This is a genomic window from Variovorax sp. DAIF25, from assembly GCF_050711835.1.
In the GTDB taxonomy this organism is placed as follows: domain Bacteria; phylum Pseudomonadota; class Gammaproteobacteria; order Burkholderiales; family Burkholderiaceae_C; genus Variovorax.
Map to the genome: position 1 here is coordinate 5,284,142 of NZ_CP136636.1, position 54,880 is coordinate 5,339,021.

Annotated in this window: 55 protein-coding genes and 1 pseudogene (2 of these 56 cut by a window edge); 40 read left to right on the forward strand and 16 right to left on the reverse strand. The window is 70.1% G+C overall.

Features of this window, described 5'->3' with window-relative positions; translation table 11 throughout:
- Window positions 1-1,245, forward strand: the 3' portion of a protein-coding gene (locus tag R0232_RS24350) for an NAD(P)/FAD-dependent oxidoreductase (protein WP_431509691.1). Its footprint begins 102 nt before the window's first position; only the last 1,245 of its 1,347 coding nucleotides appear in the window; the start codon falls outside the window, past its left edge; it ends in the stop codon at window positions 1,243-1,245.
- Window positions 1,246-1,270: 25 nt separating this feature from the next.
- Entirely contained in the window at window positions 1,271-1,522 is a 252-nt protein-coding gene (locus R0232_RS24355) for a hypothetical protein (protein ID WP_431509692.1), read from the forward strand.
- A gap of 30 nt (window positions 1,523-1,552) precedes the next feature.
- Here the strand turns inward: R0232_RS24355 and R0232_RS24360 are convergent, their stop codons facing one another.
- Together R0232_RS24360 and R0232_RS24365 are read right to left on the reverse strand one after the other, a co-directional pair.
- Window positions 1,553-3,490, reverse strand: a complete 1,938-nt coding sequence (locus R0232_RS24360) for a PhoX family protein (protein WP_296776338.1) — start codon at window positions 3,488-3,490, stop codon at window positions 1,553-1,555.
- 98 nt (window positions 3,491-3,588) lie between these two features.
- Window positions 3,589-4,116 (reverse strand): thermonuclease family protein, encoded by a 528-nt coding sequence (locus R0232_RS24365; RefSeq protein WP_431509693.1) that lies wholly within the window; start codon window positions 4,114-4,116, stop codon window positions 3,589-3,591.
- Window positions 4,117-4,316: 200 nt separating this feature from the next.
- On the opposite strand from R0232_RS24365, the gene R0232_RS24370 reads away from it, so the two are divergent.
- Together R0232_RS24370 and R0232_RS24375 are read left to right on the forward strand one after the other, a co-directional pair.
- Window positions 4,317-5,039 (forward strand): SDR family oxidoreductase, encoded by a 723-nt coding sequence (locus R0232_RS24370; protein WP_431509694.1) that lies wholly within the window; start codon window positions 4,317-4,319, stop codon window positions 5,037-5,039.
- 11 nt (window positions 5,040-5,050) lie between these two features.
- Complete coding sequence (locus R0232_RS24375; RefSeq protein ID WP_208509677.1) at window positions 5,051-5,752, forward strand: aspartate/glutamate racemase family protein; 702 nt, start codon at window positions 5,051-5,053, stop codon at window positions 5,750-5,752.
- 9 nt (window positions 5,753-5,761) lie between these two features.
- Here R0232_RS24375 and R0232_RS24380 read toward each other — a convergent pair whose 3' ends face one another.
- A complete protein-coding gene (locus R0232_RS24380; protein ID WP_431509695.1) occupies window positions 5,762-7,459 on the reverse strand; it encodes a long-chain fatty acid--CoA ligase in 1,698 nt (565 codons plus the stop codon).
- 287 nt (window positions 7,460-7,746) lie between these two features.
- On the opposite strand from R0232_RS24380, the gene R0232_RS24385 reads away from it, so the two are divergent.
- The 12 genes from R0232_RS24385 (at window position 7,747) to R0232_RS24440 (ending at window position 18,632) form a co-directional block, all read left to right on the forward strand.
- Window positions 7,747-8,187 (forward strand): OsmC family protein, encoded by a 441-nt coding sequence (locus R0232_RS24385; RefSeq protein WP_431509696.1) that lies wholly within the window; start codon window positions 7,747-7,749, stop codon window positions 8,185-8,187.
- Window positions 8,188-8,234: 47 nt separating this feature from the next.
- Window positions 8,235-9,200 carry a Bug family tripartite tricarboxylate transporter substrate binding protein gene (locus tag R0232_RS24390; protein ID WP_431509697.1) on the forward strand — a complete coding sequence of 322 codons (966 nt, stop codon included), beginning with the start codon at window positions 8,235-8,237 and terminating at the stop codon, window positions 9,198-9,200.
- A gap of 391 nt (window positions 9,201-9,591) precedes the next feature.
- Complete coding sequence (locus R0232_RS24395) at window positions 9,592-10,365, forward strand: GntR family transcriptional regulator (protein ID WP_093339997.1); 774 nt, start codon at window positions 9,592-9,594, stop codon at window positions 10,363-10,365.
- Window positions 10,362-11,162, forward strand: coding sequence for a transporter substrate-binding domain-containing protein (locus tag R0232_RS24400; RefSeq protein WP_431509698.1), 801 nt, complete (start codon window positions 10,362-10,364; stop codon window positions 11,160-11,162). The genes R0232_RS24395 and R0232_RS24400 overlap by 4 nt, the downstream gene beginning before the upstream one ends.
- 15 nt (window positions 11,163-11,177) lie before the next feature.
- Window positions 11,178-11,840: an amino acid ABC transporter permease gene (locus tag R0232_RS24405; protein ID WP_208509673.1), complete on the forward strand. Its 663-nt coding sequence runs from the start codon at window positions 11,178-11,180 to the stop codon at window positions 11,838-11,840.
- 7 nt (window positions 11,841-11,847) lie between these two features.
- Window positions 11,848-12,501, forward strand: a complete 654-nt coding sequence (locus tag R0232_RS24410; RefSeq protein ID WP_431509699.1) for an amino acid ABC transporter permease — start codon at window positions 11,848-11,850, stop codon at window positions 12,499-12,501.
- Window positions 12,485-13,267 carry an amino acid ABC transporter ATP-binding protein gene (locus R0232_RS24415; RefSeq protein ID WP_431509700.1) on the forward strand — a complete coding sequence of 261 codons (783 nt, stop codon included), beginning with the start codon at window positions 12,485-12,487 and terminating at the stop codon, window positions 13,265-13,267. Before R0232_RS24410 ends, R0232_RS24415 begins: the two co-directional genes overlap by 17 nt.
- Window positions 13,268-13,459: 192 nt before the next feature.
- Window positions 13,460-13,954 carry an AAA family ATPase gene (locus tag R0232_RS24420; protein ID WP_431509701.1) on the forward strand — a complete coding sequence of 165 codons (495 nt, stop codon included), beginning with the start codon at window positions 13,460-13,462 and terminating at the stop codon, window positions 13,952-13,954.
- Window positions 13,955-14,053: 99 nt separating this feature from the next.
- Complete coding sequence (locus R0232_RS24425) at window positions 14,054-14,563, forward strand: sigma-70 family RNA polymerase sigma factor (protein ID WP_093340011.1); 510 nt, start codon at window positions 14,054-14,056, stop codon at window positions 14,561-14,563.
- 1 nt (window position 14,564) lies between these two features.
- The gene (locus R0232_RS24430) at window positions 14,565-15,551 is read left to right on the forward strand and encodes a FecR domain-containing protein (RefSeq protein WP_431509702.1); all 987 of its coding nucleotides are present in this window, start codon (window positions 14,565-14,567) and stop codon (window positions 15,549-15,551) included.
- Window positions 15,552-15,654: 103 nt separating this feature from the next.
- Entirely contained in the window at window positions 15,655-18,111 is a 2,457-nt protein-coding gene (locus R0232_RS24435; RefSeq protein ID WP_431509703.1) for a TonB-dependent siderophore receptor, read from the forward strand.
- 35 nt (window positions 18,112-18,146) lie between these two features.
- On the forward strand, window positions 18,147-18,632 hold the full coding sequence (locus tag R0232_RS24440) for a GNAT family N-acetyltransferase (RefSeq protein ID WP_208507490.1): 486 nt from the start codon (window positions 18,147-18,149) through the stop codon (window positions 18,630-18,632).
- Window positions 18,633-18,635: 3 nt separating this feature from the next.
- On the opposite strand, the gene R0232_RS24445 is transcribed toward R0232_RS24440, so the two are convergent.
- The 3 genes from R0232_RS24445 to R0232_RS24455 are packed head-to-tail and all read right to left on the reverse strand — an operon-like array spanning window position 18,636 to window position 21,695.
- Window positions 18,636-19,859: a CaiB/BaiF CoA transferase family protein gene (locus tag R0232_RS24445; protein ID WP_431509704.1), complete on the reverse strand. Its 1,224-nt coding sequence runs from the start codon at window positions 19,857-19,859 to the stop codon at window positions 18,636-18,638.
- Window positions 19,860-19,873: 14 nt separating this feature from the next.
- On the reverse strand, window positions 19,874-20,665 hold the full coding sequence (locus tag R0232_RS24450; RefSeq protein WP_431509705.1) for an enoyl-CoA hydratase/isomerase family protein: 792 nt from the start codon (window positions 20,663-20,665) through the stop codon (window positions 19,874-19,876).
- 46 nt (window positions 20,666-20,711) lie between these two features.
- The gene (locus R0232_RS24455; protein ID WP_431509706.1) at window positions 20,712-21,695 is read right to left on the reverse strand and encodes a tripartite tricarboxylate transporter substrate-binding protein; all 984 of its coding nucleotides are present in this window, start codon (window positions 21,693-21,695) and stop codon (window positions 20,712-20,714) included.
- Between the two features lie 59 nt (window positions 21,696-21,754).
- On the opposite strand from R0232_RS24455, the gene R0232_RS24460 reads away from it, so the two are divergent.
- The 10 genes from R0232_RS24460 (at window position 21,755) to R0232_RS24505 (ending at window position 29,175) form a co-directional block, all read left to right on the forward strand.
- Window positions 21,755-22,441, forward strand: coding sequence for a GntR family transcriptional regulator (locus R0232_RS24460; RefSeq protein WP_431509707.1), 687 nt, complete (start codon window positions 21,755-21,757; stop codon window positions 22,439-22,441).
- A gap of 104 nt (window positions 22,442-22,545) precedes the next feature.
- Window positions 22,546-23,124: a DUF1439 domain-containing protein gene (locus tag R0232_RS24465; RefSeq protein WP_431509708.1), complete on the forward strand. Its 579-nt coding sequence runs from the start codon at window positions 22,546-22,548 to the stop codon at window positions 23,122-23,124.
- A complete protein-coding gene (locus R0232_RS24470) occupies window positions 23,121-24,143 on the forward strand; it encodes a glycerophosphodiester phosphodiesterase (protein ID WP_431509709.1) in 1,023 nt (340 codons plus the stop codon). Before R0232_RS24465 ends, R0232_RS24470 begins: the two co-directional genes overlap by 4 nt.
- Window positions 24,144-24,169: 26 nt before the next feature.
- Window positions 24,170-24,421, forward strand: a complete 252-nt coding sequence (locus R0232_RS24475) for a hypothetical protein (protein WP_371268778.1) — start codon at window positions 24,170-24,172, stop codon at window positions 24,419-24,421.
- A gap of 26 nt (window positions 24,422-24,447) precedes the next feature.
- Window positions 24,448-24,873 carry a hypothetical protein gene (locus R0232_RS24480; protein ID WP_431509710.1) on the forward strand — a complete coding sequence of 142 codons (426 nt, stop codon included), beginning with the start codon at window positions 24,448-24,450 and terminating at the stop codon, window positions 24,871-24,873.
- A gap of 77 nt (window positions 24,874-24,950) precedes the next feature.
- Window positions 24,951-26,432: a TolC family protein gene (locus R0232_RS24485; RefSeq protein ID WP_431509711.1), complete on the forward strand. Its 1,482-nt coding sequence runs from the start codon at window positions 24,951-24,953 to the stop codon at window positions 26,430-26,432.
- 1 nt (window position 26,433) lies between these two features.
- A complete protein-coding gene (locus R0232_RS24490; protein WP_431509712.1) occupies window positions 26,434-27,819 on the forward strand; it encodes a multicopper oxidase family protein in 1,386 nt (461 codons plus the stop codon).
- A 39-nt stretch (window positions 27,820-27,858) separates the two neighbouring features.
- Window positions 27,859-28,371 carry a cupredoxin domain-containing protein gene (locus tag R0232_RS24495; RefSeq protein ID WP_431509713.1) on the forward strand — a complete coding sequence of 171 codons (513 nt, stop codon included), beginning with the start codon at window positions 27,859-27,861 and terminating at the stop codon, window positions 28,369-28,371.
- Between the two features lie 19 nt (window positions 28,372-28,390).
- Window positions 28,391-28,849 carry a DUF411 domain-containing protein gene (locus tag R0232_RS24500; protein WP_431509714.1) on the forward strand — a complete coding sequence of 153 codons (459 nt, stop codon included), beginning with the start codon at window positions 28,391-28,393 and terminating at the stop codon, window positions 28,847-28,849.
- A 35-nt stretch (window positions 28,850-28,884) separates the two neighbouring features.
- Window positions 28,885-29,175, forward strand: coding sequence for a copper-binding protein (locus R0232_RS24505; protein ID WP_093340032.1), 291 nt, complete (start codon window positions 28,885-28,887; stop codon window positions 29,173-29,175).
- Window positions 29,176-29,332: 157 nt separating this feature from the next.
- Here the strand turns inward: R0232_RS24505 and R0232_RS24510 are convergent, their stop codons facing one another.
- The gene (locus R0232_RS24510) at window positions 29,333-30,442 is read right to left on the reverse strand and encodes an IS5 family transposase (RefSeq protein ID WP_431512875.1); all 1,110 of its coding nucleotides are present in this window, start codon (window positions 30,440-30,442) and stop codon (window positions 29,333-29,335) included.
- A 126-nt stretch (window positions 30,443-30,568) separates the two neighbouring features.
- Here R0232_RS24510 and R0232_RS24515 point away from each other — a divergent pair, with 126 nt between their 5' ends.
- Together R0232_RS24515 and R0232_RS24520 are read left to right on the forward strand one after the other, a co-directional pair.
- Window positions 30,569-30,811 (forward strand): addiction module protein, encoded by a 243-nt coding sequence (locus R0232_RS24515; protein ID WP_177239217.1) that lies wholly within the window; start codon window positions 30,569-30,571, stop codon window positions 30,809-30,811.
- A 2-nt stretch (window positions 30,812-30,813) separates the two neighbouring features.
- Complete coding sequence (locus R0232_RS24520; RefSeq protein WP_431509715.1) at window positions 30,814-31,110, forward strand: type II toxin-antitoxin system RelE/ParE family toxin; 297 nt, start codon at window positions 30,814-30,816, stop codon at window positions 31,108-31,110.
- 12 nt (window positions 31,111-31,122) lie between these two features.
- Here R0232_RS24520 and R0232_RS24525 read toward each other — a convergent pair whose 3' ends face one another.
- Window positions 31,123-32,424 (reverse strand): NAD(P)/FAD-dependent oxidoreductase, encoded by a 1,302-nt coding sequence (locus tag R0232_RS24525; RefSeq protein ID WP_431509716.1) that lies wholly within the window; start codon window positions 32,422-32,424, stop codon window positions 31,123-31,125.
- 47 nt (window positions 32,425-32,471) lie between these two features.
- Here R0232_RS24525 and R0232_RS24530 point away from each other — a divergent pair, with 47 nt between their 5' ends.
- The 5 genes from R0232_RS24530 to R0232_RS24550 all read left to right on the forward strand — a co-directional run bounded on the left by R0232_RS24530 (window position 32,472) and on the right by R0232_RS24550 (window position 37,816).
- Window positions 32,472-33,506 carry a P1 family peptidase gene (locus R0232_RS24530; RefSeq protein WP_431509717.1) on the forward strand — a complete coding sequence of 345 codons (1,035 nt, stop codon included), beginning with the start codon at window positions 32,472-32,474 and terminating at the stop codon, window positions 33,504-33,506.
- Between the two features lie 18 nt (window positions 33,507-33,524).
- Entirely contained in the window at window positions 33,525-35,051 is a 1,527-nt protein-coding gene (locus R0232_RS24535) for a TAXI family TRAP transporter solute-binding subunit (RefSeq protein ID WP_431509718.1), read from the forward strand.
- A 48-nt stretch (window positions 35,052-35,099) separates the two neighbouring features.
- Complete coding sequence (gene pabB, locus R0232_RS24540; RefSeq protein ID WP_431509719.1) at window positions 35,100-36,854, forward strand: aminodeoxychorismate synthase component I; 1,755 nt, start codon at window positions 35,100-35,102, stop codon at window positions 36,852-36,854.
- A gap of 70 nt (window positions 36,855-36,924) precedes the next feature.
- Window positions 36,925-37,446 (forward strand): MerR family transcriptional regulator, encoded by a 522-nt coding sequence (locus tag R0232_RS24545; protein WP_431509720.1) that lies wholly within the window; start codon window positions 36,925-36,927, stop codon window positions 37,444-37,446.
- On the forward strand, window positions 37,340-37,816 hold the full coding sequence (locus R0232_RS24550) for a carboxymuconolactone decarboxylase family protein (RefSeq protein WP_431509721.1): 477 nt from the start codon (window positions 37,340-37,342) through the stop codon (window positions 37,814-37,816). Before R0232_RS24545 ends, R0232_RS24550 begins: the two co-directional genes overlap by 107 nt.
- Before the next feature lie 15 nt (window positions 37,817-37,831).
- Here the strand turns inward: R0232_RS24550 and ettA are convergent, their stop codons facing one another.
- Window positions 37,832-39,493: an energy-dependent translational throttle protein EttA gene (gene ettA / locus R0232_RS24555; RefSeq protein ID WP_093340042.1), complete on the reverse strand. Its 1,662-nt coding sequence runs from the start codon at window positions 39,491-39,493 to the stop codon at window positions 37,832-37,834.
- A 343-nt stretch (window positions 39,494-39,836) separates the two neighbouring features.
- Between ettA and R0232_RS24560 the strand changes: the two genes are divergently transcribed.
- Both R0232_RS24560 and R0232_RS24565 read left to right on the forward strand, forming a co-directional pair.
- Entirely contained in the window at window positions 39,837-41,630 is a 1,794-nt protein-coding gene (locus R0232_RS24560; RefSeq protein WP_431509722.1) for a DEAD/DEAH box helicase, read from the forward strand.
- 88 nt (window positions 41,631-41,718) lie between these two features.
- Window positions 41,719-42,750, forward strand: a complete 1,032-nt coding sequence (locus R0232_RS24565) for an endonuclease/exonuclease/phosphatase family protein (protein WP_431509723.1) — start codon at window positions 41,719-41,721, stop codon at window positions 42,748-42,750.
- 18 nt (window positions 42,751-42,768) lie between these two features.
- On the opposite strand, the pseudogene R0232_RS24570 reads toward R0232_RS24565, so the two are convergent.
- From R0232_RS24570 to R0232_RS24590, 5 genes and pseudogenes are all read right to left on the reverse strand, one after another.
- Window positions 42,769-43,964 (reverse strand): annotated as a pseudogene (locus R0232_RS24570) (mandelate racemase/muconate lactonizing enzyme family protein).
- 191 nt (window positions 43,965-44,155) lie between these two features.
- Window positions 44,156-45,163 carry a TRAP transporter substrate-binding protein gene (locus R0232_RS24575; RefSeq protein WP_431509724.1) on the reverse strand — a complete coding sequence of 336 codons (1,008 nt, stop codon included), beginning with the start codon at window positions 45,161-45,163 and terminating at the stop codon, window positions 44,156-44,158.
- A gap of 61 nt (window positions 45,164-45,224) precedes the next feature.
- Window positions 45,225-46,526 carry a TRAP transporter large permease gene (locus R0232_RS24580; RefSeq protein WP_208513005.1) on the reverse strand — a complete coding sequence of 434 codons (1,302 nt, stop codon included), beginning with the start codon at window positions 46,524-46,526 and terminating at the stop codon, window positions 45,225-45,227.
- Entirely contained in the window at window positions 46,523-47,083 is a 561-nt protein-coding gene (locus tag R0232_RS24585; protein ID WP_431509725.1) for a TRAP transporter small permease, read from the reverse strand. The genes R0232_RS24580 and R0232_RS24585 overlap by 4 nt, the downstream gene beginning before the upstream one ends.
- Window positions 47,084-47,177: 94 nt before the next feature.
- Complete coding sequence (locus tag R0232_RS24590) at window positions 47,178-47,927, reverse strand: FadR/GntR family transcriptional regulator (protein ID WP_203202117.1); 750 nt, start codon at window positions 47,925-47,927, stop codon at window positions 47,178-47,180.
- A gap of 171 nt (window positions 47,928-48,098) precedes the next feature.
- Between R0232_RS24590 and R0232_RS24595 the strand changes: the two genes are divergently transcribed.
- The 5 genes from R0232_RS24595 (at window position 48,099) to R0232_RS24615 (ending at window position 52,765) form a co-directional block, all read left to right on the forward strand.
- Window positions 48,099-49,838 carry an IlvD/Edd family dehydratase gene (locus tag R0232_RS24595; RefSeq protein WP_093340055.1) on the forward strand — a complete coding sequence of 580 codons (1,740 nt, stop codon included), beginning with the start codon at window positions 48,099-48,101 and terminating at the stop codon, window positions 49,836-49,838.
- 8 nt (window positions 49,839-49,846) lie between these two features.
- Complete coding sequence (locus R0232_RS24600; RefSeq protein ID WP_431509726.1) at window positions 49,847-50,758, forward strand: 2-dehydro-3-deoxygalactonokinase; 912 nt, start codon at window positions 49,847-49,849, stop codon at window positions 50,756-50,758.
- On the forward strand, window positions 50,755-51,396 hold the full coding sequence (locus R0232_RS24605; protein ID WP_431509727.1) for a 2-dehydro-3-deoxy-6-phosphogalactonate aldolase: 642 nt from the start codon (window positions 50,755-50,757) through the stop codon (window positions 51,394-51,396). The genes R0232_RS24600 and R0232_RS24605 overlap by 4 nt, the downstream gene beginning before the upstream one ends.
- Before the next feature lie 35 nt (window positions 51,397-51,431).
- Window positions 51,432-52,169, forward strand: a complete 738-nt coding sequence (locus R0232_RS24610; protein ID WP_296797521.1) for an aldolase — start codon at window positions 51,432-51,434, stop codon at window positions 52,167-52,169.
- A 281-nt stretch (window positions 52,170-52,450) separates the two neighbouring features.
- Window positions 52,451-52,765 carry a hypothetical protein gene (locus R0232_RS24615; RefSeq protein WP_203202122.1) on the forward strand — a complete coding sequence of 105 codons (315 nt, stop codon included), beginning with the start codon at window positions 52,451-52,453 and terminating at the stop codon, window positions 52,763-52,765.
- Between the two features lie 63 nt (window positions 52,766-52,828).
- Here the strand turns inward: R0232_RS24615 and R0232_RS24620 are convergent, their stop codons facing one another.
- Window positions 52,829-53,536 carry an SDR family oxidoreductase gene (locus tag R0232_RS24620; RefSeq protein WP_431509728.1) on the reverse strand — a complete coding sequence of 236 codons (708 nt, stop codon included), beginning with the start codon at window positions 53,534-53,536 and terminating at the stop codon, window positions 52,829-52,831.
- Window positions 53,537-53,570: 34 nt separating this feature from the next.
- Window positions 53,571-54,880, reverse strand: partial view of an MATE family efflux transporter gene (locus R0232_RS24625; protein ID WP_208513011.1) — the 3' portion only. It continues 106 nt past the right edge of the window; only the last 1,310 of its 1,416 coding nucleotides appear in the window; its start codon lies beyond the right edge, outside the window; it ends in the stop codon at window positions 53,571-53,573.

The window sequence follows — 54,880 nt, forward strand, 5'->3', positions numbered from 1 at the left end:
GTGACGGTGATCGACCGCACCAACCACCACCTGTTCCAGCCGCTGCTCTACCAGGTGGCGACCGCCGGGCTGGCGGCGCCGTCGATCGCGGCACCGGTGCGCGGGCTGTTCCGCGGCCAGGCCAACATCACGACCCTGCTCGGCGAGGTCTCGGCCATCGATCCGGCCGCGCGCACGGTGCGCATGGCCGACGGCAACCCGGTGCCCTACGACCACCTGATCGTCGCGGCCGGCGCCACCCACAGCTATTTCGGGCGCGACGAATGGTCGGCCAATGCGCCGGGCCTCAAGACCCTGGCCGATGCCTTCGAGATCCGGCGCCGCGTGCTGCTGTCCTTCGAGACCGCCGAGCTCACGACCGACGCGCAGCGCCGCCGCGCGCTGCTGACCTTCGTGGTGATCGGCGCCGGCCCCACGGGCGTGGAGATGGCGGGCACGCTGGCCGAGATCGCCAAGCACACGCTCGCGGGCGAGTTCCGCCACATCGACCCGGCGAGCGCGCAGGTGCTGCTGGTCGAGGGCGGGCCGCGCGTGCTGCAGGCGATGCCCGAGGGCCTGAGCCAGAGGGCGCTCGAGCAGCTCGAGAAGCTCGGCGTCGAGGTGCGGCTCAATGCGCGCGTGACCGCGATCGACGCCACCGGCCTCGAGGTGCAGACCGGCGGCGGAGCCGACGGCGCGCCCGCGCAGAGCTACCGCATCGACAGCAGCTGCGTGGTGTGGGCCGCGGGCGTCGCGGCCTCGCCGCTCGGGCGCATGCTCGGCAGCGCCACGGGCGTCGAATGCGACCGCGCGGGCCGCATCAAGGTCGAGCCCGACCTGAGCCTCGCGGGCCATCCCGAGATCAGCGTGGTCGGCGACCTCGCGGCCGCGATGAGCCATGCGCCCGGCAAGGAGCCGCGGCCGGTGCCCGGCGTGTCGCCCGGCGCCAAGCAGGCCGGGCGCGCCGCGGCCGCCAACGTCCTGCGCCGCATCGCGGGCCAGCCCACGCAGGCCTTCCGCTACCGCGACTACGGCAACCTCGCGACCATCGGCCGCAACTCGGCCGTGGTCGACCTCGGCACGCCCTTCGGCCCGCTGCGCTTCAGCGGCCGGCTCGCGTGGCTGTTCTGGCTGTTCGCGCACGCGTACTTCCTGATCGGCTTCCGCAACCGCATCGTGGTGATGATGGACTGGGCCGGCGCCTACTGGAGCTTCCAGCGCAATGCGCGCGTGGTGGCCGACGTGAACGGCCGCAGCGAGTCCTGAGCCGCGCCGCCGCAGGAGGTCCGCGATGTCGCTGCTGCACTGGATCGCGCTGCACGCCCTCACCGCGCTGTTCTGGCTCTGGATCCTGCGCTGGGGCGGCGCGCACTGGCTCGAAGGCACCTTCGCCTCGGGCTTCCTCGTGAGCATCTTCGCGCCGCGCTGGAGCGAGGAGGGCCTGCGCATGTGCGCGCTGCTGATGCTGATCGTCTGCGGCATCAGTTTCGTGCTCGGGCTGTTCATGCCCGAGCTGCGCTGCTGGTACGGCGGCGCCTGCTGAGCGCCGCCGCCTGCTCCCGGGGACCAGCGCTCAGGTCCCGACCACGCCGCCGTCGTTCTTCGTGATCGCGACCGTCGCCGAGCGCGGGCGGCCCGCGCCGTCGGGCCACTTCGACACCGCGAGCGGACGATCGGGATCGCTGCGCTCGTTGGCCGGCTCGCCCGGATGCTGGATGTTGATGAACAGCGTGCGCAGGTCGGGCGTGGCCGTGAGGCCGGTGATCTCGCAGCCGGCCGGGCCGAGCAGGAAGCGGCGGATCTCGCCTTGCGTCGGATCGCAGGCCAGCATCTGGTTGTTCGGCAGGTTGGTGTAGTCGCCCTTGCCGAGCGTGGAGGTCGAGACGTCGGTCTGGATCCACAGCACGCCGCGCGCATCGACCATCAGGCCATCGGGGCTGCCGAAGGCATCGCCCTTGACGTTGCCCTGCGCTTCCCAGCGCGACTGTTTCGGGTCGCCCGCGAGCACCAGGTGGTTCCACGCGAACTTGGTGCCGTCGAGGTCGCCCTGCTCCTTCCAGCGGATGATCTGGCCCATGGTGTTGTTGGAACGCGGATTGGCCGCGTCCATGAACGGCTGGCCGGCACCGCCGCGGTTGCTGTTGTTGGTCAGCGTGCAGTAGACCTCCTTGGTCAGCGGATCGACGGTGGTCCACTCCGGGCGGTCCATCTTGGTCGCGCCCAGCAGGTCGCTGGCCTGGCGCGACTTGATCAGCACGTCGCCCTGGCTCGCGAAACCCTTGTCGGCCACGAGCCCGTTCTGGCCCTGCACGAGCGGCAGCCATTCGCCGCTGCCGTCGACGTCGAAGCGCGCCACGTAGAGCGTGCCGTGGTCGAGCAGCTCGCGGTTGGCGGCCGCGCCACCGGGCTTCACCGCGTCGCGGCTCACGAACTTGTAGATGTATTCGAAGCGCGAGTCCTCGCCCATGTAGACCACGGCCCGGCCGTCGGCGGTCAGCGCGGTGGCCGCGCCCTCGTGCGCGGCGCGGCCCATCGCGGTGCGCTTGCGCGGCGTGGAGGCCGGGTCCTGCGGATCGATCTCCACCACCCAGCCGTAGCGGTTGGGTTCGTTCGGGTTCTTCGTCACGTCGAAGCGCGGCTCGTGCTCGTGCCAGCGGTACTTGGCGCCGTTGCCCTTGCGGATGCCCCAGCGCTTCTGGTGCGCGTCGGGCGACTCGGGGCCCTCGAAGTAATCGGCGAAGTTCTCCTCGCAGGTCAGGTAGGTGCCCCAGGGCGTCTGGCCGTTCGAGCAGTTGTTGTAGGTGCCCAGCACCTGCGTGCCGCTCGGATCGGCGGCCGTGCGCAGCATCGGATGGCCGGCGGCCGGGCCGCTCAGCGTCATCGGCGTGAGCGCGGTGACGCGGCGCGCGAAGCGCGAGGGCAGCACCTGCGACCACTTGGCGCCGTCGCGCTGCAGCTCGATCACCGACACGCCATGGGCGTTCATCGACTTGCGCACCTTCTCGGGCGTCCAGGTTTTCATGCCGTCGACGTGCAGCAGGCCGTCGTCCACGTACTCGTGGTTGAGCACCAGCAGGCCGCGGTTCGAGCCCTCGATCGGGAAGAAGGCCATGCCGTCGTGGTGCATGCCGGCCTGCAGCGCCTGGTCGTCGGCCGAGTTGGAGCCGTCGGTCCTGAAGGCGGGCATGCTGCCGGCCACGCCGGTCGGATCGCCCCAGCGGTAGAGCACCTGCGCGCTGTAGCCCTCGGGCACCACCACCTGGTCGACCGCGGCCATCGCGATGCCCTTGAAGCCGATCGCGCGGCCCAGGCCGGCGACCGCGCCACCGCCGCTGCCGGCGGTCGATGCGCAACCCGCGAGCGAGCCGGCCGCGAGCGGGCCGAACAGCCCCGCCACCGCGGCCGCGAGACCGCCGCGCACGAGCACGCGGCGCGCCGGATCGGACACCTCGTGGATCGTGGGGTTGGCGGAAAGGTTGGAGTCCTCCATCCGGTCGAAATTCTTGGCCATGTCGTTGTTCTCTTCGGTGCGTGGGTTGCAAGAACCCCGAATGCTGTTCGCGCCGCATGAATCTCGCGTGACATGGGCCGTGCCCAGCCCAAAGGCACTCAGAACGACGAGAAGAAGTTGTCACTCCAGTGAGATTCGCGCCGCTGCCGGCGCCATTCCCAAGGGGGCGTGGGCTTGGTATCCGCCCACAGCCCGGCGCGCTGCGCGCGGGCGCCGTCCTGCAGCCGGAACAGGTCGCCGCCGCGCTTGGTCGCGATGCCGTGGTAGTCGTAGACCCAGGCCCAGCCCTCCGACACCATGCGCCGACCCGCGTCCTCGCCGTTGCACGACACGTCGGCCACGGTGCGGCCGTAGCGGTCGGTGTCGCGCGCGGTGATCAGCGCCTTCTCGGCATAGCAGAGCCGGCTCAGCGCCTGGCGGCTGCGCTGGCCATAGGGCTGCGCCTTCTCGGGCGCGTCGATGGCGGCGATGCGCACCTTGACCTGTTCGTAGGCACCGCTGCGGCCGCAGCGCGCGGTCAGCGTGTCGCCGTCGCTGACGCCGACGACGAGGCAGCTGCGGGAAGCGGCCGCATGGGCCAGCAGGGGGAAGGCAAGAAGGATGGAAAGGAACGCGCGCAGGTGCATGAAGAAGACGGACGGATCGACAACGGATGAGGACGCATCGAGGCTAAGGGATTCGCGTGCCGGGCGCGGTGGGGACACACATTTTTTCCAGCGGCGCGCGGCACCGTGCCGCCCGCTTGACAGGGCGGCGCGGCCTTCTATGATCGAGTTCAATTATCTTGATGCAAGTTCCGAAATATGGAACTTTGAAGAATCCGATCATGAGCAACACCTTCTCGCAGCAACGCGTCGCCATCGTCGGCGGCACCTCCGGCATCGGTCTCGCGGTGGCGCAACGCGTCGTCAAGCAAGGCGGCCAGGTCCACGTGGGCGGTCGCTCGCCGCAGCGGCTGGCGGCCGCGCTCGAGCAGCTCGGCCCCGCGGCCACCGGCGCGACGGTCGACTCGTCCGACGCCGATTCGCTCGCGCGCTTCTTCGCGCCGCTGCCCGCCATCGACCACCTGTTCACGCCCGGCGCGAGCTACAGCGTCGCGCCCTTCGGCAGCGAGGATGTGGCCCAGGTCGAAAGCCCGTTCCGCCAGAAGTTCTGGCCCCAGTATTGGGCCGTGCACCATGCGCTCGCCAAGCTGTCGCCCAGCGGCTCGGTGGTGCTGATGTCGGGCGGCGCGGGCGCACGGCCGCTGCCGGGCGTCGCCAGCTACGCGGCCTGCAACAGCGCGATCGAGGGCCTGGGGCGCGCGCTCGCGATCGACCTGGCGCCGCGGCGCGTCAACACCGTGTCGCCCGGCACCATCGACAGCCCGCTGTGGCGCGGGCGCCCGGCCGCCGCGCGAGAAGCCGCCTATGCGGGCTTCGCCGCGATCAGCACGCTGGGCCGGGTCGGCACCGTCGAGGAAGTGGCCGACGCGGTGGTGTTCCTCATGGGCAACGGCTTCATGAGCGGCACCACGCTGTTCGCCGACGGCGGCTACACGCTGCGCTGAGGAGCCATGCCATGCCGATCCGCATCCGCGTCGTCACGCCCCATGTCGCCCCGGTGCCCGCGAAGCTGCGCGAGATCGAGGATCTCGCCGAGGGCGGCGCGCTGCAGCTGTCGCAGGTCAACATCGCCGACGGCCCGCGCGCGATCGAGAGCCCGGCCGACGAGCATCGCTGCCTGCCCGGCGTGCTCGCGCGCATCGAGGAGGCCGAGGCGCAGGGCCTCGATGCGGTGGTGATCGACTGTTTCGCCGATCCCGGCGTGGAAGCCGCGCGCGAGCGCGTGGCGATGCCCGTCATCGGCCCGGGCGAGGCCAGCCTGCACCTGGCGGCGACGCTCGGCCGGCGGCTCGCGATCGTCACGGTGCTCGAGAGCGTGCGCCCGATGATCGATGCGCTCGCCGAGCGCACCGCGCTGGGCCCGCGGCTGGCGCCGCTGCGCGTGGTCGACACTGCGGTGCGCGAACTCGACGCCGATCCCGAACGGCTGCTCGCACGCCTGACCGAGGCGGCGGCGCGGGCGGTGCGCGACGATGGCGCCGACGCGATCGTGCTGGGCTGCACCGGCTTCCTGGGCGTGAGCGATGCGCTCGCGCGGGCCCTGGCGGCCCAGGGCCTCGCGGTGCCCGTGATTCATCCGCTGCGCAGCGCGGTGCTGCTGGCCGCGACGCAGGTCCGGCTGGGGTTGCGGCACCGGGCGGCGCGCCCGGCGCGCTGACTCGGCGCCTCAGGCGTTCTCGGCTTCCTGCAACAGGCGCCACATGACCTTGCCGCTGCCGCTCTTGGGCAGCGCGTCGACGAACTGCACCTGGCGCGGGATCTTGTAGACCGCCATGTTCTCGCGGCACCAGTCGATGATCTGCTGTGCGGTCGTGTCCTTGTGGGTGGGCCGCAGCACCACCACGGCCTTGACCGATTCGCCGCGGTAGGCGTCCTTGGTCGAGATCACGCAGGCTTCCTGGATCGCCGGGTGGCGGAACATCAGCAGCTCGACCTCGGCCGGCCAGACCTTGAAGCCGCTGGCGTTGATCATGCGCTTCAGGCGGTCGGTGATGAAGAAGTAGCCCTCCTCGTCCATGCGGCCCATGTCGCCCGAGCGGAAGAAGCGCTTGCCCTCGAACTCGACGAAGGCCGCGGCCGTGGCCTCGGGCCGCTTCCAGTAGCCCTGGAACACCTCGGGGCCATGGATGATGATCTCGCCCGATTCGCCCGGCGGCAGTTCCTTCAGCGTGTCGGGGTCGACCACGCGCGCGTCGGTGCTCATGAACGGGATGCCCAGGCACTGCTGCTTGGGATGCTCGGCCGGGTTCGAGTGCGAGGGCGCGGCCGTCTCGGTGAGGCCGTAGCCTTCCTGGTACTTGAGGCCGAACTGGTCCTGCAGCCGCTGCGCCACCGCCTGCGGCATGGCCGCGCCGCCGCCGCCGATGTAGCTGAGGCTCGAAAGGTCGTAGCTCGCGAAGTGCGGGCTCGCCATCAGGTCGATCACCATGGTCGGGATGTTGGTCCAGCTCGAGACCTTCCAGCGCGAGATCAGGCGCCCGGCCACGTCGCGGTCCCAGCGCGGCATGATGACCAGCGTGGCGGCCGCGAGGATCGCGGTGTGCATCATGCTGACCACGCCGGTGATGTGGAACATCGGCACCACGGCCAGCACCACCACCTCGGAATGCGCGCAGCCCCACAGCATGCCCGACATGGCGTTGTGCATCAGGCTCGAATGGTGGTGGATGCAGCCCTTGGGCAGGCCGGTGGTGCCGCTGGTGTAGGGCAGCAGCGCCATGTCGTTGGCGCCCACCACGTGCTCGGGCACCGGGTGGCTGGTCTCGAGCGCCTCGGTCCAGGCCATGACCTCGCCGCCGGCCAGCGCGGGCAGCGCATGGCGGGTGCCGAGCCAGTCGACCCAGGCGGGCGCGGGCGCGTCGTCGCCGGTCACGCCGGGATCGAAGGCGTCGGTGAACTGGGTCACGATCATCCTCGACAGGCGTTCGCCCTCGGGCAGCGCGTCGCTGGCCTTGGCCAGTTCGCCGGCCAGGTCGCCGGTGGTGATCGCCACCTTGGCATCGGCGTCGGTGATGTAGTGCTTGAGCTCCTCGGCCCGGTTCATCGGGTTGACCGGCACCACCACGGCATTGGCGCGCAGGATCGCGAAATGCGCGATCACCAGTTGCGGGCAGTTCTGCATGTCGAGCAGCACGCGGTCGCCGCGCTTCACGCCCAGCGCATGCAAGGTGCCGGCCAGGCGCTCGACCTGGCTCGCCAGCTCGCGGTAGCTGGTGACGCGGCCGAAGAACACCAGGGCGTTGTTGTCGGGGTAGCGCTCGGCGGCGGTCTTGAGGTTGTGCCAGAGCGACACCGCGGGCACGGTGATCGAATGCGGCAGGCGTTTGGGCCAGAACTTGTGATGCGGGCGTTGTTCCAGGGTCATGGCAGGGGGCGGAAGGAAGGGGGAATTCGGGGGCGGGGCGCGTCCGGCCGGAATGCCGGGCGCGCGAACCGCACGCCAGCCTAAGCCGAGCGCGGCGCGGCTCCCATCGGGGAAGCCCCCGGAGCGTCACCTTGGCGACGCCCTTTTTTCTACGTCGCCCGATCGCGGCCCCGTCGAAACGGCCGGGGCGACAGGGCCGGCGACTACAGACGCGGCGTGCCATTTCGGCGATACCTGGGGCTTCGCATCCCGTTCACCCATCCACCGACCACCGAAGGAGCATCTCCATGGCAGCAGAAAAGCACGCGAGCGTTCACTGGGAAGGCGCCGGCAAGACCGGCAAGGGCCAGGTCAGCACCGAGACCGGCGCGCTCAAGGACTACCCCTATGGCTTCGCCAGCCGTTTCGAGGACGACCGGCGCGGCACCAACCCCGAGGAGATCGTCGGCGCCGCGCACGCGGCCTGCTTCACGATGGCCTTCGCCTTCGCGCTCGAGAAGGAAGGCCTGGCCGCCACGAAGATCGACACCCGCGCGGCCGTGCGCCTGGCCAAGGACGGCGAGGGTTTCAAGATCGACCGCATCGCGCTCGAGCTCGACGCCGCCGTGCCCAACCTCGACGAGGCGAAGTTCCAGCAGATCGCCGCGGCCGCCAAGACCGGCTGCCCGCTGTCGAAGGCGCTCGCGAGCGTGCCCGAGATCACGCTGAAGGCGACGCTGGCCGGCTGAGGGCCTTGCCTATGATCGTCTCCTCACCAAGAAGAAGGAGACGGATCATGAACAACACCCTGCGGACCGCGCTCGCGGTCCTGTCGCTGGCCGTGGGCACGGCCGCCACGGCCGCCTTTCCCGACAAGCCGATCAAGGTCGTGATCGGCTTCCCGGCCGGCGGGCCGCTCGACCAGCATGCGCGCCTGCTGACCGACAAGCTGCAGGCGGCGCTGGGCCAGCCGCTGATCGTGGACTACAAGCCCGGCGCGGGCGGCTCGGTGGGCGCCGACGCGGTCGCCAAGAGCCCGGCCGACGGCTACACGCTGATGCTCGCGAACACCGGTGTGGCCGTGATCAACGGCGCGCTCTACAGCAAGCTGCCCTACGACACGCAGCGCGACTTCGTGCCGATCGCGCGCACCGCGATGCAGCCGCTGGCGCTGCTGGTCACGCCCAAGCTGCCGGTGCAGAACCTCAGGCAGTTCATCGACTACGCGAAGGCGCGGCCGGGCCAGATCAACTACGGCTCGGCCGGCAACGGCGGCATCAGCCACCTGGTGCCCGAGATGTTCAAGACCGCGACCGGCATCTTCATGGTCCATATCCCCTACCGCGGCAGCGCGCCGGCCTTCACCGACCTGATGGGCGGCCAGGTGCAGTTCATGGCCGAATCGATCCCGCAGGCCGCCAACTACCACAAGCAGGGCAAGGTGCGCGCGCTGGCCGTGACCAGCCGCGAGCGCAATCCCGCGCTGCCCGACATCCCGACCGTGGCCGAATCGGGCGTGAAGGGTTTCGAGGTGGTGGGCTTCTACGGCTTCTTCGCGCCCAAGGACACGCCCAAGGAGGTGGTCGCCAAGCTCAGCGAGGCCTTCCGGCAGGTGCTGACCAGCGCCGAGGTGCGCGAGCGCATGGTGAGCCAGGGCGCCGACCCGGCCTTCCTGGGCAGCGAGGAGTTCGCGCGCTTCCTGGCGACCGAGACGCCGCGCTGGCGCGAGGCGGTGAAGGCTTCGGGCGCGCGGATGGATTGAGCCGGGAGGACTGAGATACGCCGGGGGCGCGTGCACAGGACAGCGGGTACTTCCCTCCGCGAATGTCCCCCGGCCTTCGGCCTCCTCCTTGATTTCGCTGCGGGAAGCACCCGCTGCCCTGTGCACGTGGGCGCTGCGGTGGTGCCGGCCGCACAACGACCGTCGTGTCCCGGCTCACGTCGACGGGGTACTCCCCGCAGCGAAATAAAGGAGGAGCCGAAGGCGGGGGACATTCGCGGAGGGGAGTACCCCATCGGCGTGAGCCCGTCCCTTTAAGCGCGAAAGCTTCAGCACCCCCAAGGCACCCGCACCACCGGCGCACCCCGCCAGCCCATTTCGGTGCACACATCTTGCATACCAGTTGGCACGGAAGCTGCTGGTATGCAGGTGAATGTCTACCTCCGCTTCCGAAATCAGTGCGCGCATCGTCGAGGCGGTGATGGCGCAGAAGCTCGCGCCGGGTTCGCGCCTGGGCGAGCAGCAGCTCGCGATGCTGTTCGACTGCAGCCGCACCATCGTGCGCGAGGCGCTCACGCGGCTGGCGGCGCGCGGCATCGTCACCGTGAGCGCGCGGCGCGGCTGGTTCGTGATCGAGCCCTCGCAGGACGAGGCGCGCGAGGCCTTCGAGGCGCGGCGCGTGATCGAGCTCGGCCTGATCCGAAGCGCGGGCAGCGCCGGCAAGCTCCAGAAGAGCGCGCTGCGCCAACTGAAGACGCACCTGCAGCGCGAGAAGGCCGCCCTCAAGGAAAGCGACGTCGGCAACCGCAGCTTCCTGCTCGGCGACTTCCACGTCTGCCTGGCCGAATGCCTGGGCAACACGCTGCTGGCCGACACGCTGCGCGACTACACGGCGCGCACCACGCTGATCGCCATGCTCTACCAATCCACGCACGACGCGGTGCAGTCCTGCGAGGACCACGTGCAGATCGTCGCGGCGCTCGAGCGCGGCGACCATGCCGCCGCCGAGGCCCTGATGGCCGAGCACATCGGCACGGTGCAGTCGGCCCTGCGCGTGCAGGCGCCCGCCGATCCGCTGGCCCAGCTGCGCGATGCGCTGGCGCCGCTCCAGAACACGGCCACCACGCCCGCCCCCCGGAGCAAGCGCCGCAAGCCCGGCGCGGCCCCCGATCCCGACTCTTCGACTTACCTAGGAGCCCTGCTATGACCTTCCTCGCATCCAAACGCCGCGTCGCCCTCGCGCTCGCTTCCCTCGCCATGCTGGCCTCGGCCGGCGGTGCCTACGCCCAGAACGCGCTCGACAACGTGCTCAAGGCCAAGACCATCAAGATCGCCGTGCCCACCGACTATCCGCCCTACGGCTCGGTCGACAAGAACATGAAGCCGCAGGGCCTCGACGTGGAGATGGCCGAGCTCATCGCCGCCAAGCTCGGCGTGAAGGTCGAGCTGGTGCCCGTGACCAGCGCCAACCGCATCCCCTACCTGCAGACCAGGAAGGCCGACCTCGTGATCTCCACGCTCGGCAAGAACGCGGAGCGCGAGAAGGTGATCGAGTTCTCGTCGGCCTATGCGCCCTTCTTCCAGGCCGTGTACGCCGCCAAGAGCATGAAGCTCGCCAGCTTCGCCGACATGGCCGGAAAGACCGTGGCCGTGACGCGCGGCGCGATGGAGGACCAGGAGCTCAACAAGGTGGCGCCGCCGAACGTCGACTATCGCCGCTTCGAGGACAACAACGCGACCATCGCGGCCTTCGTCGCGGGCCAGACCCAGACCCTCGCGACCAGCGCGGCCGTCGCCGGCGACATGCTCGCCAAGAACCCGAAGGTCAGCGCCGAGTTCAAGCTGCTGCTGAAGGACAGCCCCTGCTTCGTCGGCATCGCCAAGGGCGAGACCGCGCTCAAGACCAGGGTCAACGAGATCATCGCGACGGCCAAGAAGGACGGCACGCTCGACGCCCTGTCGAAGAAGTGGCTCGGCAAGGCCGCCGGCGACCTGCCGGTCTGATCGAACGGCGCGGCCATGGGCATCGAATTCGACTTTGGCGCCGTGCTCGCCGAATGGCCGCTGCTGCTGCGCGGCGTCGCGTGGACCATCGGCCTCACGGCCGTGGGCACCGTGCTGGGCATGGGCGTCGGCACCTTCTGCGCCTGGGCGCGCGCCGACGGCCCGCGCTGGCTGCGCGCCATCGTGGGCACCTACGTGGAGCTGATCCGCAACACGCCCTTCATCGTGCAGCTGTTCTTCATCTTCTTCGGGCTGCCGGCCGCGGGCGTCAAGCTCACGCCCGAGGTGGCTTCGGTGATCGCGATGGTGCTGAACCTCGGGGCCTATTCCACCGAGATCATCCGCGCCGGCATCGAGGCCACGCCCAAGGGCCAGATCGAGGCCGCCGTGAGCCTGGCGCTGAGCCGTTCGCAGGTGTTCCTGCGCGTGGTGCTGCCGCCGGCGCTCAAGAAGGTGTGGCCCGCGATGGTGAGCCAGATCGTCATCGTGATGCTGGGCTCGGCCGTGTGCGGGCAGATCTCGACCGAGGAGCTGAGCTACGCGGCCAACCTGATCCAGAGCCGCAACTTCCGCGCCTTCGAGGCCTTCATCGTCGCCACGCTGATCTACCTCGCGCTCTCGGTGGCGCTGCGGCGGCTGCTCGACTGGGCCGGTCCCCGCTTCTTCTTCGGCCGCTGAATCCGCCATGACCGATTTCTCCCTCTGGGACATCCTGCGCAACCTGCTGCTGGCGCTGCGCTGGACCGTCGTGCTCTCGCTCATCGCCTTCGTCGGCGGCGGCATCGTGGGCGCGCTGCTGCTGTTCCTGCGCCTGCGCGGCGGCCGGGCCGCCGGCAAGGCCGTGGGCCTCTACGTGCAACTGTTCCAGGGCACGCCGCTGCTGATGCAGCTGTTCCTGGCCTACTTCGGCATCGCGCTGTTCGGCATCGACGTGTCGGCATGGACCGCGGCCAGCGTGGCGCTCACGCTCTACACCAGCGCCTTCCTCACCGAGATCTGGCGCGGCTGCGTGGCCTCGATCCCGAAGGGGCAGTGGGAAGCCTCGGGCAGCCTCGCCTTGAGCTTCGGCGAGCAGCTGCGCCACGTGATCCTGCCGCAGGCCGTGAGGATCGCGATCGCGCCCACCGTGGGCTTCCTGGTCCAGGTCATCAAGGGCACGGCGCTGGCGTCGGTCATCGGCTTCGTCGAACTCACCAAGGCCGGCAGCATGATCTCCAACGCCACCTTCCAGCCCTTCGTGGTGTTCAGCTGCGTGGCCCTGCTCTATTTCGTGCTGTGCTTTCCCGTGAGCCTGTACGCCAAGACCCTCGAGAGGAAAACCCATGGCCGCCGTGCTTGAACCGCAACAACAACCCGCCGTCGCGGTGGGCGCCCCCATCGTGCGCATCACCGCGCTGCGCAAGTCCTACGGCAGCAACGAGGTGCTCAAGGGCATCGACCTCGACGTGAAACGCGGCGAGGTGATCGCCATCATCGGCAAGAGCGGCTCGGGCAAGAGCACGCTGCTGCGCTGCATCAACGGCCTCGAGGTGTTCCAGGAGGGCTCGCTCACCGTCGACGGCAAGCCGCTGCTGCACGAGAGCGCGATGGCGATGCGCGAGCTGCGCCAGCGCGTGGGCATGATCTTCCAGGGCTTCAACCTGTTCCCGCACCTCACGGTCGGCAAGAACGTGATGCTCGCGCCCACGCTGGTGAAGAAGCGCTCGTCGCTCGAGGCCGCCTCGCAGGCGCGCAAGCTGCTCACGCGCGTGGGCCTGGCCGAGAAGTTCGACGCCATGCCCGACCAGCTCTCGGGCGGCCAGCAGCAGCGCGTGGCGATCGCGCGCGCGCTGGCCATGGAACCGGGCGTGCTGCTGTGCGACGAGATCACCTCGGCGCTCGACCCCGAGCTGGTGGGCGAGGTGCTGCGCGTGGTCGAGTCGCTGGCCGACGAGGGCATGACCCTGCTGATGGTCACGCACGAGATGAACTTCGCGCGCAAGGTGGCCGACCGCGTGATCTTCATGCACCAGGGCCGCGTGCACGAAATGGGGCCGCCCACCGAGCTGTTCGCGAATCCGCAGACGCCGGAGCTGCGGCAGTTCCTGTCGTCGCTGCACGACTGAAGCGCGCGGCCGTGGGCTATGCTCGGCCCATGGCCTGCCCGCGCATCATCGCGTCGATCATTCGCACCATTGCGAAGATGGTGGGTTGACGCACGGTTCCTCGAGTTCATGCCATGCAACCCGCCCCAGAAGGCGGGTTTTTCGTTTTCCGGGGCGCTGCTTCCAAGCCCACCACCCTCCGGAGAAAACGAAATGACAACGACCCCCTCCACCCCCGTGCTGCACATGGTCTGCGGCAAGATCGGCGCGGGCAAGTCCACGCTCGCGCGCCGGCTCGCCACCGCGCCCGCCACCGTGCTGGTCAGCGAGGACGCCTGGCTCGCGGCGCTCTACCCGGGCGAGATCCGCGAACTGCCCGACTACGTGCGCTGCGCGGGCCGCCTGAAGCAGGCCATCGAGGGCCACCTGGCGGCGCTGCTCGCGGCCGGCGTGTCGGTGGTGCTCGACTTCCCGGCCAACACGGTCGCGAACCGGCATTGGATGCGCGGCCTCTTCGAAGCGGCCGGCGCGGCGCACGTGCTGCACCTGCTCGAGCTGCCCGACGCGGTCTGCAAGCAGCGCCTGCGAGCGCGCAACGCGAGCGGCACGCATCCCTTCGAGACCAGCGAGGCGCAGTTCGACCTGATCAGCAGCCACTTCGCCGCGCCTTCCGCGGCCGAAGGCTTCACGGTGCGGCGGCACGGCTGAAAACCCATGGCCCGGGCGAGCGCTTCATCTAGAATTAATGAGAAACGTTCTCATTAATCTCGACCCATGCCAGGCCGCTGGCGAAGAGGGAATGCCGCCATGCCTGCCGCCGAATCCGCCATGCACGAGGAAGTGCGGTCGCTCTATGGCGAGCACCACGGCTGGCTGCAGGGCTGGCTGCGGCGCAAGCTCGGCGATTCCTTCGCCGCGGCCGACCTGGCACAGGACACCTTCGTCAGCGTCATCACGACCGGCACCGCGGCCGGCATCCGCGAGCCGCGCCCCTTCCTCGCCACCATCGCGCGGCGGCTGATCGCGCACCGGCATCGCCGGCAAGTGCTCGAACAGAGCTACCTCGAGGCGCTGGCCGCGCTGCCGCAGGAGATGGCGCCCTCGCCCGAGGTGCAGCTGCTGGCCATCGAGGCGCTGCACCAGGTCGACCGCGTGCTCGACAGCCTGCCGCCGGCCGCGAAGGAAGCCTTCCTGCTGGCCCATCTCGAAGGCCTGAGCTACGCGCAGATCGCCGAGCGGCTCGGCGTATCGGCCAGCTCGGTCAAGCAGTACCTGTCGCGTGCCAACCGCCAGTGCTTCTTCGGCCTGGCCGACTGAGATGCGCAGCGCCCCCCTCGACACCGCCACCGCCCTGCCCTTCGGCGAACGCGCGGCCGACGAGGCCGCGGAATGGCTCACGCTGCTGATGTCGGGCGAAGCCACGGAAGACGACCGCCGGCGCTGGCAGCAATGGCGCCGCGGCCATCCGGACCACGAGCGCGCATGGCAGCACATCGAGAGCTTCAGCGCGCGCCTCAAGGGCCTGCATCCGGCGGCCGCCCATGCCGCGCTCGCCTCCGGCCGCACGCCCGCGCCGCGGCGCAAGGCGCTGCGCGCGCTGCTGTGGCTCGGCGCGGCCGGCGCCACGGGCGTGCTCGCCTCGCGCACGCAGACCTGGCAGCAGACGGTGGCCGATTTCCGCACCGGCACCGGCGAGCAGCGCGACCTGTCGCTGCCCGACGGCACGCGCATCACGCTCGGCACGGCCAGCGCCATCGACGTGCGCTTCGACGACCGGCAGCGGCTGGTGCGGCTGGTGGCGGGCGAAGTGCTGATCGTCACCGGCCACGACCGGCCCGACAGCCCGCCCTTCGTGGTCGACACCGCCCAGGGACGGATCCGCGCGCTCGGCACGCGCTTCAGCGTGCGCCAGGACGAGGCCCGCAGCCGTGTCGCCGTGCTCGAGAGCGCGGTCGAGATCGCGCCCGCGGAGGCCGCGGCCGCGCCGGTGCGGCTGCGCGCCGGCGAACGCGCGAGCTTCGGCCGCGGCGAGGTCGGCCCGATCGCCGCGGTGGACGCGCAGACCACGGCCTGGACGCTCGGCCAGCTCATCGCCGACGACATGCGCCTGGACGACTTCCTGGCCGAACTCGGCCGCTACCGGCCCGGCATCGTGCGCTGCGACCCGGCCGTGGCCGGGCTGCGCCTGTCGGGCGTGTTCCCGTTGGCCGACACCGAGCGCATCCTCGCGATGCTGCCGAGCGTGCTGCCGGTGCAGGTGCGGCTGCGCACCCGGTTCTGGGCGACGGTGGAGGGCGTCCAGTAAGCACCAGCCTCAAAAAATTTTCGTCATCGCCTGCCCGATTTGCTTTCTCGCGGCACCTGTCAAGTGAGGGCTTCTTTTTCAGCAATCACTTCGAGAGACCACCATGCCGACCAACGGGCGCCAGCCGCGACACCAGAAGAACAAGCATCCAGCTCAGGGAATTTCAGCCACGGCGCTGTGCGGCCTCGCGCTGCTGGGCGCGCAGATGGGCCTGCCGGGCACGGCCCGCGCCCAGGCACCGCAGGCGCAGGCCGCGCGCCAGACCTACGACGTTCCGGCCGGTCCGCTCGCGCCGGCGCTGCGCAGCTTCGCGAGCGCAGCCAACCTGCCGCTGAGCTTCGTCGCCGAGCAGACCGACGGCAAGCGCACGGCCGGCCTGCGCGGCCCCTTCACGCCGCAGGAGGCGCTGGCCGCGCTGCTGGCCGGCACCGGCTTGCAGGCGCTGCGGCTGGACAACGGCGGCTACGTGCTGCGCAGCCAGCCCGCGCCCGCCGAATCCGCGACCTCAGCGCCCACCGCGCCCGTCACGGGCAACAGCAGCCTTCCCGCCGTGCAGGTGACCGCAAGCGCCGAGCGCGAAAGCGGCAACGGCCCCGTGCCCGGCTATGCCGCGCGCATCAGCGGCACGGCCACCAAGACCGACACGCCGCTGATCGAGGTGCCGCAATCGGTGTCGGTGATCGGCCGCGAGGAAATGGAGGCGCGCGGCGCGCAGGACGTGATGGAGGCGCTGCGCTACACGCCCGGCGTGACCACCAGCACCTACGGTCCCGACAACCGCGGCTGGGAGTACGTGCTGCTGCGCGGCTTCAACTCGTCGACCACCGGCGTCTACCGCGACGGGCTGGCCCAGGCCTCCTTCGTTCCCACCTACTACCTGACCGAGCCCTATGCGCTGGAGCGCGTGGAGGTGCTGCGCGGCCCGGCGTCGATGGTGTTCGGCCAGGCCGACGCGGGCGGCATCGTCAACCGCGTGAGCAAGCAGCCCACGGGCGAGCGGATCCGCGAGATCGAGCTGCAGTACGGCAGCTACCAGCGCCAGCAGCTGGCCTTCGACCTCGGCGACCGGATCGGCAGCGACGCTGTGCTGAGCTACCGGCTGGTCGGCCTGAGCCTCGACAGCAACGACCAGGACCGCTACCCCGACGGCCGCCGGCTCAACCACACGCGCACCTACATCGCGCCCTCGCTGCGCTGGCAGCCAAGCGCGGGCACCTCGCTGACCGTGCTGGCCGAGTTCCTGCGCAACAACACGGCCGAGGATCCCTACTACCTGACGCAGAACTACGCCCTCTCCTCGATCAAGGTGGGCGACCACAGCTTCGGCCAGCTCAAGCAGACGCAAGGCGCCATCGGCTACCGGTTCGAGACCGCCCTGGGCGACCGGTGGACCCTGCGCCAGAACTTCCGCTACAGCCGCGTCGACCCGAGCCGGCGCGTGGTCTGGGCCGATGCGCTGGGCGAGGACCAGCACACGCTGTCGCGCATCGCCAGGACCTGGCGCGACCCCGTGAACCTCTCGACGCTCGACACCAGCGTGCAGGGCAGGCTGCAGCATGGCGACGTGCAGCACACGCTGCTGCTGGGCGTCGACTACAGCGACCAGAAGGGCCGGCAACGGCGCTTCATCGGCCCGACGCCCAGCCTCGACCTGCTCGCGCCCGTCTATGGCCAGCCCGTGGCACTGCCCACCGAGCCGCTCGCCAACCTCGACCAGTCGACGCGCCAGCTCGGCTTCTATGCGCAGGACCAGCTCAAGTTCGGCGAGCGCTGGGTGCTCACGCTCGGCGGCCGCCAGGACCGCGTGCGCCAGGTCACCGACGACCATCTCGACAGCAGCCGCTCCCGCAAGTCCGACAGCGCCTTCAGCGGCCGGGCCGGCCTCAGCTACCTGCTGGGCAACGGCTGGGCGCCCTACCTGAGCTACGTCACCTCCTTCCTGCCCAACAGCGGCACCGATGCGAACAACGAGGCCTTCCGGCCCAGCCGCGGCAAGCAGGTCGAGCTCGGGCTCAAGTTCCAGCCCGCGGGTTCGCGCAGCCTGTTCACCGCGGCCGCCTTCGACCTGCGCAAGACCAACGTGGTCACCTACGACCCCGCGACCTTCGAGGGCCGCCAGATCGGCAGGCAGCGCTCGCGCGGCATCGAGCTCGAAGCCAAGGGCGAACTCGCGCCGGGCCTGAACATCGCGGCGGCCTACACCTGGCTCGACATGAAGGTGCTCGCCAGTGCCGACCCCGACGAGATCGGCAAGATCCCGCCGCTGGTGCCCAAGCAGTCGGCCTCGGTCTGGCTCGACTACACGCTGGGCAACGGCCTGGGCTTCGGCGGCGGCGTGCGCTACGTCGGCAAGCGCCAGAACGACGAGCACAACACCAGCGCCGAACGCGGCGTGACGCTGCTCGACGCGGCCCTGCACTACGAGCGCGGCCCGTGGCGCGTGGCGCTCAACGTCTCCAACCTGGCGGACAAGAAGTACAACTCGATCTGCTACCACGGCGAGTGCTACCAGGGCACGCGCCGCACGGCGACGCTCACGGCACGCTATCGCTGGCAGTGAGGACCGCGGCGGCGGGCCGCTATGCTTCGCACCCCATGCAGATCGAACCCGCCCGCCCCGAGGAAGCCCCCACCGTCGTCGCCGTGCTGCACGAGGCCGCGCAATGGCTGGTCGACGAAGGCCGCACCCTGTGGTCGGGGCCGGAGATCGCGCCCGCGCGCATCGAGCGCGACTGCGCGGCGGGCGGCTACTTCATCGCGCGCATCGATGGCCAGGTGGCCGGCGTGGTCCGGCTCGACCTCGAGGATCCGTATTTCTGGCCCGAGATCGAGGCTGGCAGCTCGCTCTACGTGCACAAGCTCGCGGTGCGCCGCGGCTTCGCGGGGCAAGGCGTGTCGAACGCCTTGCTGGTGTTCGCGCGCGAACGGGCGACGGCGCTCGGCAAGCGCCACCTGCGGCTCGACTGCGTGGCCGACCGCGCGCCGCTGCGCCGCCTCTACGAGCGCTTCGGCTTCGCGCTGCACAGCGAGACCCGCAAGGACTTCGGCCTCTTCGCGCGCTACGAGTTGCCGCTGGGCTGAGCCTCAGGTCGCAGCGTGCTGTGCGATGACCCGCTCGCGCTGCAGCCGCTCGATCTCCTCCTCGCCGAAATCGAATTCGCGCAGCACCTCGTGGGTCTGCTCGCCCACGCGCGGCGCGGCCGAGCGCGCATGCGGCGACACGCCGTCGAAATGCAGCGGCAGCCCGAGCGAGCGCGTGGTGCCGCCCTCGGCATGGTCGACCTCCACCACCATCGACACCGCGCTCGACTGCGGATGCTCGAGCGCCTGCTTCACGTCGTGCACCGGCCCCACCGGCACGCCGGCGCGGTCGAGGCGCTCGATCCAGTGGTCCGCGCCGTGCGGCGCCAGCGCCTGCGTGATCAGCGCCTCGAGCGCGGCCTGGTGCGCGAGCCGGTCGCGGCCCGTGCGAAAGCGCGGGTCGTCCGCCCATTCGGGATGGCCCAGCACCTCGGCGATGCGCTGCCAGTTGGCCTGGTTGCCGCCGCCGATCGCGATCGCGCCCTCGGCGCAGCGGAAGGTCTGGTAGGGCGCGATCAGCGGATGGGCGGTGCCCATCGGCCGCGCGATGGCGCCGCTCGAGAAGTAGGCCGCGGCGAACCAGTACATCTGCTGCAGCGAGGCCTGCAGCAGCGAGGTCTCGACCTTGCTGCCGATGCCGGTGCGCAGCCGCCGCACGTAGGCCGAGAGGCTGCCGAGCGCGGCCAGGATGCCGGCATTGATGTCGGCGACCGAGTTGCCGGGCTTGGCCTGCTCGCCGCCGAGACTGCCGGTGACGCTGATCAGGCCCGAGAAGGCTTGCAGCACCAGGTCGAAGCCGCCCTTGTCGCTCAGCGGGCCGTTGGGGCCGTAGCCGCTGATCGAGCAGTAGACGAGGCCGGGGTTCGCGGCGCGCAGCTGCTCGTAGCCGAGGCCGAGCGCATCGAGCTTTCCGCGCCGGAAGTTCTCGGTGACGATGTCGCAGCGCGCCGCGAGCCGGCGGATCACGTCCTGCCCGGCCGGCTGGCGGATGTCGACCGCCACCGAGCGCTTGCCGCGGTTGAGCATCACGAACGATGGCGCGAGCCCCGGGTCGTTGGGCCGTGCATAGCCGCGCGCATCGTCGCCGGCCGGAAACTTCTCGATCTTGATGACCTCGGCGCCCATGTCGGCCAGCATCAGGCCGCAGATCGGGCCGGCCATGATCTGCGACAGCTCGAGCACGCGCACGCCGGCCAGCGGCAGCGCGGCGGGGTCCGGTGGCGGCATTCCGTGCGCCACGCTCAATGGCCCTCGAAGCGCGGCGCGCGGTTCTCGGCGAAGGCCGCCAGGGCCTCGTGCAGGTCGCGCGTGCGCAGGCTGGCGACATGCGCCTGCTGCGCGGCGGCCTCGTCGTACTGCTGGCGCGCGGTCTCGTTGAGCGTGCGCTTCATCGTGACCAGCGGGATCGGCGCCACCGCGAGCAGCTCGTCGAGCCAGGTGCGCAGTTCGGCATCGAGCGCCTCGGGCGCGACCAGCGCATCGAGGTAGCCCACGCGCAGCATCTCCTCGGCCTGGATCGCGCGCGAGGTCAGGAACAGCTTCTTGGCCGCGCCGAGCCCCAGCCGCGAGACCCAGCGGCGGATGCCGTGGCCGTAGTAGTGCAGGCCCAGGCGCGAGGCCGGCATGAACATGCGCATGCCCTGCACGCCGAGACGGAAGTCGCAGGCCAGCGCGAGGTCGGTGGCGCCGCCGTAGACCGGCCCGTGCAGCCGCGCGATGGTGACCGCGCGCGCGTTCTCGATCTCGTCGGTGAACTGCTCGAACAGGTTCTCGCCGGTGGCGGCGGCCTTGCCCAGGCGCGAGAGGTCGAAGCCCGAGCTGAAGCTCTTGCCCGTGCTCGCGAACACGATCACGCGCACCGCGGGATCGGCGTCGAGCTGGCGCAGGTAGGCGCGCAGCACCGGCAGGTCGTCGGGCTCGATGCGGTTGTGGCTGCCGGGGCGGCGCAGCGTGATGGTGGCGACGGCGCCGTCGATGGCGAGCACCGGCGGCGCGGCGGTGTCGGCCGCGGGATCCTGGAGGGTCGTGGTCATGCGTGAAGGTCCTTGGAGAGGAAGAGAAAAAAGGGGAAGGGGCGGGTCAATCGAAATGGAGTTGCTGCTCGCGGATCACTTGGCCCCACTTGCGGAAGTCGGTCGCGACCAGCTCGGCGGCCGCCTCGGGCGGGCCGGCCTCGATGTCGCTGCCCGTGGCCAGGAGGCGTTCGCGCACCGCGGGCGTCTGCAGGGCGGCGTTGAGCGCCGCGTTGAGCCGTCGCACCACGGGCGCCGGCAGGCCCTTGGGCGCGGCGAGCACGAACCAGCCCTGCGCGTCGTAGCCCGGCAGGCCCTGCGCGGCCACGGTCTTCACGCCCGGCAGCGCCGGCACCTCGCGCGCCGAGGTCACGGCGATGGCGCGGGCCCGGCCGCCCTGCACCACCGGCACGGCGGGCGCGATGGTGGCGAACGAGACCGCGACCGCGCCGCCCATCAGGTCGTTCATGGCCGGCGCCGCGCCCTTGTAGGGCACGTGCATCAGGTCGCTGTGGCTCGCGGCCTTGAGCAGCTCGCCCGCCAGGTGGTGGATGGTGCCGTTGCCCGAGCTGGAATAGGCCAGCTGACCCGGCTGCGCGCGCGCCAGCGCCAGCAGCTCGGGCAGGGTGCGCGCGGGCACCGAGGGATTCACCAGCACCACCAGCGGCGACTTCGAGACCACGCCCAGGTAGCTGAAGTCGCTGCGCGGGTCGTAGGGCACCTTGCGCGCGTTCGGGATGATGGTCAGCGGCGCACCGTCGATCAGGCCCAGGGTGTAGCCGTCGGGCGCGGCGGTCTTGACGGCCTCGGCGCCGATCGCGCCGCCGGCGCCGGGCCTGTAGTCCACCACCACCGGCTGGCCCAGCGCCTTCTCCATCACCGGCGCGAGGTCGCGCGCCACCGCGTCGGCCGCGCCGCCGGGCGTGTAGCCGAGCACCAGCCGCAGCGGGCGGGTCGGCGACCAGCTTTCCTGCGCATGCAAAAATCCGGGCGCACCCAGCAGAAATGCAGAACCGGCCACCACGACCTTCCAAAGCAGTCTTGAAAACACCACACGTCTCCGTTTAAATATTTATAAACGAGTTCAGTATATTTTCAGATCACATCCGTATGCAACCCGGTAGAAGCCCCGTTGCCAGCCCGACGCTGGCCGAATCGATCCGCCTGTCGATCATCGAAAGCCTGGCCAGCGGCCTGCTGCAGCCCGGCCAGCCCATCGACGAGCGCGGACTCAGCGAGCGTTTCGAGGTCTCGCGCACCCCGATCCGCGAAGCCATCCTCCAGCTGGCGGCCCAGGGTTTCGTGGTGATGGAACCGCGCAGCGGCGCCTCGGTGCCACGGCTGTCGATCCAGCTGCTGCGCGAGCTGCTGGAGCTGCTCGGCGAGCTCGAGGGCGCGGCCGCCAAGTTCGCCGCCAAGCGCATGCGCCCGGCCGAGAAGAAGGCGCTGGAAGAGGCGCTGGCCGCCTGCGCCGAGGCGTCGGCGCTCGACGACGCGCTGGCCTACCGCGATGCCAACGACCATTTCCACGACCTGATCTACGCGGCCTGCCGCAACGAGACGCTGGTCGACCAGATCCGCGCGCTGCGCACCCGCTGCGCCGCCTACACCGCCAACCGCTTCGATTCGCCGGGCCGCATGCAGCGCTCGGCGCGCGAGCACGCGGCCATCACCGAGGCGCTGCTGCGCAGCGATCCGGCCGAGGCGCAGGCGGCGATGCTGGTCCACATCTCGATCGGCGGCAGCGATTTCGCGGAGTTCGTGAGCGGGTTGCCGCAAGACCTGTTGCATGCTTGAACGGGCCCTGTCCGGCCAGCGGTGCCGGTGACGTCCTGCAACCAATCAGGCGCGAACTCGCGCGCCTGTGGCAAGCTCCCACCGCCATGCAAAGCCGCCGCTCCATGCCCTCCTCCCCGATCCGCCCTACCCGCCGCCGTGCGCTGGGCGCCCTGCTCGGCGCCGCAGCGCTCCAGGCGCCGTTCGCCGCCTTCGCGGGCTTCAACTTCTTCACCAGCGAATACACCGCGAGCCGCGACGAGCTGCAGGCGCAGATCGCGCGCCGCTTCCCCGTGGCCGAGCGCTATGCCGAGCTGTTCACGGTCGGGCTGCGCGATCCGCAGCTGGGCCTGGACGCGGGCACCAACCGCGCCGCGATCACCGCCACGCTGACCATCGCGAGCCCGCTGCTCGGCGGCGCGCCGGTGCAGGGCACGGTGGCGGTCAGCAGCGCGCTCAAGTACGACGCCGCCACGCGCGCGGTGCGGCTCGACCAGCCCAAGGCCGAGCGCATCGAGCTGCAGGGCCTGGGCGGGCGCGATGGCGAGCGGCTGCAGCGCGTGGGCGCGCTGGTGGCGCAGGAACTGCTGCAGGGCCAGCCGCTGCGCACCTTCAAGCCCGAGGAACTCACCGTCGGGCGCAAGACCTACGAGATCGGCGATATCACGGTGCTCGCCGACGGCATCAAGGTGCAACTCAAATGACACATCGCAGACGCACGCTCCTGCTCGCCCTGGGCGCCACCGCCGCGCTCGCCGCGGGCTGCACCGGCTTCGCGCCCACGCCGCGCACGCGCTTCGACCTCGAGGCCCACCGCGGCGGCCGCGGCCTCGCGCCCGAGAACACGCTGGCGGCCTTCTCCAACGCCATCGACCTCGGCGTGACCACGCTCGAGCTCGACATCGGCCTGAGCGCCGACGGCGTGGTGGTGGTGTCGCACGACACGGCCCTCAACCCCGACCACACGCGCGATGCCGCCGGCCAGTGGCTCGCGCCCGCGAACGGCCGCAGCGGACCCACGATCCGCTCGCTCACGCTGGCGCAGCTGCAGGGCTACGACGTGGGCCGGCTCAATCCCTCGAGCAGCTATGGCCGCCAGTTCGCGCTGCAGCTGCCGCGCGACGGCGAACGCATCCCCACGCTCGAGGCGGTGTTCGACCTGGTGCGCGCGCGCGGCCCGGCCGCGGCCACCGTGCGCTTCAACATCGAGACCAAGATCGATCCGACCAAGCCCGACGAGACGGCCGCGCCCGAACCCATGGTGCGCGCGCTGCTGGCGGTCATCGACAAGGCACAGATGGCCGAGCGCGTGACCGTGCAGAGCTTCGACTGGCGCACGCTGGCGCTGGTGGGCCAGTTGGCGCCACAACTGTCGCGCGCCTACCTGAGCACGCCGCGCACGCTGAAGGACAAGCGCTGGACCGCCGGGCTCGATGCCGCGGGCTTCGGCTCCACGCCGCAGCTCGTGAAGGCCGCGGCCGGCAACAGTGGCGGTCCGCTCGTCTGGTCGCCGGCCTTCGCCGACCTCGACGCGGCGCAGGTGAAGGAGGCGCAGGGCCTCGGCATGAAGGTGCTGCCCTGGACCGTGAACCAGCGCGCCGACATGATCCGGCTGATGGACCTGGGCGTGGACGGCATCATCACCGACTACCCCGACGTGCTGCGCGACCTGGTGCGCGAACGCGGGCTGCCGCTGCCGCCCTCGGGAAGGAGCGCCTCGTGAGCGCCGCGCTGCAACAGCTCGACACCATCGCCGGGCACATCGACGCGCTGCGCCGCCAAGGCGGCGGCCCCGCCGGCCTGCTGTCGGACCAGGCACGCGGCAGCGCCGCGCTGCTGGCCGCCCTGCCGCCGCGCTATGGCGAGGTGCTTCTGAACCTGCTCGACCGGCTCGAATCGAGCGCGCTGTTCAGTGAGGAAAGCTGCTCGTTCAGCCAGAAAGATTTGCTCGACAACCTGTCGTTGTGGGTGGACAAGGCCCGCGCGCAGCTCGGCGGCTGAGGCACGCGGTTTATCATCGGCCCTCCATGCGCACCCTGTTCCTCGCCCTCATGATCGCCCTGCTGCCGGTTCGCGGCTGGCTCGGCGACGCGATGGCGATCGAGATGGTGCGGCATGCGATGCCCGCGGCCGAGGCCGTCGCCGGCGTGGCACAGGCGGCCACCGAGGCGCACTGCCACGAGGCCGGCGACATGGCCATGACGGCCATGGACAACGCCTCGCACGCCGAGCACGCGATGGCCGACACCCACGGCGACGGCAGCGACAGCGACCACGCCAGCCACCAGGGCTGCGGCACCTGCACCGCCTGCCAGGTCTGCCACTCGGTGGCACTCGGCGGCACCGAACTCGGGGGCATCGCGCACGATGCCCCCCAGGCCGCCCCCGCGGCCCCGGCGGCTCGCTTCGCGAGCACCGAGCCCTTCCTGGGCTTGAAGCCGCCCATTTCCTGATCTCCCTGCCCGTAGTCCGTCCGCGGTGAGCCCTTGCCGGCTCGCGGCGTCGATCGTATTGCTCATGGAGATCGAGCGTGAACCCTATCGTTCGCCGGCACCTGGCCGGCCCCTTTCCCTTTCGCTGTCGAACAACTGACGCGCTGCCCCGGCGCGCCCTCGCATTCGCAAGTGCCCTGTTCCTGGCCGGCTGCGCCAGCCTCTCGCCCGACGGCGGCACGGCCGACGTGCAGGCCCTGGTCGCAGGCAATCCCCTGATGGCGGGCCAGCTGGCCCAGCGCATGCCCGACGGGGCCTCGCAGAAAAGCGTCGATGCGCTGCTCGCCAGGCCGCTCGACGCCGAGGCCGCCGTGCGCATCGCGCTCGTCAACGGCCCGCGCGTGCAGGACGCCTTCGCCACCCTGCAACTGAGCGACGCCGACCGCGTGCAGGCCGCGAGCCTGCCGAACCCGGTGCTCTCGTTCAGCCGGCTGGCGCAGGGCCGCGAGCGCGAGCTCGAGCGCATGCTGAGCTTCAACGTGATCGGCCTGGTCACGCTGCCATGGCAGGCGCGCTGGGCCGGCCAGCGCCACGAGGCCGCCAAGCTGCAGGCCGCGCAGAGCGTGCTGCTGCTGGCCGCCGACACGCGCCGCGCCTGGGTGCGCGCGGTGGCGGCGCAGCAGAGCGTGGTCTACCTGCGCGATGCCAGGGAGGCGGCCGAGGCCGGCGCCGAGCTCGCGCGCCGCATGGCCCAGGTCGGCAACTGGAGCGCGCTGCAGCGCACGCGCGAACAGTTGCTGCTGGCCGATGCCGCGGCGCAGCTCGCGCGCGCCGAGCAGGCCGCCGTGGCCTCGCGCGAGCAACTCACGCGGCTGCTGGGCCTCGCCGGGGAGCGCACCGCCTACACCCTGCCCGACCGCCTGCCGCCGCTGCCCCAGGCCGCGCCCGAGCTCGGCGACGTGCAGGCGCGCGCGCTGCGCGACCGGCTCGACGTGCGCTCGGCGCAGGCGCAGAACACGGCCGTGGCCGATTCGCTGGGCCTTGTGCATGCCACGCGCGTCATCAACGCGATGGAGCTCGGCGTGGTGCGCAACACCACCTTCGAGAACGACGCCGACCGTTCGCGCGCCACGCAGCGCGGCTTCGAGCTCGACCTGCCGCTGCCGCTGTTCGACTGGGGCCAGGCGCGCACCGGCCGCGCCGAGGCGCAGTACCTGCAATCGGCCGCGCGCGTGCGCGACGTGGGCGTGCTGGCCGCGAGCGAGGCGCGCGAGGCCTGGCGCGGCTGGAACACCGCCTATGGCCTGGCCCGGCGCTACCGCGACGAGGTGCTGCCGCTGCGCAGGAAGGTCAACGAGGAGATGGTGCTGCGCTACAACGGCATGCTCGCGAGCGTGTGGGAGCTGCTCGCCGAGACGCGCGCGAGCATGCTCGCGGTGAACGCCGGCATCGAGGCCCAGCGCGATTTCTGGCTGGCCGACACCGACCTGCAACTGGTGCTCACGGGCAGTTCGCCCGGCGGTATGACGGCGCTGCAGACCGCGGCCGCCAGCGACGCCCCCGCGGCGGGAGGACATTGAGATGAACCGCCGCAACTTCTTCGCGGGCGCCGCCACGGCCGTGGCCGCCACCACCGTCAGCCGCGTCTCGATGGCCGCGCTGCCCGAACCCGTCTCGCAGAGCTCCACCGCCACGGCCGCGCCGCTGGTGCCGCCGAATGGCCGGCCCTACAACCCCGTCGTCACGCTCAACGGCTGGACCCTGCCCTGGCGCATGAACGCCGGCGTCAAGGAATTCCACCTGGTCGCCGAGCCGGTGGTGCGCGAGATGGCGCCGGGCTTCAAGGTCAACATGTGGGGCTACAACGGCCAGTCGCCGGGACCGACCATCGAGGTGGTCGAGGGCGACCGGCTGCGCATCTACGTGACCAACCGGCTGCCCGAGCACACCACCGTGCACTGGCACGGCCAGCGCCTGCCCAACGGCATGGACGGCGTGGGCGGCATCACGCAGCCGCAGATTCCGCCGGGCAAGACCTTCGTCTACGAGTTCACGGCGCGCCGCCCCGGCACCTTCATGTACCACCCGCATGCCGACGAGATGGTGCAGATGGCGATGGGGATGATGGGCTTCTGGGTCACGCATCCGAAGGCCGATCACCCGCTGATCGAGAAGGTCGATCGCGACTTCTGCTTCCTGCTCGGCAGCTTCGACGTGGAGCCCGGCAGCGCCACGCCCAAGGTCAGCACCATGACCGACTTCAACCTCTGGAGCTTCAACAGCCGCGTGTTCCCGGCCATCGACACGCTCAACGTGCGCCGCGGCGACCGCGTGCGCATCCGCGTGGGCAACCTCACGATGACCAACCACCCGGTCCACATCCACGGCCACGAGTTCGAGGTGACCGGTACCGACGGCGGCCCCGTGCCGCGCACCGCGCGCTGGCCCGAGGTGTCGGTCGACGTGGCGGTGGGCCAGATGCGGCAGATGGAGTTCATCGCCGACGAGGAAGGCGACTGGGCGCTGCACTGCCACAAGGCCCACCACACGATGGGGCCGATGGGCCACGAGGTGCCGACCATGATCGGCGTGGACCACAAGGGCGTGGCCGAGAAGATCCGCAAGCTGGTGCCCGACTACATGGTGATGGGCGACAAGGGCATGGCCGACATGGGCGAGATGGAGATGCCCATTCCCGACAACACGGTGCCGATGATGACCGGCACCGGGCCGTTCGGCTCGGCCGAGATGGGCGGCATGTTCACGCTGCTCAAGGTGCGGCGCGACCAGAAGCCCGGCGACTACCGCGACCCGGGCTGGTTCAGGCATCCGCCGGGCACTGTCGCGCGCGAAGTGCCCAACGCCAACGTGCCGCCGGCCCCGCGCGCGAAGGCACCGGCCCCATCGGCCGCCGAGCCCGATGCCAGCGTGCGCAAGCCTTCAGGCCACGGCGCACACCAGCACTGAACCCGCTTCATTCCCTTTCATTTTTTTGGAGTTCCATCCATGAACAAGACACTCAAGCTCGCCGCCGCCGGCCTCGCGCTCGCGGCCTTCGCCACCGCCTCGCCGGCGCACGAGAACCACGTCGCCAGGCCCAAGGGCGCGGCCGAACTCGCGCCCGAGCAGAAGCCCTGGGGCATCGTCGGCAAGCCCGGTGCCGTGAAGCGCACCATCGACATCGCGATGGCCGACGACATGACGTTCACGCCCTCGGTGATCGAGGTGCGCGAAGGCGACACGCTGCGCCTGCGCTTGAAGAACAAGGGCAAGGACCTGCACGAACTCGTGCTCGGCACCACAGCCGAGATCGAGGCCCACGCGGCCATGATGAAGAAATTCCCCGGCATGGAGCACGACGAGCCCTGGATGGCGCATGTGCTGCCGGGCCAGACCGGCGAGCTGGTCTGGACCTTCAACCGCGCCGGCGACTTCGACTTCGCCTGCCTGGTGAAGGACCACTACGAACTCGGCATGGCCGGCCGCGTCCGCGTGCTGCCCGCCGCCGGCCAATCCTGAAATCCCGAAAGGAACTCCCATGCAAAGAAGACGACTGATGCTGGCCCTGGCGTCCACCGCCGCCCTGCCTTTCATCGCACCGGCGGCGCGCGCCGCGGCGCCGATGGTCGAGATCTGGAAGGACCCGAACTGCGGCTGCTGCCAGGACTGGGTCAAGCACCTCAACAGGAACGGCTTCGCCACACGCGTGCACGACGAAGGCAACGCGGCCGCGCGCAAGCGCCTGGGCCTGCCCGAGAAGCTGGGCTCGTGCCACACGGGCCAGGTCGGCGGCTACGCCATCGAGGGCCATGTGCCCGCGCGCGAGATCCAGCGCCTGCTCAAGGAGAAGCCCAGGGCCGTGGGCCTCGCCGTGCCCGGCATGCCGGTCGGCTCGCCGGGCATGGACGGTCCGGCCTATGGCAACCAGCGCGATCCCTACGACGTGCTGCTGGTGCTGGCCGATGGCGGCACGCGCGTGTTCCAGAGCTACCGATGAATCCTCCGATCACCCTGCAAGAAAGACCGATCACCATGAAGAAATCGCTCGCCGCCCTCGGCGCCCTCCTGTTCGCCGCCGTCGCCTTCGCGCAGACGGCCCTGCCGCCCGTCGAGGGCGAGGTCCGCAAGATCGACACCGAGGCGAACAAGATCACCTTGCGCCACGGCGACATCCCCAACCTCGAGATGACCGGCATGACCATGGTCTTCCGCGTGAAGGACCCTGCGCTGCTCACGCAGGTCAAGCCCGGCGACAAGGTGCAGTTCACGGCCGACAAGGTCGATGGGGCGCTCACGGTGTTGTCGATCGCGCCTGCGAACTGAGGGCCTTAGCAGGCTGTTGAAATTCGACGTTGCAAACGTCGATTGGTTAGCTTGATCAGGCGGTTGAAGCCGAATTGGCCAGGGCTTGGCTGTCGGTTTGGACCGATGAGGCTTTGCGCACGTGCGCCACACGTCGGGCAGGGGGCCGTTCGTGGGCTCATTGCACAGCCCTTTGAGGCCCAATGCACAGCATTCGAGCCATCCGCACGATATTGCTGGCCGTCATGGTGAGCTTGAACTGCTGGTCGACACGCTGGAGTCCGCGGTACATCGTCTGTCGTATCCTCCCGACCGTCTTCGCCCAGCCGAAGTGCTCTTCGATGCGCTTGCGCACGACCTGGCTGGCAGCGTAGCCGGCGTGACGAGTCGTTCGTCCATCGACGGCGCTGCCACCCCAACGCGTCGTGTGGCTGGCCACGTGCGGCGTCACGCCGCGCTTGCGGCAGTCGGCGATGAAGTCTCGCGTGTCGTAGCCCTTGTCGGCTGCGACCGTCTTACGGTGTGCTCCGGGGACGGTGTCGAGCATCGCCAATGCTGCCGAGCGCTCGCCGTAGCCGTCGGCGTACGTAACCACCGCGCCAACAACCAGACCGTTGCGGTTCTCCATCAGCACATGGCCTTGATACGCCAGGATCGCTGCAGTGCTGGCGCCCTTGCGGAACAGTCTGGCATCCGGATCTGTCTTGCTCTGGTGCGTATCGTTGCTGCGTGGTCGGCCCTTCCAATCGCGCTCCTGGTTGCGACCTGCGGGGCCGCCACCCGCCCCGGGCCCGTCGCCGTCCTTGGGCAAGAAGCTCTTGTGACTGGCCCAAGCCTGGATGAGCGTGCCGTCCACCGAGAAGTGCTCCTTGCTCAGCAGCTTGCGCTTGTCAGCCAGTCGCATCACCTGGGCGAAGAAGCTCTCGACGACAGCGTGCTCCAGCAGGCGATCACGGTTCTTGGAAAAGACTGAGTGGTCCCAGACCTCGTCATCGATGGCCAGCCCGATGAACCAACGAAATAGCAGGTTGTAGCGAACCTGCTCCATCAGTTGCCGTTCGCTGCGCACGGAGAAGAACACCTGGATCAGCATTGCCCGTAGCAACTTCTCGGGGGCAATCGACGCTCGCCCAGTCTCGGCGTAGATCGTGTTGAACAGACCGTTCAAGCCGACCAGTGCCTCATTGACCAGCCCGTGGATGGCTCGCAGCGGATGGTCTGGCGGCACGAAGTCATCAAGTTTGGCCAGCGTGAACAGGCCTTCCTGCATCCCATCTGATCCGCGCATCGGTATCACCCCACGTCGTTGCGTCACTTCAACCGTACCAGCATCAGTCTCTTCCCGAACCAGCAGTTCCCCGGAGAAATTCAACAGCCTGTTAGGGCTTTGGGCACGCCTGCCTAGAATGATGCGTTGATCCACTTTCGGGAGATCGAATTGGGAAGCTCCGATCTGCAGCAGGCTCTTTCTTCGCTGAGCATGGCGGAACGCATCGAGCTAGCCGAAGAACTGTGGGACAGCGTGGCGCGCGATGCCGAATCGCAAAGGCTGAGCGCACGCGAACAGGAAGAGGTCGCACGCCGCCGCGCCGAGCATCGTGCCGACCCGCAGGCGGTCGTGCCCTGGGATCAGGTCAAGGCATCGCTGAAGCTCTGACCTTGCTGGACATCGTTTTTCGGGAAAGCGCGCTGCGTCAGGTGCAGGAAGCGCAGGGCTGGTACGACATGCAGCGCGCCGGCCTGGGTGCGGAGTTCGCGCGCAGCGTCGAGGCCGTGGTGCACCGGATCGCGCGACAGCCTGAAGGCGCGCCGCTGGTCTGGGAAGACGTTCGCAGGGCCCACCTGCGGCGCTTCCCCTATTCCGTCTTCTATCTCGTCGAATTCGATCGCGTGGTGGTGCTGAGCTGCATGCATCAGCGCCGCGACCCCGCGGGCTGGCCCTCTTCGGCCGCCTGACGGCGAGCCACGCTACGCCCCGAAGCGCCTCGGATCGAACGGCGCCAGCGCGATCTCCGGCGCCAGCCCCGCCATCGCTTGCGCCGCCAGCCGCCCGGTGCGCGCCGAGCCGCACAGCCCCACGTGCCCATGGCCGAAGGCCAGCACCACGTCGGCGCTGCCGGCGGCGGGGCCGATGCAGGGCAGGCCGTCGGGCAGGCTCGGGCGATGGCCGAGCCAGCGCTGCAGCTCGGCCTCGGCGGGCGGCGCGTCGGCGAGCGCGGGAAACATCGAGCGCAGGTGCGCGTGCAGGATCTCGGCGCGGCGCCAGTCGGGCGCGGCCTCGAGCCCCGCGATCTCGACCTGGCCGGCGGCGCGCAGGCCGCCGTTCATCCAGTGCGCGATGAGCTTGCCGTCGGCCACCATCACCGGCGTGCGCGGGCCCACCGCGGCCTTCGGCAGCACGACGTGGTAGCCGCGCTCCGATTCCAGCGGCACCGGCGAGCCGGCCGCGGCGGCCAGGGCGCCCGAGCGCGCGCCGGCGCAGACCGCGGCGGTGTCGCAGGCGATCTCACCGGTTTCGGTGCGCACGGCGCGCAATCGCCCGCCCTCGATGCGGAAACCGGTGGCGCGTGCGGCCACGCGTTCGGCGCCGAGCGCACGCGCATGCGCGGCCAGCGCCGCCACGTAGGCGCCGGGGTCGCGGCAGTGGCCGGCCTCGCCGACGTGGATGCCGAGCGTGTAGCGCGCATCGAGGTCGGGCTCCTGCCGGCGCAGTTCGTCGGCATTCAACTCGCTCCATCGCACGCCGGTGCGCGCGCGCACGCGCCAGGCCAGCGCATCGCCCTCGAACTCGGCGCGCAAGCGGTAGGCATGCAGCAGGCCGCGCTGCTCGATCAGTTGCGGCACGCCGGCCTCGGCCGCCAGCCGTGCATGCAGCGCGGGCGCGTCGACCAGCAAGGTGCGCAGCGCGTCGGCGATGCGCTGCACGCGCGCCTCGGTGGCGCCCGAGGCCAGGTAGCGCAGCAGCCAGGGCAGCGCGCGCGGCAGGTAGGGCCAGCGCACCGCCAGCGGGCCGAGCGGATCGGCCAGCCAGCCCGGCACCTTGCGCCACGCACCGGGCAGCGCGGGCGGCACCACCGAATGCGAGGAGAGCCAGCCCGCGTTGCCGTAGCTGGTGGCCTGCGGCGCGCCGGGCTCGCCCGGCTCGACCACGGTGACGCGCAGGCCCGCGCGCAAGGCCTCGATGGCGGTGGCGCTGCCGACGGCGCCCGCGCCGATCACCACCGCATGGCGCCGCGCACCGGACTGGAAACCACTTCTTTCAACTGTCATGGCGCCCATCGTAGGGGCCACGCGGCATGGTTCCATAATCGGCCGCCATGTCCGCCACGCCTTCCCACGCTTCCCCCTCCTCTTCCGACGGTGCCATCACCGACGTCGCCGGCATCGAGGTCGGCCACTTCTCCGACACCCGCCGCCCCACCGGCTGCACCGTGATCATCACGCGCGAAGGCGCGGTGGCCGGCGTCGACGTGCGCGGCGCCGCGCCCGGCACGCGCGAGACCGACCTGCTCGCGCCCGGCAACCTGGTGCAGCAGGTGCACGCCGTGATGCTCGCGGGCGGCAGCGCCTGGGGCCTGGCCGCGGCCGAGGGCGCGATGCGCTGGCTCGAGGAGCGCGGCGTGGGCATGGACGTGCGCTTCGGCACCTTGCCGATCGTGCCCGCCGCGGTGCTGTTCGACCTGCCGATGGGCGATGCCCGCATCCGGCCCGATGCCGCGGCCGGCTATGCCGCCTGCGAGGCCGCGGGCCGCGACGCGCCGGCCGAGGGCAACGTGGGCGCCGGCACCGGCGCGCTCGTGGGCAAGCTGTTCGGCGTGCAGCGCGCCATGAAGGGCGGCATCGGCACCGCCTCGGTCACGGTCGGCGGCGTCACGGTCGGCGCGCTGATCGCGGTCAATTCGCTCGGCGACGTGATCGATCCCGATACCGCGCTGCCCGTGGCCGGCGCGCGCACCGAGGACGGCCGCGCGCTGCTCGACACGCGCCGCGCCCTGCTGCGCGGCGAGCTGCCCAAGCCGCTGCTGGCCGGCACCAACACCACCATCGGCGTGATCGCCACCGATGCGGTGCTGACCAAGGTGCAGGCCAACCGGCTCGCGACCGTGGCGCACGACGGTCTGGCGCGCGCCATCAACCCCGTGCACACCATGAGCGACGGCGACACCCTGTTCGCGCTCGCCACCGGTCGCGTGCCGCTGGCGGCCGACGGCCCGGGCATGACGGTGCTCAGCACCATGGCGGCCGAGGTCGCCGCGCGCGCCACCCTGCGCGCGGTGCTGGCGGCGCGCTCGGTGACGGTCGGCGAACTGCACATCCCCTCGGCCGCCGAGCTCGGCACCGCGCCGCGCTGACCCCACGAGCGAGACACCATGGCCTTCCCGAGAACCCTCAAGCTGATCCTGCTGTCGATCCGCGACCTGATCGCCTCCGCCGGCCCGATCCTGTTCCTCGTGATCGGCCTGTTGATCGCCGCCTACTGGTGGCTGCAGCCGCAGCCGCCCAAGCAGGTCACGCTGGCCACCGGTCCCACGGGCAGCGCCTACGCGCAGTTCGGCAAGCGCTATGCCGAGTCGCTCAAGCTCAGCGGCATCGAGGTCACGCTCAAGCCGACCTCGGGCTCGTCGGAGAACCTCGAGCTGCTGCGCAAGGGCGAGGCCGACGTGGGCTTCGTGCGCGGCGGCAGCGCCGACCCGGTGGCCGACGAGGAGGCCGGGCTCAGTTCGCTCGGCAGCCTGTTCTTCGAGCCGATCTGGCTGTTCTACCGGCCCGACGCGATCACGCGCGCGCCCGACAGCGTGATCGCGCAGCAGGCGGCGGAGGCCGAGAAGGCGAAGAAGGCGGCCAAGGCAGCCGCGAAGGGCCGCCATGGCGCCGAGCGCAAGAAGGCCGCGGCACCACCACCCGCCACGCCCCCCGCCCCAATTCCGTTGACCTCGCTGACCCAGCTGCGCGGCCTGCGCGTCAACGTCGACATGCCCGGCAGCGGCCTGCCCGAACTCATGGGCCGGCTGCTCGAGGCCAACCGGCTCGCGCCCGACGCGCTGCTGCTGTCGAACCTCGAGCAGGCCGCGGCCGCCGAGGCGCTGCAGGCCGGGCTGCTCGATGCGATCGTGCTGTCGTCGGCGCCGCAGTCGCCGCAGGTGCAGCGGCTGCTGCGCGCGAACGACATCCGGCTCATGGACTTCGTGCAGGCCGATGCGTACACGCGGCGCTTCCCCTTCCTCTCGGCCGTGACCCTGCCGCGCGGCGTGGTCGACCTGTCGAAGGACCTGCCGGCCGGCGACGTGTCGCTGCTGGCCGCCACCACCTCGCTGCTGTCGCGCGAGGACACCCATCCCGCGCTGCGCCAGCTGTTCGCGCAGGCCGCGCAGCACCTGCATGGCGGTGCCGGCTGGTTCAACCGGCCGCGCGACTTCCCGAACACCCGCACCAGCGAACTGCCGGTGAGCCCCGAGGGCGACCGCGCCATCAACGGCACGCCGCCGTTCTGGCAGCGCTACCTGCCGTTCTGGGCCAGCAACCTGATCGAGCGCATGTGGCTGGTGCTCGGCGGCCTGCTGGTGCTGATGCTGCCGCTGAGCCGCGTGGTGCCGCCGCTCTACCAGTTCCGCGTGCGCCGCCGCGTGTTCCGCTGGTATGCGCGGCTGCGCGACATCGAGGGCAAGGTCGACGGCCAGCGCGGCGATCCGGCCGAACTCACGAAGGAGCTCGACGAGCTCGACCGCGTGGTGAACCGCGTGGCGGTGCCGCTGTCGTATGCCGACGAGCTCTATGCGCTGCGCAACAACATCTACGCGGTGCGCAAGCGGGCGCTGGCGCGCGGCGCCGGTGCGCCGGCCGGCCCCGCGATGCCACCGCCGCCACCGCTCTCGCCTTCGCCCTCCGCACCGCGCTGACCGGTACGCGGCGCCAGCGGGCGCCGCTGCCCTTTCCCAAGACCCATCGTGTCCACCCTGATCGACTTCGCCGACCCGCGCACCGATGGCGCGCAACGGCTGCGCCTGGCGTTCGGCGCCCCTTCCCGCACGCTCGTGGCGCACAGCTTGGCCGAGGTGCGGCCCGTGCTCGCGCAGGCCGAGGCGCTGGCGCGCGCGGGCCACTGGTGCGTGGGCTACCTGCGCTACGAGGCCGCCGCGGCCTTCGATGCCGCGTTCGAGACGCATGCGGGCGATGGCAGTGCGCTAGCGTGGTTCGGCGTGCACGACCAGGCCGTGCCCTGGCCCGAGGAGGCCCCGCCCTCTCCCTCCAGCCCGCCGATCGCCTGGCGCGACAGCCTCTCGCGCGCCGACTTCGATCGGCAGATGCAAGTCATCCACGCGGCGATCGCCGCCGGTGGCCTCTACCAGATCAACCACACGGCGCCGCTGCTCGGCGAATACGTCGGCGACCCGCTGGCCCTGTTCGCCGCGCTGCGCCGCAACCAGCCCGCGGGCTACGCGGCCTTCATCGACAGCGGCGAGGAGCAGGTGCTGTCGCTGTCGCCCGAGCTGTTCTTCGACTGGCACGGCGAGCGCATCCTCGCGCGCCCGATGAAGGGCACCGCGCCGCGCGGCGCCACGCCGGCCGAGGACGAGGCCCAGGCGCAGCGGCTGCGCAGCGTGCCGAAGGAGCGGGCCGAGAACGTGATGATCGTGGACCTGCTGCGCAACGACCTGTCGCGCATCGCGCAACCGTTCTCGGTGCGCGTGCCGCGGCTGTTCCACACCGAGGCGCTGCCCACCGTGTGGCAGATGACCTCGGACGTGGAAGCAGCGGTTCGGCCCGGCACCTCGCTGGTCGATGTGTTCGACGCGCTGTTCCCCTGCGGCTCGGTCACGGGCGCGCCCAAGGTGGCGGCGATGCGGCTGATCCACGAGCTCGAGCAGGCGCCGCGCGGCGTGTACTGCGGCGCGGTCGGCGTGCTGCGGCCGGGCGGGCATGCGACCTTCAACGTGCCGATCCGCACCGTGACGCTGCGCGGCGGCCAGGCGCGCTGCGGCATCGGCAGCGGCATCACGGCTGATGCCACGGCCGACGCCGAATGGGCCGAGTGGGGCCACAAGCGGGCCTTCCTGGGCACGGCCGCGGTCGCCGAAGCGCCCGGCTTCGAACTGCTCGAAACGCTGGCGCTGGTCGACGGCATGCTGCGCGATGCGCCGCTGCACATCGAACGCATGGCCGGCGCGGCCGCCCACTTCGGCTTCCCCTGGGATGCCGCACGCGTCGAGGCAGCGCTGCAATCGCTGCGCGATGCGCGTGCCGAAGGCACCTGGCGCGTGCGCCTGCTGCTCGATGCGCAGGGGCTGCCACGCGCCGAAGCGCATGAAATGGGCGCTGCGCCCCACCGCGTGAAGCTGCAGCTGGCCGACCGCCCCTTCGACGAGGCGCACAGCGAGTTCACGCGCTTCAAGACCACGCGCCGCGCGCACTACGAGGCCTTCGCGCCGACCCTGCCCGAGGCCTTCGACACGCTGCTGTGGAACCCCGAGGGCGAACTCACCGAATGCACGCGCGGCAACATCGCGCTGCGCCTGGACGACGGCCGCTGGGTCACGCCGCCGCTGCGCTGCGGCCTGCTGCCCGGCATCGGGCGCGCGCAGCGGCTGGCCGAGGGCTCGCTGGTCGAGCAGACGGTGCGGCGCGAGCAGCTCTCGCGCGTGACCGCGCTGGCCTTCGTCAACAGCTTGCGCGGCTGGATCGAGGCGGAACTCGTCCCCTGAATCGCCGCATCGGAGGAAGATGCGAAAAGCGCTTGACTTGGAGCGCGCTCCAACTTCGAGAATTCTCCCCATGGAAAGCAACCTGAGCATCGCGGAAGTGGCACGGCGCACCGGCCTCACGGCCCACACGCTGCGCTACTACGAACGCATCGGCCTGATAGCAGCCGTGTCGCGCGCGCCCGGCGGCCAGCGCCGCTATGCCGCCGCCGACATGGAATGGCTCGCTTTCCTGTTGCGCCTGCGCGAGACCGGCATGCCCATCCAGGGCATGCAGGCCTTCGCCGGGCTTCGCAGTCAGGGGGACGCGAGCATCGGCGAACGCCGCGCGATGCTCGAATCGCATCTCGCCGAGGTTCGCTCGAAGGTGGAGGCGCTGCAGCAATCGATGCAGGCGCTGGCGCACAAGATCGAGCACTACCGCGGGATCGAGGCCCGGCGTCCCTCTTCATCGGGCATCGCCCCGGCTTCAACGAAGAGGAAGAAACATGCAGCAGCACCAGCACCATCACCAACCCCATCCGACGACGATCAGCCACGCGACCGGCGAGCGCTACGCGCGCGGCCTCGCGAAACTGCAGCAGATCGACGGTGAAGGCGGCATCAAGGTCGTCGAAGGCCTGGCCGACATCGCGCCCGACTTCGCGCGCCTGCTGATCGAGTTCCCGTTCGGCGACGTCTATTCGCGCCCCGGCCTCGACCTGCGCTCGCGCGAGATCGCGGTGGTGGCCGCGCTCACCGCCATGGGCAATGCGGCGCCGCAGCTCAAGGTGCACATCCAGGGCGCGCTCAACGTCGGCGTGACGCGCGAGGAAGTGATCGAGGTGATCATGCAGATGGCGGTCTACGCGGGCTTCCCCGCCGCGCTCAACGGCCTGAGCGCCGCTCGCGAGGTGTTCGCGGCCGACGATGAAAAAAGCGCGCGGCCCCTTGCGGAACCGCGCGCCCTGGTCGAGCCGGCCTGAGAACCGGCGCGGGCCTTACTTGAGGGCCTTGAAGCGCACGCGCTTGGGCTTGGCGCCCTCTTCGCCCAGGCGCTTCTTCTTGTCGGCTTCGTACTCCTGGTAGTTGCCGTCGAAGAACACCCATTGCGAGTCGCCTTCGGCGGCCAGGATGTGGGTCGCGATGCGGTCGAGGAACCAGCGGTCATGGCTGATCACCAGCACGGTGCCCGCGTACTCGAGCAGCGCGTCTTCGAGCGCGCGCAGCGTTTCCACGTCCAGGTCGTTCGAGGGTTCGTCCAGCAGCAGCACGTTGCCGCCCTGGATCAGCGTCTTGGCGAGGTGCAGCCGGCCGCGTTCGCCGCCCGACAGGTTGCCGACCTTCTTCTGCTGGTCCTGGCCGTTGAAGTTGAAGCGGCCCGCGTAGGCGCGGCTGGCCATCTGGAACTTGCCGACGTTGATGATGTCCAGGCCGTTCGAGATGTCTTCCCACACGGTCTTGTTGTTGGCCAGTTCGTCGCGGTGCTGGTCGACGAAGGCCATCTTGACGGTCTGGCCGACCACCACTTCGCCGCTGTCGGGCTGTTCCTTGCCGGCGATCAGCTTGAACAGCGTGGACTTGCCGGCGCCGTTCGGGCCGATGATGCCGACGATGGCACCCGCGGGGATGTTGAAGTTCAGCTTGTCGATCAGCAGGCGGTCGCCGAAGCTCTTGCTCACGTCCTTGAACTCGATCACCTGGCTGCCCAGGCGCTCGGCCACCGGAATGAAGATTTCCTGCGTTTCGTTGCGCTTCTGGTATTCGACGTCGCTCAGCTCCTCGAAGCGGGCCAGGCGCGACTTGCTCTTGGCCTGGCGGGCCTTCGGGTTCTGGCGCGACCATTCCAGTTCCTTCTTCAGGGCCTTGGCGTGGGCTTCCTCGCTCTTCTGCTCCTGCGCCAGGCGTTCGCCCTTCTGCTCGAGCCAGGTGCTGTAGTTGCCCTTCCATGGAATGCCGCGGCCGCGGTCCAGTTCGAGGATCCACTCGGCGGCGTTGTCGAGGAAGTAGCGGTCATGGGTGATGGCCACCACGGTGCCCGTGAAGCGCTGCAGGAACACTTCGAGCCATTCCACCGATTCGGCGTCCAGGTGGTTGGTGGGTTCGTCGAGCAGCAGCATGTCGGGCTTGGACAGCAGCAGCTTGCACAGCGCCACGCGGCGCTTCTCGCCGCCCGACAGCAGGCCGATCTTGGCGTCCCACGGCGGCAGGCGCAGCGCGTCGGCCGCGATCTCGATCTGGTGCTCGGAATCGGTGCCGGCGGCGGAAATCACCGCCTCGAGCTCGCCCTGCTCGGCCGCCAGCGCGTCGAAGTCGGCGCCTTCCTCGGCGTAGGCGGCATAGATCTCCTCGAGCCGCGCCTTGGCGGCATTGACCTCGCCCATGGCCTCGTCGATCGCGTTGCGCACCGTGTGCTCGGGATTGAGCTTGGGCTCCTGCTCGAGGTAGCCGATCGACAGGCCGGCCATCGGAATGGCTTCGCCCTCGATCTCCTTGTCGACGCCGGCCATGATCTTGAGCAGCGAGGACTTGCCCGAACCGTTCAGGCCGAGCACGCCGATCTTGGCGCCGGGAAAGAAGGACAACGAGATGTCTTTCAAGATCTGCCGCTTGGGCGGCACGGTCTTGGAGACTCTGTTCATGGTGTAGACGTACTGGGCCATCTTCTGTGTAGGACTGCTGATTGCTGAGGTGGCGAAAGCCGGAAAAAGCCGAAATCCCCTGGAGGAAGCCCCTGGAAGACGGCGGCAGGCCCGGCGCGCGGAATCGCGGAAACGGAGCGCGAAAAGCAGTGATTATCGACTCATGCGACAATCGCCACCGTGCCGGGTCCAGTTGCCCGCACACCGGCTCTCTGCCGGGGACGAAGAAAACCCTTCCGCAAGTCGGTTTTTCGGGCTCCCACTCCTGACCTTCATCAGCCTTGACTGGCTCGCGTCACAAGAACGAAAGACGCCGAGCGGGCCGATGTCACCGCGCCGTGTATGGCGCTTGTTGTTTCACACAATGACTTTTGATGAACTGAAGTTGGCTCCGGCCATCTTGAAGGCCGTGCACGAGCAGGGCTACGAGACCCCCACCCCGATCCAGGCCCAGGCCATTCCGGCCGTCCTCGAGGGCCACGACCTCCTCGGCGGCGCCCAGACCGGCACCGGCAAGACCGCCGCCTTCACCCTGCCGATGCTGCACAAGCTCACCATGAGCCGCAGCGCCACCAACAAGTTCGGCGGCATCGGCATCCGCGCCCTGGTGCTCACGCCCACCCGCGAACTCGCGGCGCAGGTCGAGGAATCGGTGCGCGACTACGGCAAGTACCTGCAGCTCGGCTCGACCGTGATCTTCGGCGGCGTGGGCATGAACCCGCAGATCGACCGTCTCAAGCGCGGCATCGACATCCTGGTGGCCACCCCCGGCCGCCTGCTCGACCTGCAGCAGCAGGGCATGCTCGACCTGTCGACCGTGCAGATCCTGGTGCTCGACGAAGCCGACCGCATGCTCGACATGGGCTTCATCCACGACGTGAAGAAGGTGCTGGCGCTGCTGCCGGCCCAGAAGCAGAGCCTGCTGTTCTCGGCCACCTTCAGCGACGAGATCCGCGAACTGGCCAACGGCCTGCTGCGCAACCCGCAGAGCATCCAGGTCACGCCGCGCAACACCACGGTGCAGCGCATCACGCAGGTGGTCCACCCCGTGGGCCGCGGCAAGAAGAAGGCGCTGCTCGCGCACATCATCAACGAGCACCAGTGGAGCCAGGTGCTGGTGTTCACCCGCACCAAGTTCGGCGCCAACAGCGTGGCCGAATTCCTCACCAAGAACGGCATCGAGGCGATGGCGCTGCACGGCAACAAGAGCCAGAGCGCGCGCACCCAGGCGCTGGCCGGCTTCAAGAGCGGCGACATCCGCGCGCTGGTGGCCACCGACATCGCGGCCCGCGGCATCGACATCGACGAGCTGCCGCACGTCGTGAACTACGAGATCCCGAACGTCAGCGAAGACTACGTGCACCGCATCGGCCGCACCGGCCGCGCGGGTTCGAGCGGCGAGGCCGTGAGCTTCGTCTGCCTCGACGAGGAAGGCTTCATGCAGGAGATCGAGCGCTTCACCAAGCAGACGATCCCCGTGCAGGTCATCGAGGGCTTCGGCCCCGAGGAAGGCGAACGCGCCGAGCCGATCGCCATGGGCCGCCAGACCATCTGGGGCGGCGCCGGCCGTCCGCCGAGCCGTGAAGTCATGCAAGCGGCCGCCAAGGCGGCGCGCGGCGAGATGATGCAGCGCATCCGCGACAACAAGGCCAGCCAGGGTGGCGGCGGCGGTGGTGGCAATGGCCAGCGCCGCGGCGGTGGCGGCAACGGTGCCGGCCAGGGCCGCAGCGCCAACGGCGGCGGTGGCCAGCAGGCCCCGCGCGGCCAGGGCCAGGGACCGGGCAATCGCGCGCCGCAAGGCCGCGCACCGCAGGGCCAGCCGCGTCCGCATCACCATGCGGCGGCGCACCCGCAGCAGAACCATCAGCCGCACGACGAGCGCCAGCCGCGCCATCACGGCAACAGCCACAGCCCGACCCAGGCCAACCAGGTCGCGCACCTGCGCGCCGAGGCGATCACCGGCGCGGCCGGCCAGCCCGATCCGTTGCGCACCAGCGTCGACCACATGGGTGGCGGCCGCGGACGCGGCGGCCGCTCGGGTGGCGGTGGCTACGGCGGCGGCAACCGTTCGGGCGGCGGTGGCCGTTCGGGTGGCGGCGGCTACGGCGGCGGCGGTGGCCGCTCGGGCGGCGGCGGTGGCCGTTCGTTCGGCCGCTGAGGCACGACGCAGACAGAACACAGGGCGCTTCGGCGCCCTTTTTCATGTCTGCAGGGCGCCGGAACACCTTCCGGACACAATCGTTGCCATGCAGTACATCCCGCCGAACTTCGCCACCCTCTTCGTGGCCACCTGCAACCTGCTCAATCTCGCGAACCCGCACCGCGTGTACTACGAGAACCAGGACGCCTACAACGAGCGCGAGTACGAGCGCAAGATCGACTGGCTCGGCGAGCGCTTCCATGCACTCAATGCCGACGTGCTCGCGGTGCAGGAGGTCTGGGACGAGGCGGCGCTGAAGGCCGCCATCCACCGCAGCGGCCTGCGCTACGACTTCGTGGCCGTGCCCGGCGCCGAGAACACGCCCGCGCAACCCGACCAGCCGCCGCGCCCCGGCGCGCAGGGCACGCCGCGCGTGGGCATCGCCACCCGGCTCAAGGTCGACCGCATCCAGTCCTTCGTCGACTTCCCGCCGGGCTTCGGCGTCGAAGTGCCGGGCCTCGGGCCGCACACCCGCTTCGAACGCCCGCCGCTGCTGGCCACGCTGCGCATGAAGCACGGCCAGGCCGTGCATGTGCTGACGGTGCACCTGAAGTCGAAGCGGCCCAAGTTCCTGCAGGACGCGCAGGGCAACCACCTCGAGGACCGCGACGACCGCAAGGTGGGCGCGATGGCCTCGCTGCGCTCGCTGCTGATGCGCGGCGCCGAGGCCGCGGCCCTGCGCTGCATCGTGATCGACCTGCTGCAGGGCACCAACGTGCCGCTGGTGGTGATGGGCGACTTCAACGACAACCCGCACAGCGTGACGACCCAGCTCGTGGCCGCCACCTCCGAGGTGGCCTACGACAAGGCGGCGCGCGACGTGGCGCTGTTCAATGCCTACGAGATGCAGGGCGAGGCCGCGCTCAAGAAGGACGTGGCCTATTCGCACGTGCACCAGGGCTACCCGGAGGTGCTCGACCAGATCCTGGTGAGCGAGGAGTTCATCGCGGGCAGCCGCCACAGCCTGGGCGACGTGCGGCGCGTGGACTACTTCAACGACCACCTGCACGAGGGGCGCGACCGCTCGCGCTCGGACCACGGCTTCGTGCGCGCGCTGCTGCGGTTGCGCACCGACTGAAGACGAAGACGCGGCCGCTCAGGCCTTCGAGATCCGCACCATCGCATCCGCGCGCTTGTGCAGGTCGGGCAGCAGCTCGAGCCCCAGCCCCGGCTTGTCGTTGAGGCTGATCATGCCGTTCTCGACCTTCGGCAGCTCGGTCACCAGGCCCTGGTACCAGCCCGTGAAGAAGGCGCGCACGCTCTCCTGGATCAGCGCGTTGGGCGCATGCAGGCTCAGGTGGGTCGACGCGGCCCACACCACCGGACCGGTGCAGTCGTGCGGCGCCACCGGCAGCTGCCAGGCATCGGCCATGGCCGCGATCTTGCGCGCCTCGGTGAGACCGCCGCACCAGCTCAGGTCGAGCATCGCGACGCCGGCCACGCCGGTCTGCAGGTAGTCCTTGAAGCCCCACTTGTAGCTCAGCGTCTCGCTGGCGCAGACCAGCGCCTTGCAGTCGACCGCGTACTGCTTCAACAGGTCGAGGCTGTCCATGCGGATCGCATCCTCGTGCCAGAAGGTGTCGAACTCCTGCAGCGCACGCGCGATCTTCTGCGCCATCGGCAGCCGCCAGAGGCTGTGGAACTCGACCATGATGTCCATGCGCTTGCCGACCGCGCCGCGGATCTTGCGGAAGGGCTCGAGCGCCGCATCGAGGTCGGCGTTGCTGATGTACTGGCCATGGCTGCGCTCGGCCGCCGGATCGAAGGGCCAGATCTTCATCGCCGTGATGCCCTCCGACAGCAGCGACTCGGCCAGCTCGTCGGCATGGTGCAGGAAGCCCTGCAGGTCCTCGTAGGGGCCGGCCGCGTTGCCGATGCCCCAGTTGGAACTGGTCTGGTTGGCGGCGCTGCGGATGTACTGGTAGCCCGCGCAGGTGTTGTAGATGCGGATCGCGTCGCGGCTCTTGCCGCCGAGCGCGGTGTGCACCGGCATGTTCGCGGCCTTGCCGAACAGGTCCCACAGCGCGATGTCCACGGCCGAGTTGCCGCGCGTCTCCACGCCCGACCCGCGCCAGCCCAGGTAGCCCGTGAGGTCGCGGTTGCGCGCCTCGATCGCCAGCGGGTCGGTGCCCAGCAGCTTGTGGGCGCCCACTCGTGCAGGTAGGCCTCGACCGCCTCGGCGCCCATGAAGGTCTCGCCGAGGCCGACCAGGCCTTCGTCGGTGTGCAGGCGCACCCAGAGGATGTTGGGGAATTCGCCGAGGCGGATGGTTTCGAGCTGCGTGATCTTCATGTCAGTCATCCATGGCCCCCAGAGGGCACGAAATGGCGAATGGGTTCGAAAGCGGGAACGAACTTCCGAACGCAGAGGACGCGAAGGATTCGCGAAGGTCGCAAAAGGGAGACAAGAAAAATTTTGAGTTTCTCTTTCGCGCCCTTTGCGAAATCTTCGCGTCCTCTGCGTCCGGCTGCCCGTGTTTCAGCTCAGCCCCCGCGCGCCTTCTTCAGCGCGTCCATCACCACGTTGACGGCCTCGGGGCCGATGGCCGGCACGTTCTTGTCGTACACCGGCTTCACCTTGTCGAGCATGCGCTTCTGCTCGGCCGGCGAGACCTCGTTGACCGTCATCGTCTTCTTGAGGCTCGCGAGCGACTTCTCGTTGAGCGCGCGGTTGGCGGCGCGCTCCACCTTCTGGCCCTCGACCGCGGCCTCGCGCAGCACCGCCTGCTCCTCGGGCTTGAGCTGCTCCCAGAGCTTCTTGCTGTAGAGCACGAGGAACGGCGTGTAGGCATGGCGCGTCACGCTCAGGTACTTCTGCACCTCGCTGAACTTCGAGGTCTCGATGGTCACGAAGGGATTCTCCTGGCCGTCGATGGTGCGCGTCTCGAGCGCGGTGAAGATCTCGCCGAAGGCCATCGGCACGGCGTTGGTGCCCAGCGTCTTGAACGAGTCGAGGAAGATGTTGTTCTGCATCACGCGCACCTTGATGCCCTCGAGGTCCTCGACCTTGGCCACCGGCCGCTTGCTGTTGGTGAGGTTGCGGAAGCCGTTCTCCCAGTAGGCCAGGTTCACCAGCCCCGCGGCCTCGAGCTTCTTGTTGAAGTACTCGCCGGCCGGTCCGTCGAGCACCGCGTCGGCTTCCTTCTCGTTGTTGAACAGGAACGGCAGGTCGAACACGCCGAGTTCCTTCACGATGCCCACCAGCGGCGAGGACGAGGTGCACACCATCTCCTGCGTGCCCGCGCGCAGCGCCTGCGTGGCCGGCAGGTCGCCGCCGGCCGCGCCGCCCCAGAAGGCGACGATCTTCATCTTGCCGCCGGTCTTGGCCGCCAGCACCTCCTGCATCTTCTTCACGCCCAGGCCCACCGGGTGGTCCTCGTTCACGCCATTGGTGAACTTGATGGTGCGTTCGGCGAACTGGGCGAAGGCCGGCGTGGCCGCCATCAGGGCCGCGGCGGTCGCTGCCGCCATGAGGGTTCTGCGCTGGATCATGGTCTGTGTCTCCTACTTCTTGGGTGATGAACGAACGGACGGGAAACTCTGCGAAACGCCCTCAGCGCGCCAGCCACCACGACAGCGGCACGGTGACGATCTGCGGGAAGAACACCAGCGCGAACAGCACGATGAGCTGCGCGATCAGGAAGGGCATCACGCCCTTGAAAGCATCGTCCATGGTGATGCGCGCCACGCCGCACACCACGTTGAGCACGGTGCCCACGGGCGGCGTGATCAGGCCGATGGCGTTGTTCATGATGAACAGCACGCCGAAGTACACCGGGTCGATGCCGGCCTTGAGCACCACCGGCATCAGCACCGGCGTGAGGATCAGCACGGTGGGCGTGAAGTCGAGCGCGGTGCCCACGATGACGATGAGCACCATCATCATCAGCATCAGCAGCGTCTTGTTGCCCATGAAGGGCTCGAGCATCCGCGTGACCTCGCCCGGGATGTCGGCCACCGTGATGAGCCAGGCGCTGACCATGGCCGCGGCCACCAGGAACATCACGACCGCGGTGGTCTTGCCGGCTGCCAGCGTGAGGCGGTAGAGCATCGAGACCTTGAGCTCGCCGTAGACGAACATGCCGACCACGAACGAGTACACCGCCGCCACCACGGCCGCCTCGGTCGGCGTGAAGATGCCGAACTTCATGCCGCCGATGATCACCACCGGCAGCGCGAGCGCGAGGCTGCCGCGCGCGGTGATCGCCAGCCGTTCGCCGAAGGGCACGCGCGGCGCGGCCTGCACCTTGTCGCGGCGCGCCACGATCCACCAGGCGATGCCGATCGCCACGCCCATCAGGATGCCCGGCACGATGCCGGCGAGAAAGAGCTTGGTGATCGAGACGTTGCCCGCCACGCCGAACACGATGAAGCCGATCGACGGCGGGATCACCGGCGCGATGATGCCGCCCGCGGCGATCAGGCCGGCCGAGCGGTTGGTGTCGTAGCCCGCGCGGTTCATCATCGGGATCAGCAGCGCCGCGAGCGCCGCCGTGTCGGCCACCGCCGAGCCCGAGATCGAAGCCATGATGATCGCGGCCACCACCGCCACGTAGCCCAGGCCGCCGCGGAAATGGCCGACCCAGGCCATCGCCATGTCGACGATGCGCCGGCTCAGTCCGCCCGCCGTCATGAACTCGCCGGCCAGCAGGAAGAAGGGCACGGCCAGCAGCGGGAAGTTGTCGGCGCCGTCGACGAAGCGCTGCGCGATGATCTGGCTGTCGAAGGCCGGCAGGCCGCCGGTGTAGGCCAGCCAGCCCATGAGCGAGACGCCGCACACCAGCAGCGCATAGGCGATCGGCATGCCGATCGCCATGGCGGCGAGCAGCGAGACGATGAAGACCGTGACCGTCATCGCGCACCTCCCGCGGTGCCCGAAGCGGTGGCGGCGGCGGGCTCGTGCGCCACGTCCTCCGATTCCATCACCTGCACCAGTTCCTCGTCGGAGACGCGGCCGGTGGCCAGGCGCCACAGCTTGTTGAGGTTGATGATGCCCATCACCACCGACACCACGTAGCCGATGCCATAGACCCAGATCATCGAGATGCCGACCACCGGCGAGACGTTGGTGCGCTGCAGCTCGTGCATCTCGAAGGTGCCCATGAAGAACAGCACGTTGCAGAACAGCATGAGCAGCTGGTTGAGCACGAAGCAGATGGTCTTGCCCAGCCGCGGCAGGCGGCGGATCAGCGTGTCGACGCCGAGGTGCGCGCCGTCGCGCATCGCGACCATGGCGCCGATGTAGGTAAGCCAGATGAAGCAGTAGCGCGACATCTCGTCGGACACCGTGATGCCCGAGTTGAAGCCATAGCGCAGCACCACATTGCCGAACACCATGACGACCATCGCCACCATGCATGCGACCACGAGGAATTCCAGCACCCGGAAGAATCCGTCGATCAACCTCTTCATTCGATGTCTCCTGTTGCCCTTGTGTTGTTGTTCGCTTGTTCCGTCGTTGCGCGGCTACGCGCGCGGCCTCCTGCCGCCTCGTCGCCTTCGCCTGCTAGAGCGCGAAGGCCTTGAGCTGGGTCGCGGGCCGGCTGATGCGCGGGATCTTGCGGCGCGAGGCCAGCACGGTCTCGATGTCCTGGCGCGCGCCGTCGATCAGCACCAGCACCGCCTTCTCGGCGCGTGCCGGGTTGCGCGCGATCACCGCGTCGAGCACCGCGCGGTGCAGCGGCAGCGAGCTCGCGGGACCGTTCTTGCGCGTGGTCGAGATCTCGAAGCTGGTGCGCAGCAGCGCGCCGAGCGCGCGGCTCATCTGCACCAGCATGCGGTTGTGGCTGGAGCGGATCAGCCCCTGGTGGAAGCGCAGGTCGGGCGTGATGTAGTCGCCGCCGAACTCGATGGCCTGCTTCATGCCGGCGTAGGCCTCCTCCATGTCGGCGATGTCCTCGGGCGTGGCGCGCGAGGCGGCCAGCGCCACCGCGGCCGGCTCGACCACGCGGCGCAGGTCCTGCAGGTCGCGCAGGAATTCGATCGACAGGCCGGCCTGCGTCTGCCACACGATGACGTCGGCATCGAACCAGTTCCACTGGTCGGGCGGCTGCACGCGCGTGCCGACCTTGGGGCCGGTGGTGACCAGGCCCTTGGCGATCAGCGACTTGATGGATTCGCGCACCACGGTGCGGCTCACGCCGAGTTCCTCGCACAGGATCGGCTCGGGCGGGATCGCGGCGCCGGGCGCGTAGCGGCCCGCGACGATGTCGCTGCCGAGCCGATCGACCGTGTTGCCGTGGACGTTCTTGATCATGCGAAGCCGTTGGTTGTGCGACGCGGCCAAGGCCGCCCGGCGCGCCCCGCTCGCTCGGAAACCCTGAGCGCCCCGCCAGGACAGCGCGCTTATCATATGATGATTGAAAATGCGGTTCGGCAGGACAAACCCTGACCCCGCGGCGCCTTCCCGCAACCGGAGACACCCTCGATGAGCACCCCTCCCAAGAAGAAGAATCCCGAAGAGCTGCGCAGCCAGCAGTGGTTCGGACGACACGACCGCGACGGCTTCATCTACCGAAGCTGGATGAAGGGCAAGGGCGTGCCGCACGACCAGTTCGACGGCCGCCCGGTCATCGGCATCTGCAACACCTTCAGCGAACTCACGCCCTGCAACTCGCACTTCCGCACGCTCGCGGAGCAGGTGAAGATCGGCGTCTACGAGGCCGGCGGCTTCCCGCTCGAGTTCCCGGTGATGTCGCTCGGCGAGACCTTGCTGCGCCCCACCGCCATGCTCTATCGCAACCTCGCGAGCATGGACGTGGAGGAAAGCATCCGCGGCAATCCGCTCGACGGCGTGGTGCTGCTCATGGGCTGCGACAAGACCACGCCCGCGCTGATGATGGGCGCGGCCAGCGTCGACCTGCCGACCATCGGCGTGTCGGGCGGCCCGATGCTCTCGGGCAAGTGGCGCGGCCAGGAACTCGGCTCGGGCACCGGCGTGTGGCAGATGAGCGAGCAGGTGCGCGCCGGCACGCTCAAGCTGCAGGACTTCTTCGAGGCCGAGAGCTGCATGCACCGCAGCCACGGCCACTGCATGACGATGGGCACCGCGAGCACCATGGCCAGCATGGTCGAGTCGCTGGGCATCGGCCTGCCGGGCAACGCGGCCTACCCGGCCGTCGACGGTCGCCGCAACGTGCTCGCGCGCGAGGCGGGCCGGCGCATCGTCGGCATGGTCCACGAGGACCTGAACATGTCGAAGATCCTCACGCGCCAGGCAATCGAGAACGCGATCAAGGTCAACGCGGCGATCGGCGGCTCGACCAACTTCGTGATCCACCTGCTGGCGATCGCCGGGCGCATCGGCGTCGAGCTCACGCTCGACGACTTCGACCGCCTGGCCTCCGAGCTGCCCTGCATCCTGAACCTGCAGCCCTCGGGCCAGTTCCTGATGGAGGACTTCTGCTATGCCGGCGGCCTGCCGGTGGTGATCAAGGAGATCGCCGACCACCTGCACAAGGACATCCTCACCGTCACCGGCCGCAGCGTGTGGGAGAACGTGAAGGACGCCGAAAACTACAACCCGCAGGTGATCCGCACCCAGGCCGAGCCCTTCAAGGACAAGGCCGGCATCTGCGTGCTGCGCGGCAACCTCGCGCCCAACGGCGCGATCATCAAGCCCAGCGCGGCCACGCCCGAACTGCTGGTGCACAAGGGCCGCGCGGTGGTGTTCGAGAGCGCCGACGACCTGCACCGCCGCATCGACGACGAGAACCTCGACATCGACGAGCACTGCGTGATGGTGCTCAAGAACTGCGGCCCCAAGGGCTACCCCGGCATGGCCGAGGCCGGCAACATGCCGCTGCCGCCCAAGGTGCTGCGCAAGGGCATCACCGACATGGTCCGCATCAGCGACGCGCGCATGAGCGGCACCGCCTACGGCACCGTGGTGCTGCACACCGCGCCCGAGGCCGCGGCCGGCGGCCCGCTGGCGCTGGTGCAGGACGGCGACATCGTCGAGCTCGACGTGCCGAACCGCAAGCTGCACCTGCACGTGAGCGACGAGGAACTGGCGCGCCGGCGCGCCGCCTGGGTCGCGCCGAAGGCACCGCTCGATTCGGGCTACTGGAAGCTCTACGTCGACACCGTGCTGCAGGCCGACGAAGGCGCCGACCTCTCGTTCCTGCGCGGCCGCCGCGGTGCCTTCGTGCCACGCGACAACCACTGATGGCGGCGATGACGGGTCCATTGGTCGCGGTCGACTGGGGCACGAGCTCGCTGCGCGGCGCGCTGATCGCGGCCGACGGCACGGTGCGCGAGGAGCGCAGCGACGCGCGCGGCATCCTCGCGGTGCCGGCGGGCGGCTTCCCCGCGGTGTTCGAGCAGCTGTTCGGCGACTGGATGCGCGAGAGCGGCGCGCGCTGCCTGATCTCGGGCATGGCCGGCAGCAAGCAGGGCTGGGTCGAGGCACCCTACTGCGCCTGCCCCGCGGGCCGCGTCGAGGTCGGCCGCAGCATCATCGCCATCGACGCCATTCCCGGCCAGCGCATCGCGATGGTGCCGGGCCTGCGCGACGAGCACGACGGCGTGCCCGACGTGATGCGCGGCGAGGAGGTGCAGATCTTCGGCGCGCTGTCGCTGCTGGGCCGCGACGAGGGCCTGTTCGTGCTGCCGGGCACGCACAACAAGTGGGCCATGGTGAAGAAGGGCCGCGTGACCGGTTTCCGCACCTTCATGACCGGCGAGTTCTATGCGCTGCTGAGCCAGCACTCGATCCTCGCGCGCACGCTCGATGCGTCGGCGCCGCTCGACGAGGCCGCCTTCGTCGAGGGCGTGACCCGCGCCGACAACGGCCAGGGCCTGCTGCACAACGCCTTCGGCGCGCGCACGCTGGCGCTGTTCGATCGCATGCCGCGCGCCGAGCTCGCGAGCTATCTCTCGGGCCTGCTGATCGGCGAGGAGCTGCGCACCCAGTCGCTGCAGGCCGCGGGCGAGGTGGTGCTGATCGGCTCGCCCGCCCTCACCCAGCGCTATGCGCTCGCGCTGCGCGCCAGCGGCACGGCCACGCGCTCGCTGGGCGCCGAAGCCACCTGGGCCGGGCTGCATGCGCTGTCCGGCTTCCTCGATTCCTCCGCCACCCCATCATGACCACGCCCTTCGACAAATTCGACGCTGCCCTGCGCACCTTGCCGCTGGTGGCCATCCTGCGCGGGCTCGAGCCGCATGAAGCCGATGCCGTCGGCGACGCCATCGTCGAGCCGGGCTTCCAGCTGCTCGAGGTGCCGCTCAATTCGCCGCAGCCGCTCGACAGCATCGCGCGGCTGCGTGCGCGCTTTCCGCAGGCGCTGGTCGGTGCCGGCACGGTGCTCGATGCGCAGCAGGTGCGCGAGGTGCAGGCGGCCGGCGGCGAGTTGATCGTGTCGCCGAACTTCGATGCCGCCGTGGTGCGCGAGGCCGCCCGCCTGGGCCTGGTCTGCCTGCCCGGCGTGATGACCCCGACCGAGGCCTTCGGCGCGCTCGCCGCGGGCGCCACCGGGCTCAAGCTGTTCCCGGCCGAGCTGGCCTCGCCCGCGGTGGTGAAGGCGCTGCTGGCCGTGCTGCCGCGCGGCACGCCGCTGATGCCCGTGGGCGGCATCACGCCCTCGAACATGACCGAGTGGCGCGAGGCCGGTGCGGCCGGCTTCGGCATCGGCTCGGCGCTGTTCAAGCCCGGCAAGAGCGCGCAGGCCGTGCGCGACGATGCGCAGCGCTTCGTCGCCGCCTACACAGGCACGACGCGCGCCTGATTCGATTTCCCCACGCAGAACACCAGAGGATCACGATGTCCGCCGATGCCGACTACGCCAGCCCCGAAGTGCGCCAACTGCGCGAAGACCTCGCGCTCGCGCTGCGCGCCGCCGCCCACCACGGGCTGTCGGAAGGCGTGTGCAACCACTTCAGCGTGATGCTGCCGGGCCGGCAGGACCGCTACCTGATCAACCCGCGCGGCCTGCACTGGAGCGAGATCGGCGCCGACGACATCGTGCTGATCGACGTGCACGGCGAGGTGCTCGCGGGCCGCCATCGCGTGGAGCCCACCGCTCTCTTCATCCACGGCGCGGTGCATCGCATCGCGGGCCATGCGGTGGTGCTGCACTGCCACATGCCCTATGCCACCGCGCTCACCATCACGGTCGACCGCGCGCTCGATCCGACCGCGAGCCAGAACGCGATGCGCTACATCGACCGCATCGCCGTCGACCGCGAATACAACGGCCTGGCGCTCGACGATGCCGAGGGCGAGCGCATCGCGCGCGCGATGGCCGGCAAGGACGTGGCCTTCCTCGCGAACCACGGCGTGATCGTGGCGGGCGCGACCATCGCCCATGCCTACGACGATCTCTACTACCTCGAGCGCGCCTGCCTGCACCAGGTGATCGCGCAGTCGACGGGCCGCCCGCTGGCACCCGTGAACCGAGAACTGGCCGCGCGCGTGGCGGCGCAGATCCAGGGCGAGCGCGAGCAGTCCGACCTGTTCTTCGAGGCGCTGCGGCGCATGCTGCCCGCGCCGCGCGGCTGAGCCTTTTCGCGCCCGCGTTCCTGTCGCCGTGCGGCGACAGCGGCCGCCTCTTTGTGTCGAGGCGTTTCCCGTGCTTTCAATTGCCTTGCGGCGCTGGCCGCGGCGCGTTACGTCTTGCGCCGGACGCGGCATTCGCGCGGGCAGAATCCGCCCGGTCGCCGTGAGCGAAGTCCTACGCCCCGGCGTTACAGCGCTTCATCGGATTTCGCCCGCGCCTTACACAGCGTTGACATGAACGCGGGAGGATGACACCCATCAACAACCACTCCCCTGGAGTTGCCATGAAAAAGCTCACCTACGCATTCGGCGCCGCGGCCCTTCTCTCGCTGGCGGCGATCAGCGCTCCGGCCCAGGCGCAGAGCGGCCCCTTCATCCAGGCCCAGGTCTACGTGACCCCGGCGCCGCCGCATCGCCACTACGACCGCCGCTACTACGCGCCCCCGCCGCCGCCCCACTACCACCCGGGCTACCACCGCGGCGACCGCTACTACCGCCATGACCGCTACGAAGGCCGCCGCTACGGGCGCCACGACAACGACCGCGACGGCGTGCCGAACCGCTACGACCGCCGGCCGAACAATCCGTACCGCTACTGACGCGGTCGTCTCCAGAAATGAAAAAGCCGGGCCTCGTGCCCGGCTTTTTCATGGCCGCCGCGTTCAGGCCGCGGGCACCTGTGCGTAGGGCGGCGTGTCGCTGGCGAAGCCCTGCTTGAGCCCGCGCGAGATCGCATCGGCCAGCACCTCGGGCAGGCCCTGCTCCACGCCCTCGTAGGCCAGCCGCGCCACCTCGTCGGGCGAGGTCTTCGGCGCATCGACGTGCGCCGCCATGTCGGTGTCCATGTAGCCCACGTGCACGCTGACCACCTGCGTGCCCTGGCCCGCGAGTTCGTTGCGCAGGCCGTTGCTCAGCGACCAGGCGGCCGACTTGGTGGCGCTGTAGGTCGCCACGCTCGGGAAGGTGGTCCAGGCCAGCGCCGACAGCACGTTGACGATGGCACCGCCGCCATTGGCCGCCAGCACCGGCGCGAAGGCGCGCGACAGTGCCCAGGGGCCGAAGAAGTTGGTCTCGAGCTCGGCGCGCGCGGCCGCCACCGAGTCGGGCCCGAGCAGGTTCGAGCCGCGCGAGATGCCGGCGTTGTTGACCAGCACCGAGACGTCGCCGCAGGCGCGCACCGCGGCCTCGATCTGCGCCGGCTGGGTCACGTCGAGCGCCACCGGCACCACGCCGGCCAGGGTGATGGTCTGGGGGTCGCGCGCGGCGCCGTAGACCTTGCGCGCGCCGGCCGCGAGCGCGGCCTTGGCGAAGGCGAGCCCCAGGCCGCGGTTGGCGCCGGTGATGAAGACGACCGAATCCTTGATGTTCATGGGAGCCCTTTCGAAGTTGGACGAGAAAAACGCTTCAGGCCTGCGCCATGCGCCGCAGCAGCCCGCTGGTGGTGCGCGGCCAGCCGACGCGGCCGAACCAGGCGCCGCCCGCGATCGCCGAGCCGATGACCAGGCCGTAGACCACGAGCGCGATGCCCTGGGCCGCGAACACGCCCGTGAGCCCCGCGCCCCAGCGCAGCGCCAGCCAGCCGCCGATGCCCGCCACGGCCAGCCGCGCGAGGTTGCCGATCACCGGCCACAGCAAGCGGCCCGCGCCCTGCGAGGCGAAGTACAGCACCAAACCGACGCCGAAGAAACCGTAGAGCGGGCCCACCACGCGCAGGTAGTGGATGCCGGTGTCGAGCATCGCGGTGTCGTGGCCGAACAGCATCAGCCACGGCCGTGGGAACAGCGCTGCCAGCAGGCCGATGGTCTCGGCCAGCGTGAAGGCCAGCGCGGCGCCGATCCAGGTGGCACGCAGCGCGCGCTCGCGCTGGCCCGCGCCCATGCAGGTGCCGACCATCGCGACCAGCGGCGCGCCCAGGCCGAACACCAGCGGCACCAGCAGGTACTCGAGCCGCGAGGCCGTGCCGTAGCCGGCCAGGGCCTCGGGGCCGAAGTGGCCGGTGAGCGCGGTCGCGATGCCGATCGAGAGGTTGGTGGCCACGGTCGACACCGTGCCCACGAGGCCCACGCGCAGGATGTCGCGGAAGAAGGGCCAGCGCAGCTTGAGCGCCGCCAGCGCGGGCTTGAGCAGGCTGCGCGGCGAGCGCAGGTAGACGATCAGCGCGATCGAGCCCAGCAGGTAATACAGCAGCAGCGCCATCGCGCCACCCGCGATGCCCATGCCCGGCAGCGGGCCCCAGCCGAAGATCAGCAGCGGCGAGGCGGGAATCAGGAACACCACGCCCACCACCGTGACGTTGGCCGGCACCGCCATGTTGCCGGTGCCGCGCAGGATGGCCGACAGCGAGTTGAACAGCCACACCAGCACCGCGCCCGAGAACACCCAGTTGGAATAGGTCAGGGCCGCCTCGAGCGCCGGGCCGCTGCCGCCCATGATCCCGTAGAGCCAGCGGCCGCCGAACAGCAGCGCGAGCGAGAACAGCACGCCGAAGCCCAGCGCGATGACGATCGCATGCCACACCAGCGAGTCGGCATCGGCGCGGCGGCGCGCGCCGAGCGCGCGCGCGATGGCCGAGGAGATGCCGCCGCCCATGGCGCCGCTCGAGGTCATCTGCATCAGCATCACGATCGGGAACACCAGCGCCATGCCGGCCAGCGCGTCGGTGCCGAGCTTGCCGACGAAGTAGGTCTCGATCAGGCCGACCGAGGCCTGCGCCA

What these genes read in the sequence shown, in the direction of transcription:
- R0232_RS24610 (WP_296797521.1), top strand. Translation starts at nt 51,432, where the DNA reads ATGTCCGCCGATGCCGACTACGCCAGCCCCGAAGTGCGCCAACTGCGC.
- R0232_RS24615 (WP_203202122.1), top strand. Translation starts at nt 52,451, where the DNA reads ATGAAAAAGCTCACCTACGCATTCGGCGCCGCGGCCCTTCTCTCGCTG.
- R0232_RS24550 (WP_431509721.1), top strand. Translation starts at nt 37,340, where the DNA reads ATGCAGCAGCACCAGCACCATCACCAACCCCATCCGACGACGATCAGC.
- R0232_RS24565 (WP_431509723.1), top strand. Translation starts at nt 41,719, where the DNA reads ATGCAGTACATCCCGCCGAACTTCGCCACCCTCTTCGTGGCCACCTGC.
- R0232_RS24500 (WP_431509714.1), top strand. Translation starts at nt 28,391, where the DNA reads ATGCAAAGAAGACGACTGATGCTGGCCCTGGCGTCCACCGCCGCCCTG.
- R0232_RS24425 (WP_093340011.1), top strand. Translation starts at nt 14,054, where the DNA reads ATGCCTGCCGCCGAATCCGCCATGCACGAGGAAGTGCGGTCGCTCTAT.
- R0232_RS24525 (WP_431509716.1), bottom strand. Translation starts at nt 32,424, where the DNA reads ATGACAGTTGAAAGAAGTGGTTTCCAGTCCGGTGCGCGGCGCCATGCG.
- R0232_RS24385 (WP_431509696.1), top strand. Translation starts at nt 7,747, where the DNA reads ATGGCAGCAGAAAAGCACGCGAGCGTTCACTGGGAAGGCGCCGGCAAG.
- R0232_RS24390 (WP_431509697.1), top strand. Translation starts at nt 8,235, where the DNA reads ATGAACAACACCCTGCGGACCGCGCTCGCGGTCCTGTCGCTGGCCGTG.
- R0232_RS24435 (WP_431509703.1), top strand. Translation starts at nt 15,655, where the DNA reads ATGCCGACCAACGGGCGCCAGCCGCGACACCAGAAGAACAAGCATCCA.
- R0232_RS24575 (WP_431509724.1), bottom strand. Translation starts at nt 45,163, where the DNA reads ATGATCCAGCGCAGAACCCTCATGGCGGCAGCGACCGCCGCGGCCCTG.
- R0232_RS24375 (WP_208509677.1), top strand. Translation starts at nt 5,051, where the DNA reads ATGCCGATCCGCATCCGCGTCGTCACGCCCCATGTCGCCCCGGTGCCC.
- R0232_RS24355 (WP_431509692.1), top strand. Translation starts at nt 1,271, where the DNA reads ATGTCGCTGCTGCACTGGATCGCGCTGCACGCCCTCACCGCGCTGTTC.
- R0232_RS24430 (WP_431509702.1), top strand. Translation starts at nt 14,565, where the DNA reads ATGCGCAGCGCCCCCCTCGACACCGCCACCGCCCTGCCCTTCGGCGAA.
- R0232_RS24395 (WP_093339997.1), top strand. Translation starts at nt 9,592, where the DNA reads ATGTCTACCTCCGCTTCCGAAATCAGTGCGCGCATCGTCGAGGCGGTG.
- R0232_RS24545 (WP_431509720.1), top strand. Translation starts at nt 36,925, where the DNA reads ATGGAAAGCAACCTGAGCATCGCGGAAGTGGCACGGCGCACCGGCCTC.
- R0232_RS24620 (WP_431509728.1), bottom strand. Translation starts at nt 53,536, where the DNA reads ATGAACATCAAGGATTCGGTCGTCTTCATCACCGGCGCCAACCGCGGC.
- R0232_RS24360 (WP_296776338.1), bottom strand. Translation starts at nt 3,490, where the DNA reads ATGGCCAAGAATTTCGACCGGATGGAGGACTCCAACCTTTCCGCCAAC.
- R0232_RS24585 (WP_431509725.1), bottom strand. Translation starts at nt 47,083, where the DNA reads ATGAAGAGGTTGATCGACGGATTCTTCCGGGTGCTGGAATTCCTCGTG.
- R0232_RS24440 (WP_208507490.1), top strand. Translation starts at nt 18,147, where the DNA reads ATGCAGATCGAACCCGCCCGCCCCGAGGAAGCCCCCACCGTCGTCGCC.
- R0232_RS24535 (WP_431509718.1), top strand. Translation starts at nt 33,525, where the DNA reads ATGGCCTTCCCGAGAACCCTCAAGCTGATCCTGCTGTCGATCCGCGAC.
- R0232_RS24490 (WP_431509712.1), top strand. Translation starts at nt 26,434, where the DNA reads ATGAACCGCCGCAACTTCTTCGCGGGCGCCGCCACGGCCGTGGCCGCC.
- R0232_RS24380 (WP_431509695.1), bottom strand. Translation starts at nt 7,459, where the DNA reads ATGACCCTGGAACAACGCCCGCATCACAAGTTCTGGCCCAAACGCCTG.
- R0232_RS24460 (WP_431509707.1), top strand. Translation starts at nt 21,755, where the DNA reads ATGCAACCCGGTAGAAGCCCCGTTGCCAGCCCGACGCTGGCCGAATCG.
- R0232_RS24495 (WP_431509713.1), top strand. Translation starts at nt 27,859, where the DNA reads ATGAACAAGACACTCAAGCTCGCCGCCGCCGGCCTCGCGCTCGCGGCC.
- R0232_RS24445 (WP_431509704.1), bottom strand. Translation starts at nt 19,859, where the DNA reads ATGCCGCCACCGGACCCCGCCGCGCTGCCGCTGGCCGGCGTGCGCGTG.
- R0232_RS24600 (WP_431509726.1), top strand. Translation starts at nt 49,847, where the DNA reads ATGACGGGTCCATTGGTCGCGGTCGACTGGGGCACGAGCTCGCTGCGC.
- ettA (WP_093340042.1), bottom strand. Translation starts at nt 39,493, where the DNA reads ATGGCCCAGTACGTCTACACCATGAACAGAGTCTCCAAGACCGTGCCG.
- R0232_RS24400 (WP_431509698.1), top strand. Translation starts at nt 10,362, where the DNA reads ATGACCTTCCTCGCATCCAAACGCCGCGTCGCCCTCGCGCTCGCTTCC.
- R0232_RS24405 (WP_208509673.1), top strand. Translation starts at nt 11,178, where the DNA reads ATGGGCATCGAATTCGACTTTGGCGCCGTGCTCGCCGAATGGCCGCTG.
- R0232_RS24595 (WP_093340055.1), top strand. Translation starts at nt 48,099, where the DNA reads ATGAGCACCCCTCCCAAGAAGAAGAATCCCGAAGAGCTGCGCAGCCAG.
- R0232_RS24590 (WP_203202117.1), bottom strand. Translation starts at nt 47,927, where the DNA reads ATGATCAAGAACGTCCACGGCAACACGGTCGATCGGCTCGGCAGCGAC.
- R0232_RS24605 (WP_431509727.1), top strand. Translation starts at nt 50,755, where the DNA reads ATGACCACGCCCTTCGACAAATTCGACGCTGCCCTGCGCACCTTGCCG.
- R0232_RS24410 (WP_431509699.1), top strand. Translation starts at nt 11,848, where the DNA reads ATGACCGATTTCTCCCTCTGGGACATCCTGCGCAACCTGCTGCTGGCG.
- R0232_RS24420 (WP_431509701.1), top strand. Translation starts at nt 13,460, where the DNA reads ATGACAACGACCCCCTCCACCCCCGTGCTGCACATGGTCTGCGGCAAG.
- R0232_RS24560 (WP_431509722.1), top strand. Translation starts at nt 39,837, where the DNA reads ATGACTTTTGATGAACTGAAGTTGGCTCCGGCCATCTTGAAGGCCGTG.
- R0232_RS24365 (WP_431509693.1), bottom strand. Translation starts at nt 4,116, where the DNA reads ATGCACCTGCGCGCGTTCCTTTCCATCCTTCTTGCCTTCCCCCTGCTG.
- R0232_RS24450 (WP_431509705.1), bottom strand. Translation starts at nt 20,665, where the DNA reads ATGACCACGACCCTCCAGGATCCCGCGGCCGACACCGCCGCGCCGCCG.
- R0232_RS24465 (WP_431509708.1), top strand. Translation starts at nt 22,546, where the DNA reads ATGCCCTCCTCCCCGATCCGCCCTACCCGCCGCCGTGCGCTGGGCGCC.
- R0232_RS24510 (WP_431512875.1), bottom strand. Translation starts at nt 30,442, where the DNA reads ATGCGCGGATCAGATGGGATGCAGGAAGGCCTGTTCACGCTGGCCAAA.
- R0232_RS24480 (WP_431509710.1), top strand. Translation starts at nt 24,448, where the DNA reads ATGCGCACCCTGTTCCTCGCCCTCATGATCGCCCTGCTGCCGGTTCGC.
- R0232_RS24415 (WP_431509700.1), top strand. Translation starts at nt 12,485, where the DNA reads ATGGCCGCCGTGCTTGAACCGCAACAACAACCCGCCGTCGCGGTGGGC.
- R0232_RS24505 (WP_093340032.1), top strand. Translation starts at nt 28,885, where the DNA reads ATGAAGAAATCGCTCGCCGCCCTCGGCGCCCTCCTGTTCGCCGCCGTC.
- R0232_RS24530 (WP_431509717.1), top strand. Translation starts at nt 32,472, where the DNA reads ATGTCCGCCACGCCTTCCCACGCTTCCCCCTCCTCTTCCGACGGTGCC.
- R0232_RS24370 (WP_431509694.1), top strand. Translation starts at nt 4,317, where the DNA reads ATGAGCAACACCTTCTCGCAGCAACGCGTCGCCATCGTCGGCGGCACC.
- R0232_RS24580 (WP_208513005.1), bottom strand. Translation starts at nt 46,526, where the DNA reads ATGACGGTCACGGTCTTCATCGTCTCGCTGCTCGCCGCCATGGCGATC.
- R0232_RS24470 (WP_431509709.1), top strand. Translation starts at nt 23,121, where the DNA reads ATGACACATCGCAGACGCACGCTCCTGCTCGCCCTGGGCGCCACCGCC.